Raw genomic sequence first — 56,321 nt, 5'->3', positions numbered from 1 at the left:
TCGATTTCGATGTCGGTCTGCGTAATCTCGACCTGGTGATGGGTGCCGAGCGTCGCGTCGTGTTCGACTTCATCAATGTTGTTCAGGGCGATGCCAAGCTCTCACAGGCTCTCATACGCGACAAGCGGTGTGAAACCCTCTCGATCCTCCCTGCCTCGCAGACCCGCGACAAGGATGCCCTGACCGCAGAAGGCGTTGCCCAGGTTATCGACGAACTGCGCGAAAAATTTGACTGGATCATCTGTGACAGTCCAGCAGGCATCGAACGCGGCGCGCAGATGGCCATGTATCATGCCGATGTTGCTGTGGTCGTCACAAATCCTGAAGTCAGCTCGGTGCGCGACAGCGACCGCATTATCGGCATGCTCGACAGCACTACCGCCAGGGCCAAAGACGGCGAGAAGGTAGAGAAGCATCTTCTCATGACCCGCTATGACCCCTCGCGCGCAGCCAAGGGCGAAATGCTCAACACCGAGGACGTACTGGAAATTCTCTCCATCCCGTTGCTTGGTATTATTCCTGAAAGTGAAGAAGTGCTCCGCGCCTCGAATGTGGGTGCACCCGTCACGCTTTCGAACCCCGAATCAGCCCCGGCCCGCGCCTATTTCGATGCCGCGCGCCGCTTGCAGGGTGAAAAGCTCGAAATCCAGATCCCGATCGAGCGCAAGGGGTTGCTCGACTGGCTGTTCAAGAAGAGGGTCGCATGAGCCTGTTCGGTCTTTTCAGCAAGCGCAACACCAGTAGTGTTGCACGCGATCGTCTGCAAATCCTGCTGGCTCATGAGCGGTCAGGAAATGGCAACTCCGAGCTGATCAGCCAGTTACATCGCGAGATCCTTGAAGTGATCAAGCGCCATGTGACGGTCGATCAGGACAAGGTTCAGGTCAAGCTCGATGGCGGCCTTGATGGCTGTTCTGTTCTCGAAATCGATATCGAGATGCCGCAGATGGACAAGGATACACGGCGCTCGGCCTGATTTTTCGGGTAAGCGCCAAAACGGGAGACAAGGTTTGAGCGGTTTTTTCGGTTCGATGATCAATTCTGCCCTCGGGTCCATGGGCGACAAGCTCAAGGAAAAGCTCGGCGGCAGCATTGGTGAGTATCTCACCAGCGAACAGGGCCTGCAGATGCTCCTCGATCAGGCCCGCAAGGCTGGCCTGGAAGACAAGGTGCGCTCCTGGATCGGCTCGGGCGAAAATCTGCCGATCTCCGCAGACGAACTGCGCGCCCTTCTGACGGATGAGCAGGTTCAGATGCTGGTCTCGAAAACGGGCCTGCCCGCAGGCGCCCTGCTTCCGGCTCTGGCTCAGTTCCTGCCCGGCGTGGTTGATCACCACACCAGCGAACAGAGCGAGGCGCCGTCAGTTTCCTGATAGCGCCGACAGACTTCTACGAAGGGCCGGATCGTGATGCGATCCGGCCCTTTCTCGTTTCAAGGCTCTTTTCCGACTAACGGTCAGCCTTGCGGGCTCTTTTGCTGGCAAATGGCTGATCATTCTTGCTGCCCCCGGGCACTTAGGGTCTGTTTCCCGAAAACAGCTCTCCGGTTCACGCTCGTCGTCATGAACCCAAGAGAGGCAAGACTGATCCTACCTGTATTCGCGGGAGCGTTTTCGCCCGATCCTCAATCGCGACAGAGGACGCAGTTGCACGTTTACCAGGGATGACCAGAGATATCGGAATCGCGTCAGAGCCGAGGCGGTGGCAAGCATCATCATCACGTCCAGATAGGTGCTGACCTCAAATGTCGTGAGCCAGATGACGGTGTCTGGCAGGATGCTGGCCGCAACGCGTATCCCATCGCCCTGTCCGTACCACACAAGCGCCGCACAAAGACCAGTGACAGCAATCGCAACAAGCATGCGCAGACGGTTGATCCGGTTGAGCGCCGCAGCCGGCATGACGACCATCAGACGGTGCAGAAAACGCCCTGTCGGCGTTTCGCCTGATACGGCCATCAAGGCCCAGACTGTCAGAAGTACCGCCACAGCCGTCATTGCCTGTCCTACGTCCTACCCTCTTCTTCCTTACACTCTTCGTCTGCGTCTCTTCTCAACTTTCATGCATCCGGTATGCGCAATGTGACGCGTCTCACCCGGCGAGGCAAAAGGCCTCGCTCCTGCTGTCTATTGCCGGGGCGCCTCGGGTGCTGCGTTGAGCGGCGTGAGCGGTTCGACAGGAAAGCGTATCAGCAGATAAGGCGGCCGACGGCGGTTCTGGCCCTCATTGAATGAAGGCAGACGGTTCCACTGACCGAGGGTGCAATAGATCCAGTCCTTCGTGGCGCAGATACCGTCGGGCGAAAGAATGCGTGGATCCCTTACCGCTATCACAAGGGCCCCATCTGGGTCCCGGCGAAGGATGCAGTCATGCTCGTAATTGGTCGTATAGAGACGATCGTGCTGGTCGAAGCAGAGCCCGTCTGCTGTACCTTTTTCACCCTCATCTCGCACCAGCGCCCCGAGGGCCTGATCATCAAGCGCCTTGTCTGCCAGCGCTCTGGTCGGCAGGCTGTAAAGACGGCGACTGGTGAGCGGCGAATAATAGAGCCGCGATTCATCACCGGGCAGGGCGATGCCGTCTGCCCCACCTGAAACCATCTGCGGATGATGCGGAATATAGCGCCTGGGCTCTCCCTCGACGATCGCCATGAAACCCTCCACCGCCTGAGTGGAAGGATGATGCGCCAGCACCCGTCGCGCCTCACCAGTGGCAATATCGGCCACCACAAGCGCAGGCTCCGTACCAAAAGATGAATCCGTCACGAATACCGTCCCCCTTTCCCCTACGGACAAGGCCACGCGCAGGTCATTCATATGGCTGTCGGGACGCATCGCAGGAGCCTTGAGCACGATGCGATGCACGATCTTGTCTGTGGCCGGATCGATGCAGATGATCTTCGCCGCCCCTTCGGGGATATCGTGCTTGGCCAGCTTGCCGTCATCGATGAGCCAGAGCCGGTTCTGACTATCGAGCGCAAGCCCATGCACTGACATCAACCTGTCAGCCGGAGCACGATTTGAGGGGAGGCTTACCTCTGCGGAAGGATAGGGAATGATCTTGCCGTTTTTCACCTCTCCCAGCGTCGCGCCGGGATGGTTGTCGGCGTGGCGTGGAAAGCTGACAAAAAGGCGTCCGTCAGGCAGCACCGCCACACCCGATGGCCCAGGCCCTGTAAATTCGGCCACAATATCGAAGACGCCTGACGAATTGGTGCCGTCATCGGCATTGCCACTGGCCTCCGCCTGCCCTGTCATTCCGAGGAGGGGCGCGCAGGAGGCGGCAGAAAGAAAGGACCGGCGTTTCATGGCATGGCACCTTGGCAGAAGCGTGGACGGGTCAGGACTGAACGCCCCATCGTCACGCAGCTCCCCGATTAAAACGCTTTTCACAACGCGAAACCTGTCGCCAATTTGTCACGCTCTGACACAATATATGTAGGAGAAGCACTCAAGTATTGTTATGTTATATCATACATTTTAGGAACGAGATCGATCTGTTTCGCTTCCAGCCCGTGGATTGTCATGATGTCTCCCCGATCCCTGTGGTCGTCCAGCCTGCTCCTCTCCTGCTCGGTTCTGGCAATCACCCTGCCCGCCCATGCCCAGACGAACGACACGACCACCACGCCTGCATCAACCCCGCTGCCTAAAACGACGCAGGCAAAAAAGGCTTCGGTCTCGCGGTCACAGAGCACGACCGGACAAGACGCAGTGCGATCTCCCGATGAGGCATCGCGCACTTCTTTCGATGGCGACAAGACGGCTTCGGTTGAGGCCACTCACGAGGAGCACATCATCGTTAATGCGCGCCTCGACGAGATCCGTTCAGCCCTGCAATCCTCGACGGGGGCAACGACCTATCGCTTCACCCGTCGTGATATCGAAACCAATCCTGGTGGCGACAACACCCCTCTGAATACGCTCCTGCTGCAGGCCCCCGGGGTCGCGCAGGACAGTTTCGGCCAGATCCATGTCCGTGGCGATCATAACGAGGTGCAGTTCCGTCTCGATGGCGTGCAATTACCCGAAGGATTGAGCGTTTTCGGTCAGGCCCTCATGACGCGCTTTGCGCATTCTGCCTCGCTCACCACCGGAGCGCTGCCCAGCGAATACGGATTTCTGCAGGCTGGCGTGATCGATATCACCACCAAAAATGGCAGTGCCGATCCGGGTGGGGATGCCTCGATCTATGGCGGCGCACGCGACTATTTCTTCCCGTCGCTGCAATATGGTGGCCATGCAGGAAAGTGGGATTTCTTCGCCACGGGCGATTTCGTGCATAATCGCATAGGTGTCGAAAACCCGACCCCAAGTTTCAATGCCATCCACGATCTGAGCAACCAGTATCACGCACTCGGCCACCTTCGGTACACCGCTGATGAAAACACCCGTATCAGCCTGACAGGCGGCGTTTCGAACGCGCAATATCAGCTACCCAATAATCCCGGGCAGCAGCGTCAGTTCGCCAATCCCAGCTTTCTGGACTCCGCCCTGTCGCAACAGGTCTATGGCAGCGTTGATAGCGCCAGCTTGAACGAGCGCCAGAAGGAAATCACGGATTTCGGCATCCTGTCGCTGCAGAAGGACATGGGTAAAGTCAGCCTGCAAAGCTCGATCATCACCCGCTATTCCTCGCTCGGCTACTCGCCGGATCCGCTGGGCGATCTGGTCTATAACGGCATCAGCCAGCATGCCGCACGCTCGGTCTTCTCGACCGGCTCGCAAACCGATGTGACCTGGAAAGCAACGCCCAGACACACGGTACGCTTCGGCTACCAGGTCTATGTAGAGCGCAACAGCTCGAAGACAGATTCCATCGTCTATCAGCAGAACGGTGCCGAGGATGACGGCACGCCCATCTATGACGCAGCACAACCAACGTACATGATGGCAGTGGGCGCACTGGCTGGATGTATGGGCTCTACGCTCAGGATGAATGGCGTCCGGTACGCGACCTGACGATCAATTACGGTCTGCGCTTCGATGGTGTCGATGAATACACCCATGCCAAGCAGGTGAGTCCGCGCATCAACATCGTCTGGCGCGCCTGGCGCGGCGGCGTGCTTCATGCAGGCTATTCCCGCTATTTCACGCCCCCGCCTTTCGAGCTCGTGGCCAACACGTCGCTCAGCAAATATGTCGGCACGTCCAACGAGCCCCAGACTTTGCAGAACAACACGGTCAAGGCCGAGCGTGATCACTACTTCGATGCAGGCGTCACCCAGTCTATCATGCCGGGCTGGCACGCCTCATTCGACGCCTATGTGAAGCTCGCCAAGAACATGATCGATGAAGGCCAGTTTGGCGCACCGATCATTCTTTCTGCCTTCAACTACAGACGGGGACAGGTAAACGGCTACGAGCTCTCAACCAATTACGAGCATGGTCCGCTTTCACTGTACGGCAATGCTTCCTGGTCGCGTGCCATCGGCAAGGATATCACCACAGCCCAATGGACCATGGACCCGATGATCTGGCCTATATCCAGCATCGCTGGGTTCATCTTGATCATGATCAGCGCTGGACGGCCTCGGCAGGCGGCAGCTACTCATTTTTCTACCACACAGGCCATCCGACGCGGGTTTCCGCCTCCATGGTCTATGGCAGTGGTCTGCGCGCCGATGGCACCGTACCGAATGGTCGCTCCGTACCGATCTATGCGACCTTCAATCTCTCTCTCGTCCAGTCCTTCAGGGATCTTTTCCGTGTGCCTTTCCTCAAGCGTACCGAACTACGCCTCGATGTGCTTAACCTGTTTGACAAGACCTACCAGATCCGTGACGGCTCAGGGATTGGCGTAGGCGCCCCCCAATACGGGTTGCGTCGTACGATCCTGACAGGGATCTCTCAGCGCTTCTGACTGACAAAGGGGCCTCATGGCCCCTTTATCACCTGAGAGGGCCAATCCGAGCCGAGGCTATCATGGCCCAGATAGCCGGATTTCCGGCTTATGAGAGCGGGAAATGACAAGCCACGGAACGGCCTGGCGTATATTCTATCAGGACAGGTGGCTCCACGGCGCAGCGCGGCCGGGCCATGGGGCAACGAGGATGAAAGCGACATCCCCCAGGTAATGCGAGGGGCGTCGGGACATCCCCCTGCAGGGGTGCGGGTAGCGGTCTGCCGGGTTGGGGCACGGCATCGACAAGAGCGCGCGTATAGGATGAAGTGGTCGCTCCAGAAGAGTGAGGGTTTCTCCCTCTTCGACGATTGCCCCGAGATACATGACGGCCACACGATCCGAAACCTGCCTCACCACAGCAAGATCGTGCGAAATAAACAGACAAGCCAGATCCATATCAGACTGGAGATGGCGCAACAGATTGACGATCTGGGCCTGCACGGAAACATCAAGCGCGGAAACGGGTTCATCAGCCACAATAACCTGTGGTGAGAGCGCAATGGCGCGCGCAATATTAAGCCTTTGCCGCTGCCCCCCTGATAGCGCTCCTGGATAGCGATCAAGAAAACTGCCGGAAAGACCGACCCGCTCCAGCAGAGAGACGAGAGATTCCCTCGACCAGCCTCGCCTGTGAATCCTGAAAGGTTCGGCAAGCGTGCTTCCTATGGTCCAGCGTGGATTGAATGAAGAACCTGAGTCCTGGAATACCATCTGTATCCGGCTGCGCAGGGCACGCAATGCTCTGGCACTCAGCCTCGCCATATCCTGGCCATCAAACAGGATGCTTCCCGTGTCAGGACGATCGAACCCCATCATCAGACGCCCAAGCGTGGACTTTCCACATCCTGATTCACCAACCAGTGCCAGGGTCTCTCCATGTGCCACCGATACCGAAATTCCATCGACGGCACGGAGAGTCTTGCCGCCTCCCAGTCGATAGACTCTCGAAACATCATGCGCCTGAAGGATGTTACTCATGGATAGAGCACACAGGCGACTTCATGTGCGCCTCCTGTCTCGGCATAGGCTTCCCCTGTTCCCGCCAGTCGCATGTCAGGCCGCTTCTCGCAGCGTGTTTCGACATAGGGGCAACGCGGGGCAAATACACAACCCGCAGGGCGGTTTTCAGGGGATGGCGGTACACCGTCAATAACCGGAAGCTGCGAAGGACGTGGCCCGGAAAGCGGCGGTATGGCCCGTAACAGAGCCTGGGTATAAGGATGGCGCGGGGTTGACAACACCGACGACACCGGGCCCGTCTCGATCACGACACCCCCATAGAGCACGGCCACATCCGTACAGCTTTGAGCCACCACACCCATATCGTGAGTGATGAGCATCACACTGGCTTCTCTCTCCCCGATTTCGCGCAGCAAGGTCAGAATCTGGGCCTGTACAGTCACATCGAGTGCCGTTGTCGGTTCATCGGCAATCAACAGATCAGGTTCGCAGGACAGTGCCATGGCAATCATGGCGCGCTGGCGCAATCCGCCCGATAATTCATGAGGAAAACGCAAGGCTGTCTGCGCAGGTGACGGTACGCCCATACGACCCAGCAATGCCACCATGCGCGTGTGAGCCTCCTTTCTGGAAAGAGGCAGGTGCAGCCTGATCTGCTCTGTAATCTGCGCCCCAATGCGTCGCACTGGCAGAAAAGCGGACATGGGGTCCTGAAAAATCATGCAGCCCGCCTGCCACGAAAACGCCGCCAGTCACGCGCGCGGAAAGCTGCAAGATCCTGACCGTCAAAACTCAGGTAACCGCTCAGCTGTCCGGCAGGCTGCAGGCCGAGAACACTGAGACCTGTCAGGGTTTTCCCCGATCCTGACTCCCCGACCACTCCCAGTATCATTCCGCGCCTGAGTGAGAGCGTGACCCCATCGAGCAACAGACCAGCCACAGGGTGACGCAGACGAAGGTTGCACAAAGTCAGAAGCGGCTCACCCACCATGCGATCCTCCTCCGATACGGGGATCGAGCAGACGATAGAGTCCATCCATCAGGCATTCGCGATAACGACGAAAAACGCCGCGTAAAGTACCGTCGCCATGATCAGCGGCAGATCGAGAGTACTTAGCCCTTGATAGGTAAGATGACCGACACCGGGCAAGGCAAAGACCACTTCTGTCAGCAAGGCGCCGCCACCAAGCAATTGCGCAAAATCAAGCCCGAACAGGGAGAGCGCACTCAGGCTGGAAAGACGCAAGGCATGGCAGAACCACAATCGCCAGGGTCCAACGCCTTTGGCACGCGCCGTGCGCAGGGAATCCTCCTGCATGGCGGTCAGGAGATCCGTACGCAGAACACGGCTGTAGAGACCGATAAAAGCAATGGAGAGTGTGAGGCTGGGCAGTATCAGTGCCCTCGCCCATCCGAACGGATTCTCCATAAAGGTACATAACCCAGAGGAGGTACCCAGCTGAACAGCCAGGTCTCATGGAACCGGCTCTGACTTGCCAGATTGACCATCTCCCCGAGCCAGAAAACCGGAATCGACAGCCCGACCAGACAGAAAGAGGAGAGCAGGCGATCGATCCACCCGCCCTGGAAAGCGGCGCTTATCAGGCCAATAACAAGCGCTCCCATAATCCAGAACAGGGCCGCCCAGAGAACAAGAGAGAGTGTGACCGGTGCTGCAGAGAAAACCTCGGACACCACATTCTGACCATGATTGACATAGGATGTCAGGTTTCTGGAGATGAACAGATGATCCATCATCGTCAGATAACGCATCGGCAAAGACCGATCGAAGCCATAGGCATGGCGCACACGCTCGATGACCTCAGGACTGGCGCCACGCCCGGCAATACGCGCTGAAGGATCTGAACCGGGCATCGCAAAAAAGACGGCGAAGACCAGCACCGAGATACCGAACAGCACCAGGATCATCTGCAAACGGGAGAAGACGCTTTTCATCGCCGGCCTCTTGCGCGGAGCTCCGCCTGGGCAACATCCCCCAGCGCGTTCAGGGAGAGCACGGTCAGGATAATCGCCACCCCCGGCGCAATAGCCACGACAGGACGACTATAGATCAGGCCTTCACCGTCATGGATCAGGCTTCCCCAGGAAGCTGCAGGAGCCTGAACACCGAGGCTGAGAAAGGACAATGCCGATTCCGCCAGCAGACATAACGCCATGATAAGGGGAGAAAGGACCAGCACCGTCTCGGCCAGAACAGGAAGGATCTCACGTAACACAATGCGCAGGGAAGAGGCACCGAGCCCGCGGGCTGCCAGTACGAAGCCGGCATTCGACAGGCTTTTTGTACGCGCCCTGATAGGCCTGGCCGCATAAGGCACGTAGATGAGTGCAATAATACCTATGGGCAACAGAAGACTATCGGGCTGCAGATGAAACGGCCCGAAAGACAGATCATGTCCTATGGTCACGACACTCAGACTAATCGCGAAGAGATAGACTGGCACTGCCCAGAGAATATCGAGCAGTCGGGAAAGGATAATATCCACCCAACCACCGCAATAACCAGCCAGAAGCCCACATAGTGTCGCCATAACAAGGCAGAGACATGCCGCTGAAAAAGCGATCAGGAGCGAGGCGCGCGCACCGTACAGCATACGCGCTGCAACATCGCGCCCCTGTGAATCAGCACCAAGCGCATAAGGCCCCCAACGCCAAGAGGGGCCAACAGGAGAAAGGCCCAGATGCAGAGGATTGTCATTGGGCTGCATGATATCGACACGTACTCCGTCACGCAGCACCGTACCCGCCAGAGAGGATTCCATAGGGTCCACTCCTACGGTCCGGGCATATAACGGCGCCAGCACGGCACCAGCGGCCAGGATCGCCAACATGAAAAGTGCGGCCGCTGCCATCTTGCGACGCCGGAAAAAACCGATCGCAGCCAGGATTACCATGCCGTGCGTCGCGCGCCGTCGCAGCGCGAACGTTCGAGGTAACGAAACCGTGGAAACAAGCAGATGCGATTGATCGGATGACCTCCCCGGTCAGGCTGATACAGTTTCAGCCGTGGCAGAACCGTGCGGTAATTTCAACGCTGGAATGATCGGGGCCCGAGAGAAAGCTGGGCGATGAGACGACGTGACAAGGCAAGATCCGGACAGCCCGTCTGCTTGCAGGCCAGCTCGAAACCCTGCACCGACTCACATGCCCCTTTCAGGCCAGCTTTGTCCCAACGTTCGAGCGCCTTTGTGAAACTGTCCATCTTCTTGAAAAAGACGGGGGGCTTGAGCTGCCTGATCGCCTCCTGGCGTGATTTTCCTTCATCCATCCAGTCAAGCACGCGTTGCAGACGTGTCATCAGCGACAGACAGGCGCGCGCCAGCGCAATGGGCGAGAGGCCGTCGGCAAGCGCTCTCTCAAGAGCAATATCAGCCATGGCTCGGTCACCTGCCATGGCAGCCGTGGTCGCATCGTCAAGCGTTGCATTGGCAGAATCACCTATGCAGTCCTGAACATCGTCGAGAGAAAGTTTACCCCCCTTACCTGCATAGAGAATGAGTTTCTCCACCTCGCTGCGTACAGCCGCACGATCTGCCCCGAGAACTGAAGAAAGCCAGAACAGGGCATCACGATCGACAGCGACAGAAGCATCCCGGAACAACTCGGTCAGGGAAGCAATGAGTGTGCGTCCCTCTTCAGGATAACAGCCAATAGAAGCGATCTTCGGGTGAGAATCGAGGGTACTGCGCAGTTTGGCGCGAGACGCGAGACCCGGCGCTTCAATCACCAGCAAGGTATCGCTCTCAATAGCAAGCGCCGCCATTATACGTGGCAGCAATGAATCCTGCCCGTCACGCACCCAGACAACACGGCGCCCGCCAACAAGAGACAGTGCGCCCATTTCCTCTTCCACCCGGCCATGCTGCTCCTGATCGAGAAGAGCGATACGGAACGGGTCATCAAGTGAATCGGCCACCTGACGTACACAGTACGAGGCGCGCTCGCGGACAAGCCCCAGATCGTCGCCGTAAAGCAGAACCCCGCGCCACTTGCCAATTTCAGCAAGCGTACGCGCAGTTGAACGGGCATCGATCTTCATACGCGATCAGTCGCCGTTCTGGCTGTTCAGATCCGTACGACCCGTCGCTGCTGCCGGGAAGCCATCAGGCCCAGCCTTCTCATAGGGCTGGCCATCCCTTGTCGGCATGGCGTTAGGATCGAAATACGACGGAACATCGCGTGCGTTATCATGAGAAGGTTTGATCTGCGACTTGAACCATGTGGCAATCTGCTGGCGGATCGATCCTGCAAGGGTTTCTGCCAGCCGGGCGCGAACCGTCTCGTCATTCAGCGTCTGTGCGAGATATTGCTCAAAGGTTGCGTTGAAACCGTCAAGCGAGGAGACATCGCCTTCAGCCAGGAATTTCGGCGAGGCTTCAACCGTCCACAAGCGCCAATGGGCCGAGCCGATTTCGCGGAAACGCCCGGCTGTATTGTCACTGTGAATATCGATTACCGAGGCATTCACATTGAAACTGACATTGAGTGTATAGCCGTCAGGCGCCTTGGTACTGCCGCCGCCAAGCTGCTCCTGGAGCGCGAGACGAAGCTCCTGCCCCTGTCGGTCAGGAATATTGGCCACATAAATACGCTGCAATTCATGGGCAACACGCGTTCCACCTGCCCCATTGCTTCCATAAAGCGGCTGAAATCCACAGCCGCTCAGGGCCAGAGAGGCAAGCAGAACAAAACGACGCATGAAATCAGCCTGCCACCACGAAATTGACGATACGATTAGGCACATGGATACGCTTGACGATCCGTTTGCCTTCGAGCATCCGCGCCACATTGGGTTCGGCCTCGGCGAGAGGCAGGACCATATCAGAGGGCGCATCCGGCGGCACCTGAATTGTGCCACGCAGCTTGCCCATGATCTGCACACCCAGCGTGACGCTGTCGAGCGCCAGAAATTCTTCGAGCGCAACCGGCCAGGCGCGTTCGACTACCATGGCGCTGCCTGGTTCGAGCAGAGCCACCATCTCCTCAGCCAGATGGGGCATCATCGGTGCGATCAGAAGAGCAAGCGCCAGCGCAGCTTCACGACGGGCAGCACCAATACCGTCCTCATCCGTCTTTTCAGCCTCGGCAAGAGCCGCACTCAGTTCATGCAGACGCGCCACCGCCACGTTGGGTGTGAACCCTTCCAACGCTTCGGTCACGGCCCTGATGGTGCGGTGTGTTGCCTGACGGAGGCTGCGCCCCCCCTCGACAAAAGCGGCATCATGCGGCACCTGGTTCGCGATGGCCTGAACCAGACGATAGAGACGCTGGCCAAAACGCGCCGAAGCCGCAACACCGGACTCGGTCCACTCCATATCGCGCTCGGGCGGGCTGTCTGACAGCACAAACCAACGTGCCGTATCAGCCCCGAAACGCTCGATGATCGCGACAGGCGATACCGTATTGCGCTTGGATTTGGACATCTTTTCCAGACGACCAAGCTGCACGGGACCACCATTGTCACGACGCACATAGCCATCACCTGACCGAACGACATCTTCCGGCGCCAGCCAGCCATTTTCATCGCGGTAGCTCTCATGGGTGATCATGCCCTGAGTGAACAACCCGCCGAATGGCTCGTCGAGATCAAGATGACCCGTCTCATGCATGGCCCGCGTGAAGAAACGGGCATAGAGCAGATGCAGGATCGCATGTTCGATACCGCCGATATACTGATCGACCGGCAGCCAGGAATTGGCTGCGATCGGGTCTGTCGGCGTCGTGGCATGGGGCGCCGTGAAACGGGCAAAATACCAGGAACTGTCGACGAAAGTATCGAAGGTATCGGTCTCACGGCGAGCTGCAGCCCCGCATTGAGGGCAAGCAACATGTTTCCAGCTCGGATGATGATCGAGCGGGTTGCCAGGACGGTCGAACGTCACATCATCCGGCAGCTTGACCGGCAACTGATCGTCAGGCACCGGCACTGCACCGCAGGACTCACAATGCACAACCGGATCGGGCAGCCCCAGTAACGCTGACGCGAAATACCCCAGTCGCGCAAACGCCAGTTCACGACTGAACGACCGATGCCCATAGCCTCCAGACGCTCGATCGCCTTGCGCTTGCCTTCAGCGGTATCCAGCCCGTCAAGGAAGCCCGAATTGATCAGCGTGCCTTCACCCGTGATGGCTGTTTTACCAACAGTAAAGCCGCTCTCTTCCTGACCGGGCGGCAGAATAACGGGGCGCACGGGCAGATCGTATTTGCGTGCAAAATCAAGATCACGCTGGTCACCACAGGGGCAACCGAACACAGCACCCGTGCCGTATTCCATCAGGACGAAATTGGCGATCCATACAGGTACCGTCTCGTCAGGCGCAAACGGGTTACTGACGCGCAGCCCTGTGTCGAAACCGCGCTTCTCGGCGGCCTCGATCGCCTCTTCCGATGTGCCCAAGCGCTGGCATTCTTCGATAAAGGCACGAGCGGAATCATTGCCCTGCGCTATTTTTGTGGCGAGAGGGTGATCCGCCGCAATAGCGACAAAACTCATTCCGAACAGGGTATCGGGACGGGTGGTAAAGACCTCGACCGAATCCTGATCGACATCGAAACCTTTCGGCGGCGCATGAAGCGCAAAGCGCACGCGAGCGCCTTCCGAGCGACCAATCCAGCGTTCCTGCATGACGCGCACACGGGCAGGCCAGCGGTCGAGCTTCTCCAGCCCTTCAAGCAAAGGGGCGGCAAAATCGGTAATCTTGAGGAACCACTGCGACAGGCGCTTCTTCTCGATCAGCGCGCCAGAGCGCCAGCCGCGTCCATCAACTACCTGCTCGTTGGCCAAGACGGTATTGTCCACAGGGTCCCAGTTGACTGCCGATTCACGGCGTTCAACCAGGCCCTTGCGCCACATATCGAGAAAAAGCTTCTGCTGATGCCCATAATATTCCGGCAGGCAGGTCGCAATTTCACGATCCCAGTCGAGCGAGAAACCCAGTCGCTGCAGGGTGCCGCGCATGGCGGCGATGTTATCAAGCGTCCACTGGCCGGGATGCACACCACGTTCGCGCGCCGCGTTCTCTGCGGGGAGACCGAATGCATCCCAGCCCATGGGATGCATGACCGAAAATCCCCGCGCACGTTTGTAGCGCGCAACCACATCACCCAGCGCGTAATTGCGCACATGGCCCATATGGAGCTGACCCGACGGATAGGGAAACATCTCCAGCACGTAATATTTCGGCTTGTCAGCAGCCGGATGATCGTCTGCCGCAAAAGCACGGGCGTTGTCCCATCTGGCTTGCCATTTGGGCTCGGCCTTGTCGAAATCGTAACCGAGAGTCTCTTGTTCCGTCATGATCTTCTATCGTTTGTTCCGGTCGCACTCACTTCAGAAAGCCGGGATCAGTCCCGGTTGCCATTATCGGCACGAAGCTGGCGGGCACGGGCGAGAATACGCGTGGTAATATCCGAAGTCGTGTTCGGCGCTACTGGAGTATCAACCCATTCAGAGCCCTGCTTCTCCTGACGGAATACCGAAACGCGTAGCGCGTCAGAGCGCAGGCGGCGGTCAAGAATATAGGTCGCAATCTTGAAACGTTCATTCGTGCTGGCTGGCGGCTGATACCAGTCGGTCAGGATAACGCCACCATTTGCATCGGCAGAGGAGAACGGCATGAAGGACAGGGTGTCGATCGCCCCACGCCACAGATAGGCATTCACACCGCCCTTCAGCTCATCATCACCACCGGTTGCACCACGGTCAACACCCAGAAGGTGGTTGCGTGGCTGGGTCAGACTATCCGGGTCACGCCCGCCACCACAGGCGCTCAGTGCCATCAAGGCGCAAAGCGGCAGAACGGGCAAAAACCGCTCCAGAGAGAAGGGCGCCCTGGTGGACGCATTGAGAGGGGCAATCGGCTGCAAACGAGGAGTCATGATGTCCCTATTAGACTGGCACTGGCCGCGTGTCGAAATCCCCGATCGCGTTATCCGCGTCCGGCTCTGAAATCAATTCATATCGCGCCCGCCCGGCTACGCCAAGCGGGACAACGGGTTTATCCTTTGGGGATGCTGACCCGTACGAGCATCTCGCGCAGCCAGGCCTGCATGGAAGCAGGCAGATAGGCATGACGCGAGAGAACGCCTTCTATGGTCACGTCCGGCACCAGACGCAGCAAATGGCGTTTAACACGTTCGGTTTCCTCGCTCATCCCCTGGGCAGCCAGAGCCACAAGATAATAGAGCACACCTGCTGCGCTACGCGGATAAAGACTGACAAAGGCAGCACCGGCCTGACGCGCCTCTTCAGCATTGCCAGCTACTTCCAGCACAAAAATACTGAAAGGCTCGGATAATATGGCAAGAGGCTGGGCCGCGCGTAATGCGCGGAACTGCTGGATTTCCTCCAAAGCCACCGCCTTGTTATCCGAAAGCAGAGCCTGGACAGCCTTCAGCGCATGTATGGAAGGCGAGATTGCAATGGCAGGAAATACTCCCCCTGCTCCGGTATATTCAGCCGTGAGTGCTTTGGCCTCATCAAGCTGTCCCGGGGTAAACGTACGCGTAAGCATGGATAGCCAGACACCAAGCGGGTTCGCTCTGAGCTGAATAGCCACATAGCCCGCTGCAGTAGCAATCTCTTCCATCTCTTCCAGCGCCGAGCCGGACCAGTTCTCCTGATAGAGAAAGAATTTGATCAATGAACGAACATAAAGAACGAACACTGATTCCTGATCAGCCTGATAAGCCCGCTCAACCAGTTCGGCCATTTCGGCAGAAAGCGTAATATCACAGCGCAGAAACAGGGTAAGTGCCCTGATCGCCATCTGGAACGCCGAAAGCTCGGCAATTGGTCGCGACATCATACGCTGCCCCTCCGAAAGGAACAGCGACCATTGCAGCGACTTCATGACATAGAAAAGCAGGGCGCGCTGGGCCCGCGTGTCCTTGGGCAATTCGAAACGATCCGCCCAGACCACGCTTCCTTCCTGACGCAAACTCAGCAATCTGATGATTACATAACCTTCGGAAGCTTCATCATGTGCACAGTTTGAACGCACAAGGCCGGAAATTACATAATCCGTACCTGGATTATGTGTGTTGCCCAGAAGAGGCCCCGTATCGGACTGTGTTGTTTCCGGAAAAGGCACGACTGTGAACGTCTGCAATCCAACCAGCTTGACTTCCAGACGCTCTGTCAGCTCGGCAGCAAGTGCCTCGGCATGTTCCCCGCCAGTCGCTTTGAGCGGGGCGACAGAAATCGACCCCAATGTGCGTAATGGAGACCCGGCTGCCAGAAGAGACCCTTCTCCCCCCACCGAGACAAACAGACCGGTATTATCGACATGAGGATCCGCATGACCAAGTGCCGGATCCAGCTCCACAGGGTAGCCCTGATGCGATTTGTTGTAGGAATCAAATGCAATTCGTTCCTGCAGTCCACGAACCAGACCCATCGTAGCCGGCCCTGGCACGGTGCCAAGCTGGTCCTGAAACAGCTGGACGACCTGGTCTCCAAGAGCCGCAGCCTGCGCATACTCGCCCTTGGTAATCCATGCCTGAATGCGTGCACGCCAGGCTGCCTCATTCAGACCATCGCGTGAAAGCAGATGATCCGCTGTCTCAAGAATGGCATCAGGATCGACCTGGGTACGCAGAGCGCTTTCAAAAAGCTGATAGATATGACGGTTGAGTCGGGCCCTCTGGCCTTCAATCCATTCATTGAAGGCAGGATCAATCCCGTTGAGTTCGCCAAGAAGGACCTCCCCAGGTGGAGGCAATTCGCGCAGGATCGATTTTCCGCCATTGAGAATGCGCTCGACATCAACGGAGGTCAGGGCTGGCTTGAGTGCAAGCGTATGCCTCTGCACATCAATGACATCGACACCAAGCGGACTCAAGGCATCCAGCAGGCGGTGAATCTCCTGGCGCAGCGACGCGCGCGCCAAGTCATCGGGGCGACGACTCCAGAGCAGCTCAGCCAGATGTGACCGTGCAACAGGTTTACGATCCGACAGTGCAAGTATGGCCAGCAAGCCTTTCGTCTTCCCGCCAACAGGAAGCACGCTTTCACCAGTAAGTGTAGTCGCTTCCATACGACCTATAAGCCGCAGACGCAGTAGGGTAGAGTCGGTTTTTGCAACACCACGAAGGGCCAGGTCGAACATTACTTCACGCTTTCTCTCATCGGAGCCTTATATCACAATTTTTAGCCCGGTTTTTTTACGAAACGTTTTCCTCCCTTCACTATTCCGCGCAGCAGATAAAGAAGGTGGCGATGCCGAGACGGTGCTTGCTAACAAAAGCTCCTGAGGGGAAACAACGCAGTAAAACTCTCTTTCATGAAACTATGAGCGTTTTTTTAATGCTTCATTCTCACTGATGCAGAATCCCACTACAAAAAAGAATATTAGATTGACTTGTTATTATTGCAACCAACCTTTCGGAACAGAAAAATTTGAAACCATACATCTTGCTTGTCGATCCTCACTCTCCTAGACTGGCGAGGATGGTCCGCGTAGCTCAGCAGGATAGAGCACAGGATTCCTAAAATTGGGCGCCATGACCGGAAACATTATGGTGGATCTGCTCAAATTCGGGGAACGCTCTGGCTCACGCCGTGCCAATCCCGAGCCAAGCACCCCTCTGAAAAGAAGGGTGAAGGTGTAGAGACTGTACGGGCAGCACCTGTCATCTGACTTGTCAGATTATGGTGAAGAGACAGTCCAGACCACGAACGACACACCGGGCCAGAGGTCCGTTGCGTCGGCGGCGAAAGTCGAAGTGGGATGAATCCTGGGGCCGTGGGTTCGAATCCCGCCGCGGACACCATCATCCATTACAAAAGGCGTACGCTCTCTGGGCACGTTCACGCCCCATCGATGCCCTTCCCCGCCTGTCAGAAAGTCACAGTTCTGATATCAGGTACGAACAGGGCCTGTAATAAAAACGCGACAAGAACAATGGCAATCAAAACGCCAAAAAGACGCCCGAACAACCGAAATGACGCCACAATCAGCACCAGCAGCAGTAATGCCAGAAGCGCTCCCTGGATCTGCTGGGGAATACCGAGTGCCACAAGCGCTTTTCTGGCGCTTGCTTCAATCAGGGCGATTACTGAAATGATCAGTGTAAACAACCCAAGTATAAGGCCCATAACGACCGAGATTGCATTCTGGACCACGATTTGCTCCTCCGTCGCGGCATGGGCAGCGTTATTCACATATGGCTGAGTTCGTCAAAGGTCACAACGCGCCATTTTACAAGATCGCGCCAAAATTACGTCTCAGTATGTGACAGTTCCGACCCGTTCCGGCTCCGTCATTTGATATTGGAGGCAATAATAGCCTAGAGCTTCCTGCAACAGGGCATCCTCTACCGGCTGACAGGAAACAGCCGCAGGGAAACAGACCGAACGCCGAACTGCTCGACGATGAGGCGGCAAGAACTCACAACCTGCCCTCTCAGCAGAAAGGAAGAACCAACATCATGAAGCGCATGAGCATGACCACGATCATTGTCATCGCAATGCTGCTCGGCATTGGTGCGGGTGCGACAGCCCATGCGTTGATCCACGATACGGTGCAGCAGCAGCATGTCGCCCATTATCTATCAATCGGCTCCACTGTTTTTCTGCGCCTCATCAAGATGATCATCGCTCCTCTTGTCTTCTCAACGCTGGTCGTAGGTATAGGCCATATGTCTGATGCGGCCTCGGTGGGGCGTGTCGGTGCAAAGGCCATGATCTGGTTTGTCGTGGCCTCCCTGTTTTCGCTGTCACTCGGCCTGGTGCTCGTCAATCTTTTTGGCCCGGGTATCGGCATGCACCGATTCCAAGGGACACAAATCGCGCCAAGTGCGCCTTCCGGCATGTCTCTTGACGGCTTCATCGATCATATTGTGCCGGATTCCGTCTTCCGCGCCATGACCAACAACGAAATCCTCCAGATCGTCGTGTTTTCGGTATTTTTCGGTATTGCCTGCGCGTCCATGCCTGAGAAAGCACGTGTGATCATGGAATGGACCGAAAGCCTTTCACGAATCATCCTGAAAGTTACGGGCTATGTCATGCTGCTGGCACCGGTCGCTGTGTTCTGTGCCATGTCTGCGACCATTACAACCAATGGGCTGAGAGTGCTTGTCAATTACGGCAAGTTCATGGGCGAGTTCTATATCGCTCTGTTCCTGCTCTGGTGCGCTCTGATCGGTGCGGCATATCTTATCCTCGGGCGCCCTGCCAGAAGGCTGATTTCCCTGATGCGGGAGCCGTTCCTGCTGGCGTTTTCGACAGCAAGCTCGGAAGCCGCCTATCCCCTGATGCTCGATCAGCTCTCGCGTTTTCCCATCTCGCGCCGGATTTCATCCTTCGTTCTGCCCCTAGGCTATTCATTCAATCTTGATGGCACGATGATGTATTGCACTTTTGCAAGTATTTTCATCGCTCAGGCCTATGACATTACCCTGTCCTGGAGCACACAGATCGTCATGCTGTTGACGCTTATGCTGACGAGCAAGGGCGTGGCAGGCATTCCACGTGCCTCACTTGTGGTCATCACGGCAACACTTAGCCAGTTCAAACTGCCGGAAGAAGGTGTGCTTCTCATTCTCGGCGTTGATACGTTTCTGGATATGGGGCGGTCTGCAACGAATGTTGTCGGCAATTCCCTGGCAACTGCCGTTGTCGCCAAATGGGAAGGTCAGCTGCCTGAACAGCCTGCCCAGCCCGCAACGGACTGAGCAGGGTTCCTGTAATGCTGCCAGACGGCGGCTTCAGGCCTTGCGACGACTGAGGACAATCAAACCCCAACCCAGAGCCAGAATCAGCCCGATGAAGGGGATAGCGATGACCGTATAGGTCCCTTCAGGATAATCGAGCGCCATCATCACGACGACGAAACCAAGAAACCCGAGCGTAAGCCAGGAAGTAAAAGGCGCTCCCGGCATCCGGAAACCCGCACTCTCTATCACACCACTGTCAACCAGCTTACGCATGCGTATCTGGCAGACCAGAATGAAGCTCCATGTACTGATAATGCCGAGCGCAGCCACATTGAGCACAATCTCGAAGACACGTGCCGGAATGAGATAATTCAGCCCTACACCGACAAGATATACGCCAACCGTGGTCAGGATACCGACATAAGGCACTGACTGACGGTTCATCTTGGCCAACGCACGTGGTGCCGATCCTCCAAGCGCCAGCGCGCGCAGGACGCGACCGGTTGAGTAGAGACCGGAATTGAGGCTCGACAACGCCGCCGTCAATACGACTATGTTCATGACCGTATCGATGTGCGGCACTCCGAACGCTTCGAAGAAGGTCACGAACGGGCTGATACCCTTGTGATAGGCTGACCAGGGCAGAAGGCAGACAAGCAAGATCACCGAACCAACATAAAACAGGCCGATACGCCAGATCACACTATTGATGGCCCGAGGAATGATGGCGCGCGGATTGGCGCATTCGCCTGCTGCCGTTCCAACAAGCTCAATCGCTGAATAGGCAAAGACCACCCCCTGCATCAGGAACAGAGCCGGCATAAGACCATGCGGGAAAATACCACCATTCTCGGAAATCAGGTGAAATCCTGGTACGGCACCGCCAACCGGGACCTTCAGCCCCAGCACCACACAACCAAAAACAAGAAAAAGTGCGAGAGCAATGACCTTGATGAGTGAAAACCAGAATTCGAGCTCACCAAAATAGCGCACACCAATCATGTTCATGGTGCCGACAATACCAAGGGCTACAAGGGCAAATACCCATTGCGGCACGTGATCGAACGTCCCCCAGAAATGCATATAGAGCGCTACCGCCGTGATATCGACGATGCCGGTCATGGCCCAGTTCAGAAAAGAGAGCCAGCCAGCCGCGTAGGCCGCCTTTTCCCCCAGAAACTCACGGGCATAGGACACAAAGCTGCCCGCACTCGGGCGATACATCACAAGCTCGCCAAGAGCACGCAGGATAAGAAAGCAGAAAAGGCCGCATACCAGATAATCGATTGCGAGAGACGGCCCCGCCTGTTGCAGTCTCGAACCTGCGCCCAGAAAGAGGCCGGTACCGATAGCACCGCCAATGGCAATCATCTGGATCTGACGCCTGCCCAGATCCTTGTGATAGCCTTCATCCTGTTGTGGCAGCGGGTGATGTTGTGACTTGGATGGAATGTCCAAAACCTTGTAATCCTGACCCAGTTGACAAAATTTCTTGTATAATCGTAACGAAATCTGCAGCCGCTGCCAATCATTTCCACGAATGATCGGACTTGGGCGTGACGGCCAAACCGCAGTTATTCGGCTTTTCCTGTCAAGCTGGCTATCACGCTCTGAACCGCTTTGTGATCGCGAGCATGGAGCATACGGGCAACAAACGTATCGTCACATCAATGTGTTTTTCTTCACATCGATATGTCATATTCCTGAACAGCTTCCCCTCCTAGTCTTGGACCGACGAGCAGTATGATGCTGGCGCCACAAACTTGGGAACGGACATAGGGATCCAGATGAAGCGGTTTTTCAACAAGCGCGAGACCATCGTGGCAGAAGGTCTGCAGGGATTGCTGCGTTCCTCATTCGGGATGAATCTCTGCCGTCTTGAAGGTGTGGAGGATATCCACGTCATTCTGCGAAAAGACTGGGACAAACAGCATGTTGCCGTGCTTTCCGGCGGTGGCTCCGGTCATGAACCGGCTCATGCAGGCTTCGTGGGCAAAGGCATGCTGACCGGGGCTATCTGTGGCCAGCTTTTTGCCTCACCCGGAGTTGACGCGATTCTTGCAGCCATCCGGGCGGTGACAGGCAAGGCCGGATGTCTCCTTATCGTGAAGAACTATACCGGTGACCGTCTGAATTTCGGCATTGCTGCAGAACAGGCCAAGGCGCTGGGTCTGAATGTGGAAGTCGTGATTGTTGGCGATGACATTGCCCTTGGTCGCACCGACAAGGCACGTGGCATTGCTGGCACGGTTTTGGTGCACAAGATTGCAGGCGCTGCTGCCGAGGCCGGAAAATCGCTTGGCGAAGTGGCCACTCTTGCCCGACAGGTTGCAGGCTCACTGAGCTCGATCGGCCTAGCGCTGAGCGATTGCAATGTCTTCACTCCAGGTCAGAAGCCCCGACTCAGCGATGATGAAGCGGAGCTTGGACTGGGCATTCATGCGAAGCGGGGTCGAACGCGTTCCAATGGCAGGTCTTGATACGCTTGTGGCACGTACAGCCGAAAAACTGGAAGCCGCCCTGCCACATGAGGGGGATCTGATTATCCTGCTCAACCTGCTCGGCAGCGTTCCACCCATCGAAGCGTTCGCACTGCTCGATGGTTTTTCACGTACCAAACTGGCCTCACGCACAAAATGGATCATCGGTCCGGCACCGCTGATGACCGCGCTTGACATGAACGGGTTCTCGCTTACGGCAATGCCTGCAGATCCTGCCTTTCTTGAAGCGCTTTCCATCGATGTCGGGCCGAAATCATGGCCCGGGATAGCCCCTTACAATTCCATAGCGACAGTGCCCTGCCCCACCCTGCCAGAAACTTTTGTGGATGCCCCGTCAGACGATGCCATTCTGCGCAGACTGATCGAAACAGGCGCCCGGGCTCTGCTGGACAGCGAAGCCCATCTGAACACACTTGATGCCACCTGCGGTGATGGTGACGCAGGCTCTACCTTTGCAGAATCAGCCGCCAGATTCTCAAGGCAGTCGATTCCCTGCCCCTGGCTTCACCACGAAAGCTGTTGGCAACAATAGGCCGCTTGCTGGCACGCCACAGCGGAGGATCAAGCGGTGTATTGCTCTCGATTCTGACAACCACAGCAGGACAGGAGGAAGACTGGCGCGTTGGTCTTCAAAAGGGTGCTGCACGTATGCAGGCATATGGCGGTGCAAAACCAGGCGATCGAACCATGCTCGATGCCTTGCTCCCTGCCATTGAGGCTCTCGAAGCCGGCCGCTCTGTAAAAGATGCTGCCGTAGCCGCTCGCAAAGGTGCCGATGCCACGCGCGGCATGAAAGCGCGTGCCGGACGTGCGGCCTACATCCCGTCAGAACAACTTGCCGATATCCCCGACCCCGGAGCCGAGGCCATAGCCGTGTTGTTTGAAAGTCTGGCAAGGAGCTTCTGAAAGACTGACAGGTCTCTCCCGTTCATACCAAATGAGCGTGGTGAGACCTGACCAGAGACAATCATCTGTCCTGTCTTGTGAACGCTCTAGAATATTGCCCGCAATATCCCTGCGCTCGCTATGCCGATGATCACGGTAGGGAGTAACGAGAAACGCATAGCAGCCAGAATAGTCAGTGCCATCGCCAGAAGATCAGCGGGATGACCGGAGACGAAATGCGGCGCAATCACCGAGATAAGCACGCAGCCTGGCGCTGCATCCAGCACCTCACGCATACGAGGTGACAACTCACGATTACCAAGCACCATATAACCCGTCGCACGGGTAAGGAAAGTGGCGCAGGCCATCGATATGATCGCCAGAAGCGTCATCGGATGAACGGTCATGCCCGTGCCCAGACCCATGCAGACACGATACCTGAGAGCGCTCCGGCAGGAACGTACCATGCACCTGGTATGAGGAGATATGTCAGCCCTGCCACAACCAGACTGACCAACCAGGGACGCGACCTGCGAAAACCCGCCCACATGCCACGCAAAAGAACGAGGAACACTGCCGGAAAGGCCATGTCGAAGCCATAACGCGTCACATCGCCAAGTATCGGACCCAGGGCTGCACCCAGCCCGGTGAAAATTACCCAGGTCAGATAGAGTCCGGCCGATACGCCTGCATAGTAACCCAGACTCAATGCCGGCTCGATGCCGACAGTCTTGCGTTTCTTTGCGTCAGCCAGTGCCAGAGCCCATGTCTCGTCACACATGAAGGCAAGCATCACAAGCGCCCGATGCCTCGAAAAGCGCCGCAAATACGGCGCCAGAGCGGCTCCCATAAGTACGTGACGACTATTGACCAGCAGTGTGACACCAACCAGCAGAAGCAGATGGGGAGGCGATGTCCAGAGCCCGATCGCGGCAAATTCAGATCCACCGGCAAAATTGAGACCCGTCAGGAGCGGAACCTCGGCCAGCGTGAACCCTTTGGCGCTCGCCTGCGCTCCCAGCACAAGCGCAAACGGCACAAAACCGATCATTATAGGCACGGCATTGCGTAGCCCTCGAAGCGCATCAGAACTCCGACCGACGGTCGGAATAGCATTGTCAGGCGATTTGTGTATCATTGCTGGATAATCAGATTACATTTTTAATTGAACGAAAGTTCAATATAATGAACAAGGCACTGTTCATCAAGCAGAACGACCGGATAATATACTGAACGGAATGACCTGTGACTGAAGGCGTGATTACCGGCCCCGTTGCAGCTTTTGCGCTGGCATTGCGTCGCGAAAGACTGCGCGTGGGTCTTAGCGTAACCGAGTTGGCCAAACGCGCTGGCCTTGCAAAATCGACACTTTCGCAGCTTGAGAATGGCATCGGCAATCCCAGTCTCGAAACGATCTGGTCGTTGGCTGCGACACTCGGGGTCCCGTTCAGCCGCCTTGTTGAAGACGAGCGTCCTCGTATTCAGGTAATCAGGGCCGGGTGTGGAACACCCCGGATTTCAGAGCACAGCAATTACACCACAACCTTGCTGGCGGCCTGCCTGCCCGGCGCAAGGCGGGATATCTATCGGATAACACTGCAACCGGGTGAGCCCTATCAGGCAAGGGCGCACGCAGCAGGAACCGTAGAGCATGTCGTTCTCGCTGCGGGCAAAGCCCTTTTCGGTCCTGCAGGCAAGGAGATAGAGTTGTGCCCTGGTGATTACATTGCCTATCCTGCGGATGTCCCCCATCAATATCACGCGCTGGAACCGGACACCTCAGCTGTGCTGATTATCGAAAATACGTGAATTGGATGGCCGTTATCCGGCATGTCGCCAATGAGAGAAACGGCCTCGACAGCAGGGCAGTCATCAGGAATCGAGGGTGAAACTGGCCAGATTCGCACATCCCAGAGCAATTTCCTGCCAGGCGGTCTCGAAATCAATATCCTTTCCATAGAACGGATCGGAAATTTCCTCACCCCGCCGTTCAGGAACGTAATCGAGCAAGAGGCGGATACGCTCCCGGTCAGCTTCGGGGGCCAGACGGCGCAAGGCACGCAAATGACCTGAATCAAGCGCTATGATATGATCAAAACGCGCGAAATCCTCTTCACAGACCTGTCTGGCGACATAGGATTCGATATCGAGTCCATGACGTTTTGCGACGCGACGCGCCCGGATATCCGGCATCTCTCCTACATGCCAGACTCCTGTCGCTGCGGAATCGATATCCAGAGTCAGTCCGCGCTTTGCGGCCTCGGCACGCATGGCTGCTTCCGCAAGAGGAGAACGGCAGATATTGCCTGTGCAGACAAAGAGAAAAGAAGGCAGAGGCATAGGAATATTCCCGCGCAATCACGATTTTGAGCCCCTGTCCGGAGTTGCAGATTGGACATCTGAAGGCCGTTTCAGAATAGACAGCTCAGCGCAGTTGAAAATGCCATGCCTTATCAAGACTTTGCTATCACGCCGCACGGGAACTTTTACGAATGCGGACGCTCAGCGCGGCCATTCCTTCAGGATATCTTTGCGCACCGAAGCCGGAAGAGTAATATAATCCAGCTTTCTGGCCACATCTTCTCCATCGGTCAGACCGATCTCGAAAAATCGCCTCACTTCGGGACGGGCGGCTTTTGGCACAATCGCATAGGTCGCACTCATGATTGGCCATGCATTCCTGCCTGATGCATCAAGCAGATCGACGACATGATTATCCGCATGCGCCCAGTCTGCCTCAGACGCGGCAGCCGCAAAATTCGCCGGTACTGCTTCGACATAGGCGCCATCATGAGTTTTCAGTTGAGCCATAGGAATATGATTGTGACTGGCATAGGCATATTCCACATAGCCGATACCGCCGACTGTTTCACGTACGCTGGCAGCAACTCCGTCATTGCCACGCGCACCGGCACCTTCGGTCCAGGCAACAGAAGTCCCTGCCCCCACCCTTGTCCGCCATTCCGCAGAGACATGAGAAAGATAGGAGGTAAACACGAAGCTTGTCCCTGAAGCATCCGCCCGATGGATTGGTGCCACATCAATATCAGGCAGGCTCACGCCGGGATTCTGCGCCTGAATACGCTGATCATTCCATTCACTGATACGACCATCATAGATTGCCGCCAGGGTAGGGCCATCGAGACGCAGTGCACCGGCAGGCATATCAGGCAGATTGACAATAACCACAATCGCCCCGAGTGTCGTTGGAAACTGATAGAGCTGATGATCAGACAGGAGCGTCTTGGCGGCAGGCTTGTCGGATGCCCCGAAATCAACCGTGCCTGCAACAACCTGATTCAGTCCGGCTCCGGATCCGACACTCTGGTAATTGACGCTTATATTTCCCTTTTCCTGCGCGAGGACACCCCAGCTCTCATAAAGTGGCGCGGCAAAACTCGACCCGGCGCCCGTTACACTTTGGGCCTCCGCCATACAGGGGGAAAGCAACGCCGCGAGAGAGAACAAAAAGGAAAAGCGTGAAAACGAATTCATGTCGCCAATCAGTTTTTCTGTAACAACCACAGGCCTCTTCAGGATAACCTGATCAGGAAGCCCCTGCTTCTCCTCTAGCACAGCATGGCACAAGGATCGAAACCTCACATGCAACCCGGTTTTTCCCATTCCTGGCCCGCTTCACAACGCAGCGAGCGCGCAAGACGCTGGGCCTGGATCGTGCACATCCTTTTCGTCGCTACGTTTTTTTTCGGCATCACGAGCTTTCCGGGAGTAATCGTGGCCTATCTCAAACGCGGCGACGCCCAGAGTACAATCTATGAGAGCCATTTCACCTATGCCATCCGCACATTCTGGCTCGGGATCTGCGGCGCAGTCATTGCTGGCGTACTCTGCCTTGTCGGTGTCGGTTATCTGCTTTTTGCCCTGCTGTTCGTCTGGTGGCTGGTCCGCGTCATCCGGCCCATTATTGCCCTCACCGATGAGGTACCAATGAGCAACCCACGCGGCTGGTTCTGATAGCGCAGTCCAGGGCGTCTTATCCTGCCCTGGGCAACCAGATACGACAGGTCATCCCCTTGCCCGGTGCGCTTTCAATCCGAAGGCGCCCACCATGCGATCAACGATATGTTTTACAATCGCCAGCCCCAGACCCGTGCCGCTTTGCGAGGCGGTCACCCGTCCTTCGACACGATAGAAACGCTCTGTCAGACGAGGCACATGCTGCGTCTCCACACCGCGGCCATTATCGGCAACCGTAATCTCGACGCCCTTGCCATTATCCGCAGTGATCCCGACCCTTATCTCGATCTTCGGACCTGCATATTTGAGCGCATTTTCGACCAGATTGAGCAATACCTGCACAATCTGGTCTTCATCGGCCGGAAAGAACAGATCCTCATCCGTGGGCATGATGATCAGACGGGCTTCAGATGACCGTATGAGAATCTGACTGTCTTCAAGCACGCGATCCATGATGTCCTGGGCTGCCACCATCTCGCTGGGACGCATATGCTCAAGACGCTGGACCCGGGAGAGATAAAGCAGACGCTCGATCAACCGCTCCATCCGGGCCGCCTGAGCAGCCATGATAGCCAGAAACTGCTGTTGTGCGGCCGGATCGTCAGAGGCTGGCCCCTGAAGGGTTTCGATAAAGCCGATCAGGGAAGCTAAAGGCGTACGTAATTCATGGCTTGCATAGGCCACGAAATCAGCACGCATCCGATCTACCACCTCGACTTCGGAGCAATCATCGAGCACGGCAAGAACGCCCTCCGTCCACCCGATATCACTGGCAAACCGTTCAGACCATTTACGGAAAGTGACCTGCACAATGCGCCGCACCGGGACATCAAGCTCAACCCGGGTTACAACCCCGGTTTCCGGCGTCAATGTTGTCAGAACCGATTGCACAGCAGGATGACGGATCACCGCACCCAGAGCGTCACCGAAAGTCGAATGCGCAACACGATTGGCGTGATAGATACGCCCCCCACGATCAAGAAGGACCGCAGGAATGGGCAGGAGGTCGCAGAATGCCGAGGCTTTCGGCCCTTCTCCTGACAGTGGCTGGGATGTCAGGGAAGAAGCAGACTGCGCCTGGCCTGAACGCCTATGCCAGGCGCGCCAGGAGAAGCCCCAACCCAGCAAAGCAAGCGCCAGCAGCGCAAAGAGAGCGAAGGTCAGAGCTGCGCTTCCTCAGGCCTGATCATCAAGCGCATAACCGGCCGAACGCACAGTACGCACATAATCCATCTCTTCGTCCAGATTGAGCGCACGACGCAAGCGACGGATATGGACGTCGATGGTTCTGAGCTCGACATGGACATTCGAGCCCCAGACCTTCTGAAGCAGATCCTCACGCGAAAAGACACGTCTGGGGTGGCGCATCAGAAATTCCAGCAAACGAAACTCAGTCGGACCCAGAGTAAGGGAACGACCGTTTCGTTCGGCGCGGTGAGTTGTCAGATCGAGCTGCAAATCAGCGAAATTCAGCACGTTCTGCTTGACCGGCTGGGTGCGCCTCAACAAGGCACGCAGACGCGCATCAAGAGCCTCTATGCTGCACGGCTTGGCAATATAATCATCCGCTCCGCTATCAAGGCCACGGATACTGTCCTGCTCGTCAGCCCGCGCCGTCAGCATCAGAACGGGCAGATCATGCAGACTGGCTGTCCCTCTGATGCGTCTGCACAGATCAAGTCCTGACATGCCGGGCAACATCCAGTCGAGCACCACAGCATCCGGTCGAGCGCGAGAGATATGCTCCCATGCCAGTTCGGCCTCGGGAAATGCCGAGACATCATAGCCCAGCTTGTCGAGATTATAGCGGATCATCAACTGAAGAGAGGGATCATCCTCAACGACAACGATCTTCACAAGCAAACCACTCATCGTGAAACCAGATCATCCCCGGCTGTAAGACCGCCACGAGGGCGCACGGCTGGCAGATTTTCACCTGTCACAGCATAATAGACGCGCTCGGCAATGTTGGTTGTATGATCACCGATACGTTCGAAATTCTTGGCAATAAAAAGCAGGTGGGTGCAGGGGCTGATATTACGCGGGTCTTCCATCATATAGGTAACCAACTCGCGGAACATGGCCGTGTAGTACTCATCCACCTCACGGTCAGCCTGCCAGACTTCGGTTGCGCGGTCAGCATCCTGCTGGGTAACGGCATCGATAACCCGACGCAAATTTTCCTGCACCAGCCGCCCCATGCTGCGCAGGCCGGAGAGAGAGATCTGACGATCAGCCAGATCGAAACGCTGGCTGCGACGGGCGATGGAGGCAGCATAATCGCCGATACGCTCAAGATCACCTGTGATCTTGAGCGCGGCCACGATCTCACGCAAATCGCCTGCCATCGGGCTGCGCAAGGCAAGAAGCCGAATAGCCAGCGCTTCGACATCACGCTCAAGCATATCGACTTGCGGATCCTGCGCAGGCGCTGCCTGGGCAGCATCTTCATCATGCTCGGTCACGGCGGCGACAGCCTGTGCGACCTGACTTTCGACAATACCGCCCATACGCGCCATCATGGCGCGCATCCGGTCCAGTTCCTGTTCGTAGCTCTTGACGGTGTGAAGGCTGTCCGTTGGCATGATATCTTGTTCCTACCCGCTTGGGGAAAACTTAACCGAAGCGCCCGGTAATATAATCCTGCGTCTGTTTCTGGCGCGGGTTGGTGAACATCCTGTCGGCACTGTCCATCTCGATCAGGGAACCAAGATAGAAAAACGCAACCTGATCCGCACAGCGCGCAGCCTGCTGCATGTTATGCGTCACGATGGCAATCGTGAAATCCTGCTTGAGCTCGTCAAGAAGCTCCTCGATACGCGCCGTCGAGATCGGATCGAGTGCCGAAGTCGGCTCATCCAGAAGCAGGACCTCCGGCTTGGTCGCAATACTCCGCGCAATGCACAGACGCTGCTGCTGGCCACCGGACATACCTGCCGCAGGCTCCTTGAGGCGATCGCGAACTTCTTTCCAGAGGGCTACGCGGGTCAGAACATCCTCTACACGCGCGTCCATTGCCGAACGGGACAGCTTTTCATGCAAGCGCACACCAAAGGCGATATTGTCATAAATCGACATGGGAAATGGTGTTGGCTTCTGGAAGACCATGCCGATACGTGAGCGCAACATATTGAGGTCAAGCGCGGGGTCAAGAATATTGGCGCCATCAAACAACACCGATCCTGTGGCCTTCTGGCCAGGATAGAGATCATACATGCGGTTGAAGATACGCAGCAAGGTCGACTTGCCACAGCCAGAGGGGCCAATCATAGCCGTTACACTTTGCTTGCGGAAATCCATGGTGATGGATTTGAGCGCCTGTTTCTCGCCATAGTAGAAGTCGAGGTCGCGTACAGCGAGGGCCGCCTCGGGCAAGGCCGTACTCTGTGACATCAAAGAAGGATCATGCAGGGCTTCGCTCATGAGCGTAACGTCCTCTTGCTTATGACTGTTTGCTGCGGAAGCCGAACCGCACAATGATATTGATACTCAGCACACCCAAAGTAACCAGCAGCGCCCCTGTCCAGGCAAGGCGCACCCAGTCGTCATAGGACGCACCGGCATATTGGTAGATGGCAATCGGTAGACTCGCCATGGGCTTGTCGAGACTGAAAGACCAGTTCTGATTGCCCAGCGATGTAAAGAGCAGAGGCGCCGTCTCGCCGCTGACGCGTGCAAGTGCGAGCAGGATACCTGTCAGCACGCCAGGCAATGCCGAGCGCAGGCAGAGAAACAGCACGACACGCCAGTGTGCGGCGCCAAGTGCCGATCCAGCCTCACGCATCGCAACAGGAACAAGACGCAGCATGTCCTCTGTCGTGCGCACGATGATGGGCACGGCGAGAATGGCGAGGGCGACAGAGCCTGCAAGACCGGAGAAATGCCCGAACGGTGCCACAAGAACGAGATACACGAACAGGCCAATCAGGATGGAAGGTGCCGAAAGCAGCACATCGGATACGAAACGCACCGATGTCGCAAACTTCGAGCCATTTCCGAATTCAGACAGGTAGATACCGCAACCAAGCCCGACAGGTGTCGCCAGAATAAGAGCAACTCCGGTCTGGATCACACTGCCCAGAATGGCATTGGCCAGACCACCGTTACTGCCGGGCGGCCCCATGGGATGCAGAAGGGCAGCGATGGAAAGACCTGCAAAGCCGTTCCACAGCAACGTCCATAATATGGAGGCCAGAGCCAGAACCAGCACAGCCGTTGCCACAAAACTCATGACTGTTGCCAGACGATCCATCACGAGACGTTGTGTGGCACGAGGATCCTTGCGCCACCCCTCTCCCATCGTCTTGCTCATGCTTTTTTCTCCCGCAGCAGCCAACGCGCAATGGCAAGCGTCGTGAAGGAAAGAAGCATCAGAATGAAACCCAGAGCGAGAAGGGAGGAAAGCTTGAGGCTGCCTGCAGCACTCTCGGGAAATTCAAGGGCAACCAGCGACGCCACCGTGTTGCGGGGGGCGAAAAGTGACCAGCCAATCGTATTGGCGTTACCGATTACAAAGGTCACGGCCATGGTCTCACCAAGCGCGCGTCCCATACCGAGTACCACACCTCCGATCATGCCGGCCCGAGACCAGGGAACGATCACACGTCGCATGACCTCCCAGCGCGTGGCGCCCAGCCCATAGGCACTCTCCTTGAGCATGGGAGGCATTACGGCAAAGACATCACGCATGACCGCTGTCACGAAAGGCGTGATCATGACTGCCAGAACAATCCCTCCCGTCAGAAGGCCGTATCCGAACGGTGCCCCGTGAACCAGCCAGCGGATGCCAGGCACGTGACCAAAATGATGACGGAAAAAAGGCTGCACATGCTGCGCCATAAAGGGCACAACGATGAAAAAGCCCCACATGCCGAAAATGATCGACGGTACGGCTGCCAGCAACTGCACTGCTGTGCCAACAATCCCGGCCACCATGGGAGGCGCAATATTGGTCAGCCAGAACGCTGCACCGAAGGCCAGCGGCACACCGATCAGAACGGCAATCAGGGTCGAGCCGATCGTACCGAAAACCGGAGCAAGCGCCCCGTACTGATTGGTGACAGGATTCCAGATATTGCGAAAGACGAAAGAAGGACCGAAAGTGCTGAAGGCCTTGCTGCCACCGAATGCCATGGTGAGAACAAGACCACCGAGCGACACCAGCACCAGTAATGCACACGCACTGACAAGGAACCGAAAGAGACGGTCACCCTTCCAGAACGGCAATTTCCGGGCTTCCTGTATTGGTGCAGGCTGGGTCCGCGGAGCGGCAGCGCTAGTCATTCGGTCGGTACGTCCTGGCTCAGACAAGAAGTAAACAGGTCACATGACACCACGTGTCAATCTGTCGTGTAGCTTCCTCGCCACGATGAGACAACAAGCCTGTCGGATCAGACGCCATGAATATTTCATGACACTATCAAAACTGTCGCCCTTCTAACCATCCGTAAAGCAGGAAATGCATCAGTGGCCCCGGTGCCCAGCCCCTCACATCGTCATAACGGCTTTCATAGGCCAGACCTGACCAAGGCCGCGCCATCTGACCGTCACTCAGCAGGATCGGAGCATTTTCAAGATGAACAGGCAGGGATGAAGCCGCCCGTGCCCAAGGCAGAAAAAGATGAAGCATACCCTCATAGCGGGAGAGGTAATGGGCCTCGTCTTCAAGCAGGATATCAACGAGATGTCGCCCCGGGAGATTGGGCGTTATAGCGTATCGCTTCAGCGCCTCACGATCATCCGGGTCGATGAGGGAATTGGTCAGCTTCACTTTGGTGCGACGCTGCATTTCGGCGAAATCGTGATTATGCCAGTGCAGATAGGAAAAGCGGGTCAATGCGTATCCCGGCGCCAGGCACGAAGACGGGTTATGCTGACCGTTGTCGATCACATCGACACTTCCGGCGGGAAGAAATCCCTTGATGAATTCTGTATCAAGCGCAAACCATCCCGGTCTTTCCGGAATATTGAAGAGAGAACAGCCAATGCGAAAAGCACGCTTCTCTCCCGTGTGGTAAGCGAATTCTCTCATAATGCAAATTCGGTCAGTTGAAATGCCCTCATCGTCCAGAACAACAAGAAATTCATCGCAATCAACTGGCAAGGCAAAATCGTATGGCGCACCGTTATCCCATGCCCGAAACTGGGCGGCAAAGTGTAATCCCTTGCCATGAAAATCAGCTAAATCAGCCAGGTCACGCCGCACAGTCACGCCGCAACGCACAGCGTGAGCAAGCAGATGCAGGGTAAAAGGGTCTTTCGAACCGTTATCGAGAATTGTCAGGTTTTCAAAGCCAAAGAGCTGACCGTAATAGGACAGCCATGCCATGAGTTTTATACCCTCGTCGCGCTGCATCATCAGCACCCGTATCCTGGGCAATACTGTCATTGAAAATCCCTCCGGGGATAGAACTCTAGCATTTATCTAGCCACGGGAACGGAACTGCGGCATCTGTAGAAGTAACGACTTACAGACCGATTACTATGAAGGACAGATTATGCGTGCTACTCAGGCCAACAGCCCCTTCATCGGTTATTGCGACGGCCTCCAGAAAGAAACATTGACCGGATGGGCCGTCAACAGGCTTGCTTCCAACACGCCAGTGCGTCTGCATATTCTCGTTGACGGGCAGGAAATTGCCCAGATCCTGGCTGACCAGCCACGCAGCGACGTCCAGAATGCCCTGAAAACACCCCACGACCGACTGGGATTCTCGCTCTCCATTCCCGCGCAATTCATAGATGGAAAAGAACATGTTCTCTCGGTGCGGTTTCCCGATCGAACCGTCCTTATCAATGCGGATCAGAATGACGCACAGGGAAAGAAGGGAGACTACCCTTTTACCATAGAGCGTCGACCGGAATATACGAGCTGTGTCGACGGGATCAAACAGGGGTCGCTCAAGGGTTGGGTGCTGCAGAAAATGCCGGGCGAGGCAGAATGGCGAGGCGATTGTGTGGTATCGGTTCAGGCCAATGGCATTCTGATGGCCCAGGTCAGGGCCGATCGCTATCGTGGTGATGTCGCCGCCGCAGTGGGCTGCAATCCGAATTGCGGTTTCGATATCCCCATTCCGCAACGCTTTCGTGGCTCTTCACCACGCAGCTTTTCTGTCAGGGTTCTGCCTGAAGGTGAAGAGCTCATGGGAAGCCCTTTTACCAGTTCGATCGCCGATGATGCGCTTGAAACACGACTACTGGATATCGCAGAAACCATCGACAGGCTGCATCGGGAACTGACGAAGCTGCGTACCGAAATACGCAGCGCCATTCCGCAAGCCGGGTATAATCTGGGCAATTATGATCGCTGGGCTTCGCTCTATTACACGGCTTTGCGAGAGCGTACTGCCATGCTGCGCATCAAAAATCCGATCACCGAAGAGCCCCTTATCAGCATCCTCTGCCCGACCTACAAGCCCCTCAAGGCCGACTATGTGACAGCCATCAACTCGGTGCTCAACCAGAGCTGGCGCAACTGGGAACTCATCCTGATCGATGATGGCATGGTATGCCCGCAGACTACCGCGCTGATGCAGGATTATGCTGCAAAAGACAGCCGCATCCGCATTCTGCCTCTGGAAAAGAACCGGGGTATTTCCGGCGCGACCAATGAGGGCATGAAGGCCGCGAAAGGCCAGTACACGATCTTTTTCGATCACGATGACATGCTGGTCGACGTAGCCCTGGAAACCATGATGCGCAAGGTACAGGAAACCGGTGCCCAGCTGCTCTATTCGGACGAGGACAAGGTCGATCAGGCCAATAACTGGCAGTCCCCCAACTTCAAGCCGGACTTCAACTACCGATACCTGCTTGGCTGCAATTATATCTGTCATCTCACGATGATAGATACTGCTCTGATGCACGAGATCGGTTCTCTGCGTGCCGAATATGACGGAGCCCAGGATCATGATTTCATTCTGCGTGCCTGCGAAATCGTGCCACATGACAAGATCGCGCATGTCCCGGAGCTTCTCTATCACTGGCGCATGACCCCCAACTCAACGGCAGTGACCGTTGGCAACAAGAATTATGCCATTGCTGCCGGGGTAAAAGCCGTATCCGATCACCTCTCACGCCTTGGATACGAGGCTCATGTCTCATCCATAAACGGGTTGACGCTGTATCGCGTGGACTGGCGTCTGAGCGAAACGCCTTCTGTTTCCATCATCATTCCTTTCAAGGATCAGATCGATATCACCCGACGCTGTGTCGAAGCCCTCATAGAACATACGAATTATGCAAATTTCGAGATTGTCCTGATCGATAACTGGTCGGTCACACCTCAGGCTAAGGAATTCATTGAGAGCTTCAGCAAGCTGAAGAAGGTGCGATTTATTACCGTTGAAGAGCCGTTCAACTATTCCAGACTGAACAATATTGCCGCCCAGACCTGCAAGTCAGACTATCTGCTTTTTCTCAATAACGACGTCTTCGTCGAACAGAGAAACTGGCTCAGACTGATGATGAACGAGGCGCTGGCCAATAGTCGTGTGGCAGCGGTCGGGGCGCGGCTGCTTTACCCCAACCAGACCATTCAGCATGCAGGTGTCGTTGTAGGCCCTGCCGGCGTAGGCGCCCACGCGCATCGTGGCTGCGGTCCGGAAGATTATGGCTATATCGGACGTATTCTGCTCAGCCATGAAGTGACCGCCGTAACTGCTGCCTGCATGCTCGTCCGACGCGAGGTTTTCAACGAGGTCGGATGTTTTGACGAAGAGCATCTCAGGATCGCCTATAATGACGTCGATCTCTGCCTCAGGATCCGCTCCGCTGGCTACCGCATTATTTACTGCGCAGAAGCCGTAGCTGCGCATCATGAAAGCGTGTCTCGCGGTTCTGACGATGTTCCGGAACAAGAGGCCCGTTTTTTCGAGGAAGGACAGGTTATGCAGAAGCGCTGGTCCGGACATGCCCTTTATGAGCGTGACCCCGCCTATCCACGCTTCTTTACTGTCGATCTCCAGCCCTTCTTTGACCTCGTCGATCCACAACGCACATAAAAAAAGGGGGCGTCAGGCCCCCTCCCCTTACCCGCGTGGAGCATCGTTCCTTTTGTTTCGGAACTCATCGGCAATGCTGAGAATATAGATACCGAAGCCTCCGAGAGAAAGCGCAAGACCTACCCAGCCAACAGAGGTCCAGCCGAGCCCCGCCGAGATAGCCAGACCACCAAGCCAGGGCCCTACGGCATTCGCGATATTGAAGGCACTCTGATTAAGCGCTGCTGCAAGCCCTTCCGCCCCGACTGCAACCGTCAGCAGACGTGCCTGTACAACAGTCGCCAGCCCCCCGCTTGCGCCAATCATGAAAACATTGATGGCCAGCGGAATGAATTTATGGGCTGCCTCGGGGAAGCCCGCCATGCCGCTGCGCCCATCAGAAGCACACCGGCCAGGGTTGGCATCATTTTATGGTCAGCCAGCCAGGCACAAACCAGTGTACCAATTGTCATGCCGACACCAAAAACAGCCAGCATGATCGGCACATAGGATTCCGGTACCCGGGTGACATTGATCATGATCGAGGCAAGATAGGTATAGACACAGAATACGCTGCCAAAACCGACCGCACCAATGGCAAGTGTCAGCCAGACCTGCCTGATTTTCAGTGCCGTGAATTCATTGAGAATACTGGCATCCTTCCGGGGCGCATCCTTGGGGGCGAAGAGCACGATCAGCAGGGCCGTGCAAAGCGCAAGCGTTGCAATCAGACCAAATGCCCAACGCCAGCCGACAAGCTGACCAATACCATTGGCCAGAGGCACACCACCGATTGTTGCAATTGTCAGGCCAAGAATGACCCGCCCAACTGCCTGTGACCGTTTATTGGGTGGCACCAGTGACGAGGCCAGAATGCTGGCAATACCGAAATACGCGCCATGCGGGAGGCCGCTGACAAAACGGCAGACCAGAAACAGCAGGTAATTGGGGGCAATCGCGCTCAGCCCGTTACCGAGCGTATAAAGCAGCATCATGCTGATCAGCATGGTACGACGGCTTATCCCGGCACTGAACAGGGCAATGGTCGGCGCCCCGATGCACACCCCGGCCGCATACAGCACGATGGCATGACCTGCTTCAGGATCACTCACGCCAAAGGTATGGGCGATCATGGGTACGAGGCTCATGGCGGCAAATTCTGCCGTACCAATCGCAAAGGCACCCAGGCCCAGACTAAAAAATATGATGCGTATGTCACGCATCGACCGAGCCAGATCGCCAGATCTCAAGCCGCTCATGCCACCCTCAGCCATTCTCTCTAGATTGTATATCTGAATCAGGGCGCACCCATCGATCTCATCGCCATCCCCGAGACAATGTCAGCCCTTACCTCAGCTCAGCATCAATACGAAGAGGCACGGGCATAAAATAGTGGCGTGATATGTGGCGCCTTCTTTTGTCACAATTTCTGGTCTTGTCCGACCCGGCGCACCAGAAAGCTGTCCTGACAAGACAATTATCACCGGTTTTCATCATCAATGGCCTGAAATACAGCCTCAAGCTGGCCGCACGGAGGTCAGATCAGGACCCTGAACCCTGGGTCACACTGTATCACAAGCTATTCAAAAATCCGAGAAGCCAATCGAATGAAAATCGGGACAGGATGTGGACTTACCTGCAGAGCCTCCGACATGTGTCTGGTGTGTGGACCATATTTCTTTCCTTGTCCGGACGCGAAACCGATCCATATCTTTCACGTTCAGTCGTCATCGCTTTGTGCGAATGTCCGATAGTCAAATCGTAAGGGTGAAACCATGACAACGAAAAACGCGATGCACACTACGCAGAATGCTCTGAAATCAAATGCAAAAACCGTTTCGATCGAAACACTCAATGCGCGTCTTGCAGATCTGATTGATCTGGCATTGATCACCAAGCAGGCTCATTGGAATCTCAAGGGACCGCAGTTCATTGGTGTTCATGAAATGCTCGACGGCTTTCGCGGCAGCATAGACAATCTGGTCGACGAAGTTGCAGAACGCGCCGTGCAGCTTGGTGGCACGGCCTATGGCACGACCCAGGATGTGACGAAAAAATCGTCCTGCACACCTTATCCGACGAACATCTACAAGATTGCCGATCATATCTCGGCACTGATTGACCGGTACGCAACGGTTGCAAACAATGTCCGTGAGGCAATCGATATCACGGATGAAGCTGGTGACGCAGATACTGCCGACCTGTTTACCGAAGCCTCACGTGCTCTGGACAAGCATCTCTGGTTCCTTGAAGCCCATACCCAGGAACCGACAGGTCAGATGCGCGACGGCGACCATACCGGCTCACGCTGAGCGGTTCTCTCGCCAAGCCTGCTGGTCAGCCAGCAGGTGACGCCCCCGCCACTGCAAGGTGGCGGGTTTTTTTGTATCTTCCGGCATTTCTGGCACCAAGTTGACACCGGAAGCTGCCTCAATGGAGACACCGCCAAAAAGGAGGCGGGCAGTCTGGCAATCAGCAGAGAGAGTGTTTTCGCATTCTGCCTGCCTGACTTCACAAGCGACAGAGATCGTTTCGTGAGATCAGTCCGCCTTCTCTCCGCGAACAGGAAAACCCATACCCTGCAAATACAGGCAAGTCATGGGCTGTAACCATACGGCCAATCATGCAGCTATTCAGCGATTAACGAACGCCATGTTGCCTTCATTATACCGCAGACCAGAGATCTTTTCCGCAGACAAGGCATTATCGAGCTCGGTCAGATCCGTTTCGGTCAGTCCTACGTCAAGAGCACCAAGGTTCTCTTCGAGATAAAGACGACGCTTTGTACCAGGGATCGGCACGATATCCGGCCCCCTTGCAAGCAACCATGCGAGCGCAATCTGAGCGGATGTCGCGCCATGACGTTTGGCCACTCTTCCCACACAGGCAGCCGCCTGCATATTGGCTTTATAAGCAGCCCCCGTGAAGCGCGGGTCAGTATGGCGAAAATCCGTCTCTGGATAGGCTTCTGCGGGTTGTGCCGTGCCGGTCAGAAAACCGCGTCCCAATGGACTGAAAGGAACAAGCCCGATTTTCAGTTCTCTGAGAACGGGTAGAATATCGGCTTCTATATTCCGCTCCCACAGCGAATATTCGCTTTGCAACGCTGTTACCGGCTGCACAGCATGGGCTTCTCTTATAGCCGTGACGCCCGCCTCGGAAAGACCGAAATGCAGAACCTTTCCTTCCTCCACAAGGCGCGCAACCGTACCGGCAACCTCGGCCATCGGCACCGCAGGATCAACGCGATGCTGGTAGAGCAGATCAATCCGGTCAGTTTGCAGGCGTCTCAGTGAGGCTTCGACAACGTCGCGAATATGCGAGGGTCGACTATCCACCCCATTCGATTTGCCATTCTCTATTCTGAAGCCGAATTTCGTGGCGATCTGCACCTGATTGCGACGAGGAGCGAGCGCCTTTCCCAGCAGGATTTCATTTGTGAAGGGACCGTATACTTCTGCCGTATCAAACAGCGTTATCCCACGCTCAATGGCATAATCGAGCGTGGCAAGACTTTCCTGCTCGTCGGCGACGCCATAGGACTGGCTCATGCCCATGCAACCCAGACCCAATGCCGAAACCCTGAATCCGGCTGAGCCGAGAATCCGTTCATTCATACCACGTGCTCCTGTCCATCCCGTGCCGAAAGGTAAAAAGCAAGGTGGCGCTCCCGGTTGCTTTCGAGCGTCAGGGATCAGCCGGCTTTCTTCAGAAGCCGCGTGAGATAACCGACCATGATGGCTTCATCAGCGCTGAGTTGATGGGTATCCGATTCCTGCTCCAGCATGGTCTCGGCCTGCCGGGCAAAGGCCTCACGTAAACTACCGTCAAGATAGCCCGTCAGAATTTGCGGATGAATATAGCATTTGCGACAGACGGAGGGTGTATTGCCCAATCGTGCCGCTACCTGCTCGATCGTGCGCAGAACATTCTTCTTGGCGCGCGCCTTCGTATCCCCCTTTTCGAGACTTGAAAGCGTCAGCGCTGCGAGATGGGTCGCAGCCCATGTGCGGAAATCCTTTGCCGTGATGTCTTCACCCGTGATTGCCTGAAGATAGGCGTTGACGTCCTGAGAATGAATTTCGTGACGTTCCCCGCTTTCATCAACATACTGAAAGAGTTTCTGTCCCGGGAGGTCCTGCAATCGGGAAATCACCCTGACCAAACGGGGATCCCGTACCGTGAGATGGGCCTCAATGCCGTGCTTGCCCTTGAAATCCAGTGCAACCTGACTGCCTTTCACCCGCGCATGGCGATGGCGCAATGTCGTCAGACCAAAACTGCGATTTTCACGCGCATAGCTTTCATTCCCGATACGCGCCATTGTGCGTTCCATCATACGCACGACCGCCGCAATAACACGCTGCCGGTCAAGCTGCGGGTGACGCAGATCCTCATCGACGCGACGTCTGATTTCCGGCAGTTTTTCGCCAAAAATCAGCATACGTGCAAATTTGTCTTCATCACGCACAAGACGCCATTCGGGGTGATAGCGGTATTGCAGCCTGTCACGCCTGTCTTTGCCGACAGCCTGCAGGTGACCTCTTGGATTGGCACAAATCCAAACATCGCGATAAGCTGGAGGAATAGCGAGCGATTTCAGGCGCTTGAGAACAGGTTCGTCCGTGATCCGCTCGCCATGTGGATCGCGATAGAAAAAGCCGCGCCCGGCTTTGTGCCGCGTGATACCCGGCTTGGTGCGATCCACATAGATCAGACGCGCAGCCTTGGCATGATCACGCGCTTCCTGCTCTGCATTTGTGGTTGTACCCTCGGTCATCTCACGCTCTCCCTCTAGGGAGTGGGAGAGCGCAGCAGAGAAGCGAAGGTTGCAGCCGTTTCCCTTGGTGGCAATCAGGCGCCAGGCAAACGGATGAGATAGTCAAATGCCGAAAGCGCACTTCTGGCGCCCTCTCCAACAGCAATCACGATCTGCTTGTAGGGTGTCGTCGTGGCATCGCCTGCAGCGAACACACCCGGCACCGAAGTCGCGCCGTGATTATCCACCTCGATCTCACCAAAATCATTCAAAGCAAGCGTGCCACGCAACCACTCAGTATTGGGCAACAACCCGATCTGGACAAAGACACCTTCGAGCTCGATATGATGATCCTTGCCATCCCCCCCCCGATAGGTCAGTCTGTTCACTTTGGTGCCATCACCCTCGATCTGAGTCGTCAGCGCTTCTGTCAGAACGGTGACGTTGGGCAGGCTGAGCAGCTTGTCCTGCAGGACCTTGTCGGCCTTCAGTCTGGAACTGCGCTGAAGCAGGGTGACGTGGCCAACGATCCCTGCCAGATCAATTGCGGCCTCGACACCGCTATTACCGCCGCCCGCGACCGCCACGCGCTTGCCTTTGTAAAAAGGACCATCACAATGAGGACAGTAGGCTACACCCTTGGTACGATACTGCTCCTCGCCCGGCACGCCTAGCTGACGCCAATGAGCGCCTGTGGTGAGAATGACTGTGCGGCTATGCAGGATCGCACCGCTTTCGAGCGCCACACCATGCAGTCCACCTGGCTTGACGGTGGGAAACAGCTCTTTGGCACGTTGACCGGAGATAATTTCCACATCGTAGCTACGCACATGGGCTTCAAGCTGGGCAGACAGCTTTGGCCCTTCCGTCTCCTTGATCGAGATGAAATTCTCGATGCCTGCAGTATCCATGACCTGACCACCGAAACGATCAGCCACCAGCCCGGTACGCAACCCCTTGCGAGCAGCATAAATGGCCGCAGAGGCACCGGCCGGACCACTGCCAATAATCAGGACATCAAAAGCCGGCATGTCTTTCAGACGCTCTGCTGCGCGACGCGGCGCATCATCATCCAGCTTTGCAAGAATCTGCTCTACATCCATACGACCGGAGCCGAATACCATGCCATTCAGATAGATCTGAGGCACCGTCATGATATTCTTCGAGGCTACTTCTTCCTGGAAGAGGGCGCCATCTATGGTTGTCACGACAATCGCAGGGTTGAGAACGCTCATCGCGTTCAGTGCCTGCACAACATCAGGGCAGTTCTGACAGGAAAGAGAAACAAAAATCTCGAAACGGAAATCGCCTGTCAGCCTACTGATCTGTTCCGCGATTTCGGGCGCAATCTTTGGAGGATGCCCCCCAGCCTGCAGTAGGGCGAGTACGAAAGATGTAAACTCGTGCCCCATCGGAATGGCAGCAAAACTTACACCATGGCGCTGATCAGCACGACGGATCAGAAAAGAGGGACGGCGCTCACTGACACCATCCACCGTAAAAGACAGTTTTTCGGAAAGGGCAGCAACTTCTTCCAGGAGGTCACGCATTTCGCGCGCTTTCTCACTGCTGTCGAGAGAGGCTTCGAGCACCACCGGATGGGCCAGATTGGCCAGATAGGTGATCAGCTGTGACTTGATGGCGTCCTGCAACATCAGGTTATCCTGCTCTTTTCCGAAGAACTGCGTGAGTGGAAGGCTTTGGGCAATCAGACCGGAAGAATAATATCCGGGCATGACCCGACGCAAAGCGCCGGGTCATAACAACCTCAGATCTTGCCGATCAGATCAAGTGACGGTGAAAGTGTGGCTTCGCCTTCTTTCCACTTCGCCGGGCAGACTTCGCCGGGATGGGCTGCGACATACTGGGCTGCACGGATCTTCTCGATCAGCTCGGCTGCCGAGCGGCCCACGCCACCCGATGTGACTTCGATGTACTGGATCTTGCCTTCGGGATCGACCAGAAAGGTACCGCGATCAGCCATACCGGCTTCTTCGATCATGACATCGAAATTACGGCTGATCGTGCCCGTCGGATCTGCCAGCATGACATACTGGATCTTGCCAATAGCCGGCGAGGTGTCATGCCAGGCCTTGTGCGTAAAATGCTTGTCCGTGGAGACCGAATAGATTTCAACACCAAGCTTCTTAAAGGTCTCGTAGTTTTCAGCGAGATCTTCGAGTTCAGTGGGGCAAACGAAGGTGAAATCGGCCGGGTAGAAGAAGAAAACAGCCCATTTTCCCTTGATGTCAGCTTCTGTCACCTTGACGAACTTGCTCTGGTGATAAGCGTCGGTCTCGAAAGGCTTCACTGACGAATTGATGCGTGGCATGCCATATGCTCCTGAATTGCATATCTGTGTTTAGTAACAGGGACACCGTCCCACGAATACGAACGCCACGGAAATCGTTTCTGTCAATGGCAGTTATCGGTAAAACCTTTTTCCCCTCCTACAGGAATTGGTCTTATCTATGGGCATGACCTATATTCCTCTTTCAGGCCTATCCCTGCGTGATATCGAATATGTTGTAGCAGTCGATGATCTGCGCAATTTCTCCCGTGCTGCAGAACGATGCGGCGTCAGCCAGGCAGGCTTGTCGGAACAGGTACGCAAGCTTGAAATGCTGCTGGATGTAACGCTCTTCGAGCGCTCGCGTCGTCACGTTGCTCCTACCCCCGATGGCACTAGACTGATCGCCATGGGACGCGAGGTTCTGGCCTCGGCGCGTGCCATGATAGAAGCAGCGCGCGCGCAAACCGGGCCGCTTGAAGGATTGCTGCGCATCGGTGTTATTGCGACGCTGGGGCCTATTATGTGCCAAGCCTGCTACCCCTGTTGCGTCGGGCCTATCCTGAACTACGTCTGCAACTGACAGAAAGTCTGACCCAGTCCATGCTCTCCAAACTGCGTCAGAACGAGCTGGATCTCGTTTTTGCCGCCCTCCCCGTTACCGGCGAGAGTTTTGAGACCGCCCCCCTGTTCGAGGAACCCTTCATGGCGGTGTTCCCACGCAATCATCCCCTGACTCAGCGCAAGACACTGACGATGGAAGATCTTGCGAGCGATCACGATGAAAACGGCCTGCTTCTGCTCGAAGATGGCCATTGCCTGCGTGATCAGGCGCTCTCAGTCTGCGGTATGGTGCCGATGCGCGATCAGCAGAGACTCGCAACCAGTCTCGAAATGCTCTGGCACATGATCGGTGCGGGAGAAGGATATTCTCTCATTCCGCAGCTCGCCCTGAGAAACCGTGCCGAATGGGAAGAACTGGTCGTTGTGCGCCCCATGGCCCCGGCCAGTCGTCAGATTGGCCTAGTCTGGCGCAGCTCAGACCCGCGCGGGTCGGCTTTTCGTGATTTTGCCGCCTTTCTTGCCAGCAAACTTCCTGAATCCTGCCTGCCTGTAACGGTCGAAAATACCTGACTTCAACCGGAAAACCGATGCTGTGCGACAGGATAAGGACGGTTCATGGTCTTCAGCCGGAACCGACTGATCCTGTCAGAACAGCCAGCTCCAGAATCCCTTGTCTTTCAGGTCGTTTTCGCAGCTGGAAAACTGGGCAGCATAGACATTGGCACGAGCACCCACCTTGCGCGCGACTGTCGTCAGCCATCCCTTGCTTGCATAGGAGCGTTTGCGATACCCGCTCCATCCCTCGTGATAGGCAAGATATTGTCTCGTGCCATCCGTCACGGGAACATTGGCCTGCTTCTTGGTATTCGTCACATACCAGCTGATGAAATCAAGTGAATCGGCAAAATTCTCGCGACTTGCACTTGTATCGGTCGCCTTCTGGTAATCCTGCCAGATATCAGTCTTTGCCTGAGGATATCCGTACGCTGTCGTTACGTATCCCCAAGGAATGAACCACAGAATATAGGTTCGCTTGGTATGCAGGTTACTGTGAAAACCCGATTCTTGGTACATGATGGCCATTGGCACCGAAAACGGGACATTCCATTTTTTTTCTTTACGCAATGCCGCATGATACCAGCCACGTTTTTCGTGGAAAACCGAACAGATATCATCCGGATGAGAGGGCGGCGCAGGGGTACAGGCGCAGAGGGTCATCGCAATCAGCGTTGAAGAAACCGCAATTTTCCTGACTGACACCTGAGCCCTCACTCCCCGTCGCTCGAGCCGATCCGTTCGGCTCTGATACGGAATCAGGCGCGATGCGGTGAATCAGCCTTTAAGGCTGGCGTCTCTGTCCCATTGGTCACGTGACACAAGACTGAGATCAGCTGCACAAGTGCCGACCATATAGCGATCAGCATCCCAAGACCAGATTTCGGGCGCGTTTACCGGTTCCTCGCCGCCATAGGTAGGTAGCGAGAATGACAAGCCTACAGCGCCGATTTTGATACCTTCATAGAGGCTATCCAATGTCGGATACATCATGGCCGAAGCCTTTCTATTCTGATGAATCAGTTATTGATTTCCGTCCTGCAGTCAAAACCTGCCACGTTCTGACGAGTTTCCCAATAAGCTCGACAGAGCCATCTCACTTTTTCGACAATCCCGGCCAAGGATCCCGATCCATGATCCATATCCCCGAAACGCTGGATTCCGACGAACTGCAAAGACGCCGTCGTCTGGCCCTGCTTCTCGACCGATTGCCTCCGCGACTGAAGCGCACGACCGAATGGCTGCTGGCTCCGTCCCATGGCTGGATACGCATTCCAGCAGGCATTCTTTTCATAATCGGGGGATGTCTGGCATTTCTGCCAGTACTTGGCGTGTGGATGCTGCCGCTCGGCTTTTTTCTTCTGGCCGAAGACGTCCCGCTTCTGCGTCGGTGGAGCGGCCGCCTCCTGCTCTGGATCGAGCAGCGTCACCCTGGATGGATGGGACTGAAGAAGTAACCCCACCTCCGCAAGCGCCATACCTGTTTCAGGGCGCTGCAGGCTGCTGCACAGAGCGGATGCATGCCTCCTGCACGTGCTCGGTACATTGTGGCAGGGGTTTGGAGGCAGGGAGCGGCCAGAACAGTCGTATTCCGAGGGAAATCAGGACCAGAACAAGTGCAACGACCCCCCAGGGTAAAATGGAGGGCAGTTTTTTACGGGGCTCCGGATCCGGAACCCCTTCCCTCATGATCCGGTGGAGATCACTCACATGCTCATCCTTTTTTCAGAATAGCCTGCATTTCTTCCCATTCGCGCTTGGTAAGACCCGAATCAGACTGTGTCACCGTTTCTCCAGCAATCTGGCGACGGAGAACAGCCAGCATCCCGGCAGAAAAGGTGAAAGCACCCAGACGATATTCCTCAAACGCCGCAGCTGTGATCGGCACCCAGGCCCTGAGTACGTTGATCATTGCCTCAGCATAGACCCGGATCTCGTATTGCGCATGGCTATCGGCACGCAGCCTCAGAAAGCTGAGCAGGTTATGAAGATCGATCTTCCAGTACCATTGGGTATATGTGTTGAGCGTCAGGTTCATACGCGCAAGTTCACGCGCGAGGCCGTAGGCTTCCGGGTCGAGCAGGATCTCATAATTATCGTAGCAGCGCGCTGCATCCTGACGCAGCAGATCCAGCACTTCCGCCGCTTTCTCCGGAGCAAGGGCCTCTGCCCGCCCCTGGCGGTTTGAAACGCTCTGCGAGGAGACCTGCTCCGGCTCCGGGAGATAAAATTCCCGGTCCAGAATCGAGTAGCGTGCCGAATACTCATTCACACTCGCCATGCGGTGGCGAATCCATTGACGTGCCACAAAGACCGGCAGTTTCACATGGAACTTGATTTCGCACATCTCGAACGGAGTCGAATGGTGATGCCGCATGAGATAGCGGATCAGCCCGGTATCCTCCGAGACTTTCTTTGTACCACGGCCATAGGAAACACGGGCGGCCTGAACTACGGCACCGTCATCGCCCATATAATCAACAACACGGACAAATCCGTGGTCGAGCAGTTCGATAGGGGTGAAAAGAAGCGCCTCAAGCGCCGGCACGGTAGGCCGGCTCGTCTGGGAGGGCGCAAGGCGGGAGGCGTCGATCTCGGCGCGTTGTTCTGATGTTAGCGGCATGAACAGAGCTTATCACAGACGCCGCTTTTGCGCACCGGATTTCCCCCTCATCATCGCACACAGACCCTCTTGTGAAGTGCCGGCCAAGAGCCTATATGCGTCAGTGCCGGAGGGCTTGCCCTTGGCTATGGCGATAAACGGTAAGTGGAATAATCGTTACGGACCGGGGGCAGTGCCCGGCGTCTCCACCATCCTTTCCTTCTGGAAAGTCAGGGGACGAAACAGGCTCGACGTGCGTGGTAAAGACTTATCTTTTGCTCGGTATTGTACCACCGTTATCGGGCTAAATCACAAGTGCCAATGATAACACAAAGGTGCTCGCTGTCGCTGCATAAGCGATAAGCGCGGTTCGGGAGGGCACCGGGCAACAGAAGCCCTCCCACTTAATATACCTCCGATCTCTCGCCACCCTTGCCATCAGCCATGAAACGTCGCATCCCTGCGTGATCGTTTTTCGGAAATGGATGGGTTGGAATGAGCGACGATCAGGCGACGGCATGGATCACGAACTGCCAGAAAGCCTGCTGCCCTACGATGAGTGGGTTGAAGATGCCTATCGTGAGGTCATGCTGAGAGCGCTGGATTATGCCAGTACGGAAGGTCTGCCAGGCGAGCATCATTTCTATCTTACCTTCCTGACCGATTATCCCGGCGTCATCATTCCCGATCGCCTGCGGGCACAATACCCGCATGAAATGACTATCGTGCTCCAGCATCAGTTCTGGGATCTGAAGGTTGATCGTGATGCCCTGACCGTCTCTGTCGGGCTCTCATTCGGGGGAATCGGCAGTGTCCTGGTGATCCCGTTTGCCGCAATCACCGCTTTCGCCGATCCGCATATCCGTATGGCACTACGCTTCACAGTCGATCCGGGCGAGATGGCAACTGAAGCAGAAGAAACAGATTCCGGATCGCAGGAAGAGACCAGCCCCCAGATCTCGGGCGAAGATGCCCAGGTTGTCAGCCTCGACGCTTTCCGCAAGCGTCCCCACTGACACCCACACCTGCAAAGGATTGGCGTTACGCACCAATCCTTTCAGCAAATCCAGTAAGTCAGCCTACGCTTACGAGCGACAGAACAAGTTTGTAGAGAATCTCTTCAATCATCTCCTGTTCCTCGTTCCTTACCAGCTCCGGTGCAAGCTTGAGCAAATGGAGCAGAACCTTGCCTCGCGCCGGCGCCGTCATCTGCGCCTCAGGTCCGGATTTCTCAAGTATCGCAACCACTCTCGCCAGAAACTGCTCACGCCAGGCCCGTGCCGATTCTTCTCCATCAGGTCGGGCGGCAAGGAGCAGCGTCGTATAGTCACGCTCGTTTCGCTTATCGAGCCAGACACGCAACAATCCCTTTGCGATTTTCTCGAAATCCCCTGGCTGAGCCCCGGCTGCCAGCTCGTCGAGTCTCTCCAGACGATCATGAATAAAACGTTCGAGCAGCAGGTGCGACAGACTCTCTTTCGTAGGAAAAAATCGATAGAGCGAGCCTATTGCCGTGCCGGAACGCGCCGCAATTTCGGTCATGGTCGCGCCATCAACCCCTTTCTGGACAAACAACTCCCCTGCTGCGTCCAGAATACGCGCTACGCGTTCACGCCCGCGCTGCCTTTTGGGCGCAATGGCATTTGACTTATGAGAGGGTTTCCTCGCATAACTGGGCGGTAACGTGTCCATGAACGGAAAGATCTCCCATGATTGCTCTTGATCCCAAAACAACGGCACTTGTTCTGATCGATCTTCAGAAAGGGATACTGAATATGCCCGTCGTGCCGCATTCCAGCAAAGACGTCCTGGACAGAGGCATGATGCTGGCCCGGCAGGCACGGGATGCAGGTATGCCGGTCGTGCTCGTTCATGTCGGCTTCGCGCCAGATTTTGCCGATGTCCCGCCTCAGAATGTCGATGCTCCGCTCTCTCATGCCTCCCCCTTGCCGGCAGACTGGAGCGATCTTGCCCCCGGACTGCGTCAGGAAGGTGATCTGGTCGTGCTGAAACACCAGTGGGGGGCTTTTACAGGAACCGATCTCGATCTTCAGCTGCGTCGCCGTGGGATAAGAACGGTTATCATGGCAGGCATTGCGACAAATTTTGGCGTAGAATCAACCCTGCGTCATGGATGGGAACTTGGTTATGACTTCGTGATACCCGAAGACGGTTGCACATCTCTCGACAAGGATCTGCATGACATGGCCTTTAGTCGCCTTTTCCCTCGCCTGTGTCGCGTGACGCAGACAGACCAGATCCGTTTCACCGCGTGATGACAATCAGATGATTGCCCAGACGCGGATCATCATCGGACTTGCAGGGCTCTCCGCCGTTTTCGCAACAGGATTGTCCCTTGCCGGTTTCCCGGCTGCTTTTCTGGTCGGACCAATGATCGCCGCGATCATAGTGGCTGCCTGCGGTATAACCATACCGCTTGACCGACGCCTGCCACCTTTGGCCCAGTCGGTCATTGGCCAGCTTATGGCCCATAGCCTCACTCTGAAGGTATTGCGTGAGATTGTTGATCAGTGGGCGATCTTTCTGGGTGGTGTCTTCTCGGTCATTTTTCTCAGTTTTACTCTTGGCTATATTCTCGCCCGCCTGCGGGTGATGCCGGGCAATGTGGCGCTTTGGGGCTCTTCTCCCGGTGCGGCCACTGCCATGACTCTTCTTTGTGAAAGCTACGGTGCCGATCAGCGGCTCGTCGCCTTCATGGTTTATCTCCGCGTACTTCTTGTTACGCTTGCAAGCTCGGTCGTCTCCCATCTTGCTGCTCCGGTCCATGGCCCACTTCATGCCAGCCAGGCTGCCCACGACCTGCCATGGTGGCCCTGTCTCGCAGTCATTACCGTAACCATGCTGCTGACCCCTCTGGTACGCTTCGGTGCAGCACCTCTGCTGTTGAGCCTTGCCGGAGGGCTTGTCTGCCAGACGATACTGGGGCTGCATTATACTCTGCCCGTCTGGCTGCTCGCCCCAAGCTACGTTGTTATTGGCTGGATGATCGGCCGCCGTTTTACCCGCAGCGTACTCAACCATGTCTGGCGCGCCCTGCCTGCCGTCACACTCTCGACAAGCATACTCATTCTGGGCTGTGCCCTGCTTTCATGGCCTCTGGCTCATATCGCCCATGTCGATTTGCTGAGTGCCTATCTGGCTACCAGTCCGGGTGGAGCCGACTCCATCGCAATTATTGCGGCCTCGACTCCGATCAATGTTCCGTTCGTGATGGCAATGCAGATCGCCCGGTTTCTTGTGCTGATCGCCGTCGCTCCTGCCATCGCGACCTTTCTGACCCGTTTCATTCCTGATCAGGCGAGGGCGGCAGCTAGTCAGGTAGGGCGCAACCCTGATAATGCTTGAAGCGCTTATGTTTGATGCGTCCCTGTCAGCGAAGGTTCGGCCCTCATGCGTTTTACCGTCGATCGCCTCGACCATATCGTTCTCACAGTCCGTGACCGCGCCGTTTCTGCCAACTGGTATCAGCGCGTTCTGGGCATGGAAATCGAGGAATATGGACGCAATAATCGCGTCTCACTGAGCTTCGGTGGGCAGAAAATCAATCTCCGCCCCATGGATTCCGAAGGCTGGACAACAGCACGGCGTGCTGCCCCCGGTGTCAGTGATCTGTGTTTTACCACAGCCATCGACTCAGAAAATATCCTGCGTCATCTCGATAAATGCGGCGTGGCCGTCATTGAGGGGCCGGTTATGCGTATCGGCGCGCTCGGGCCTATCACCTCGGTCTATATTCTCGATCCGGACGAGAACCTGATCGAGATCGCTTCTTACCAGGGATAAAGGACGAAAGCGGGGTGGTGCCGCTTTCGTCCAGTCAATCACCAGTTTTTGCTGATCAGCCAGAACTCTTCCGATGTCAGGGTCACCAGCCCGCCACCGGGCAGGGAAGTTTCAGCCGCGGCAGCCGCCAATGCTTCGATACGCTCAACCATTATCGTTTTACGGACATGGGTTTCGGACTGTTCCTTGACCTGCCCAAGAGCGGTCAGGCAGATTTGGCGGCCTTGGCGACGCGGGCAGCGTCAAGAGCGGCATAAGACATTAGGGAATCTCCTGTAGGGCTTGTTGTTTCTCTCTAGTCGATTCCGCCTGTCACATCACCCCCTGCGGAAAACCTCCTCACCCGGCCTCGTTTGCGACAAAATCGAACGTGACCGTCACTGGCAGAGCCACCCATTGCCCCGAAGCCCATGGCCCCTGACCCACACCAAATAACGCACGTGAAAATGCGGCATTCCCCTGTGCGTGGGCTTTTCTGCCATCAATATGCAGTGTGAAATCCAGTGTAACCGGATGACTGAGATTGCGCAGCGTCAACGTGCCGACGGCTTCGTAATGCTCCCCTGCGATCCGCCGAATCGCCGTCGACACAAAATGCGCTTTCGGAAAGTGGGCGATATCAAACCAGTACTGCCCCGGCAGGGCCGTATCTCGCTGACGATCTCCGGTCTGTGCGCTGGCAAGATCAATCGTGAGATCAATGTGCCCCTTCTCCGGCTGCGACGGATCGAAAACTATTGTCGGTTCATAACGGGTGAAGGCCCCTTTGAAGGAAGAGCCGGTCTGCATACCCGTGAAACCGAGTACGCTATGGTCTTTTTCCACCTGCCACTCCGCAGCCTGAACAGCGTGCGCCTGGCAGACAATTCCAGTGCCCAAAACGAGCGCAGGAGCGAGAGTTCGGATGATATGATTCATTTCAGATGTGTCCGGTCAGGAGTTCTTCGGGTTGCAGGCAACATCCTCAGCAGCACCCCGTCGCGCAGGAAAAAATGATGTCTCAACGCTGCCATCATATGCAGACCCACCACTGCAATGAGGGCATAAGCGCCATAGGCATGCAGCAGGGTAAAAGCATCTTCGACCGGCTGCCTGTTTGTGAGATGCTCAAAAAAGGCAGGTCTGGCCAGGGCACAATCCCGTACAGCACTGTCGGAATGGCAAAGACCGAACTCGATACCAGGGCCCAGCCACTCAGTGGCATAAAGAACAGCTCCATATAAAGCAGAGCATGGCCGAGCTTCGCCAATCGGATCTCGCCCAGCGACATACTTGCTGGAAATGCCGGTGGATGATGAAGAAAGCGCCAGACCACACGCAGCAAGGCCACAGCAAGAAGTGTGATGCCGATCGATTTATGAAGCTGGAAAAGCCTGTACATGATTCCCGGATCAAGAGAACCATGAACCATAACCAATCCCAGTCCGAGCATGAACAGAATGCCCAGTGCCATGATCCAGTGCAGGATCATGGCAACAGCGCCGTATCGCTCACTGCTTGTCGTCATCGGAAACGATACCTGCAAAGACCCGGGATCAGGACTGGCGTTCAAAGGCACCGGCAATATGCAAGGTGACGCTGTCAGCCACCAGCGGCACGTAACGGCTTACGCCAAAAGCAGAGCGCATGATCACGGCATCGCCTTCGAAGCCGACAGTCTCTTTCTTGTCGAGCGGGTTTACACCACTGCCAATCAGGCGGGCCTTGATCGTGACAGGATGCGTTACACCATGCAGGGTAAGATCACCGGTGATATTGGCAGTCTTTGCGCCCGTCTTGACCACACGGGTCGAGACAAAATGAGCTGTAGGAAACTTGTCCGCATCGAGCCAGTCGGCGCCCTTGAGCTCACTATCAAGCTTGGCAACCGTTGTCTGAACCGAGCTGATCGGCAAAGTCACCTCGAGCTTTGTTGCATCGATATGAGCCGGATCAAGTGTCAGCGTGCCTGAAGCCTGAGAGAAGAAACCAGAAAAACCGGTAAAGCCCATATGCAGCAGAGAAAAGCTGATCTGTGTATGATAGGGCTCGACTGCATAACTACCCGCCTGAACCGCTTTGGGGTCAGGCGTGCCGCCCTGTTGCGCCCGGGCTTGCGGCATGGACAAAGCACCCAATGCCGTCAGGAGGGCGGCACTGGCCAGAAAAGTTTTTTTCATAGAGGAAATTCCTGTTCTCAGACTGGTCTTACAGAGCAGCAATTGCAGCGCGCGCAGCACTCATTGCGCTTTCACGTGCATCACCACCACGGCTGAGCCCTTCAGCACGGATCCATGTCAGGTCCTTCAGCCCGACAAAACCAAGTGCCGCGGAGACATAAGGTTCCTGATGGTCCATTGAAGCTGCAGGATGACCCGCGCCATACTGACCACCACGCGTGGAGATGAGAATGATCTTCTTGCCCTCCGGCACCAGGCCAACCGGGCCGTTCTCGCCATAACGGAAGGTCCGGCCTGCTACCATGATGCGATCAAACCAGTTCTTGAGCTGGGCCGAGATCGTGAAATTGTACATGGGTACGCCGACAACCACGATATCGGCAGCGAACAACTCGTCGATGAAGGTATCACCGCGGGCGATATCAGCCTTCAACGTCTCGTCTGTCACCTCTGCACCAAAACGGGCCGCCACATGCGCCGGCCCGAGCTCGGGGATAGGATGGGCTGCAAGATCATGATAGGTAATCACTGCCTCGGGATGGGCAGTTTTCAGATGGGCAATGGTTTCTGCCGTAAGGGCACGGCTCGCCGAATTATCGCCCAGAATGCTCGAATCAAGATGAAGGATCTTCATGATTTCCTCGCCTTTTTCCTGTTGGATCCAGCAATGCAACATACCCGCAGAACGAGCGCTGAATGCTGTGTTCTGTTGACCGTCTCACATCAGGACCCATCTCGACAGTCAATATATTCCGATAGATAGTATCGCTTTGAACGATAGGTGACGGCTCGATGCTTGACAGGATCTCTCTCGACCAGCTCCGCGTTTTCATAGCGGCAGCCGATGAGGGCAGTTTCTCTGCTGCGGCCCGGCGCTTCCGGCGCTCGCAGCCTGCAATCAGTGAAATGATTGCGACCTTTGAAGCACAGATCGGCGTCCAGCTTTTCGAGCGTATTGGTCGCTATCCGCAATTGACCAAGGCGGGGGAAGCACTCCTTGCTGATGCTCGCGGCATTGTTCTGAATGTCGATCACATGAAGGCGCGGGCATATGGCATGTCATCGGGTGTCGAACCAGAACTGGCTGTCGTGGTCGATGTCTTCTTTCCCATGGACCGGATGACACGCGTGGCGCGCGGCTTTCGGGAAACTTTCCCCCATACGCCACTGCGTCTTTTTGTCGAGGCACTGGGCGGAGTATTCCAGCCCATTCTGGACTCACGTGCCCAGATCGCCATTGCCGGCCCCCTGCCGGATGTTCCACCCTCCTGCTCGACCGAGGCGCTTGGCGAAATACGTTTCATGATGGTTGCCTCTGCCGAACATCCTCTGGCGCGTCATGAAGGACCAATCCCTCGTGACGAACTCGCAAAGCATGTGCAACTTGTACTGACAGACCGCACGGATCTCTCTGCAGGACGTGAACGGGGCGTATTGTCTCCTTTCACCTGGCGTCTGGCTGATCTCTACGCAAAGCATCATTTTCTGCTTGGAGGGCTGGGCTGGGGAGCATGCCCGTTCACAGCATCGCCGCCGATCTGGCCGCTGGCAGACTTGTCGAACTCACGATCGAAGGGTTTTCCCCTCCCGGCGGGGCCAATATGCCGATGAGTGTTGTCTATTCCACCGCCGAACCGCCAGGCCCTGCCGGACGCTGGCTGATAGACCAGCTGAAACTCTGCCCGAAAAAACACAACGAAACAGAGAGCGCAGACCCCTGCGCCTAACAGAAAGCCGTGATCTAGATACACGCTCTTCTCTCTGCCCGGACTCGAACGACAGGGTCCGGACAAATGCCCCCTCCTCCGGGAGGCGCCTCTATGACCGTGTCCTTCGCCCGGGATTCAGGATTTGCGCTGGCCTTTTCCGTCCGATCTGGCCTAAACGAAGCCGCCCATGCAGATATCCGATTTCGACTTCGATCTTCCGCGCGACAACATCGCTCTGGAACCCGCCCGCCCGCGTGACAGCGCCCGTCTGTTGCGTGTTGCCGCCGGTCAGCCTCTGGCTGAACATCGCATCGCCGATCTGCCCTCGCTGCTCGAGCCGGGCGATCTCCTGATTGCCAATGACACGGCGGTTATTCGTGCCCAGCTGGCGGCACAGCGTGGCGAGGCAAAAATCGGTATCACGCTCGATCGCATTCTGAGTGATGGAAACTGGCATGCTCTCGCAAAAAATGCCCGCAAGCTGCGCCCCGGTGACACGCTGCGTTTCGGCACTGATCCGGTCACGGCAGAAGTGGTCGAAAATGAAGGCGATGGCGCCATTTCCATGCGGTTTTCGGCAGAAGGCACGGCGTTCGACGAATTTCTGAAGCGTGTCGGTGCGCTGGCCCTGCCGCCTTATATCGACCGTCCTTCTGGTCCTACGGCTCAGGATGACAGCGATTATGCAACCATTTTCGAGCGCTACAAGGGCGCGGTTGCAGCCCCGACCGCAGGGCTGCATTTCACCCCCGGGCTTCTGGCCGCGCTCGATGCGCGTGGCGTAACGCGCCATACGCTGACGCTGCATGTCGGCGCAGGGACGTTCCTGCCTGTACGAGACGATATCGCCAGTCACAAGATGCATGCGGAATGGGGGCGTATCGACGCCCATACGGCGCAGCTCATCAATGACACGCGGGCCAGCGGCAGGAAGATCGTCGCGGTTGGCACAACCAGCTTGCGCCTGCTGGAAAGTGCAGCAGATGAAAACGGTATCGTACATCCATGGGAAGGCGAGACAGCCATCTTCATCAAGCCCGGCTATCGTTTTCGCGCTGTTGACCGGTTGATGACCAATTTCCATCTGCCACGCTCGACGCTCTTCATGCTTGTCTGCGCGCTGGCGGGCACAGACACGATGCGTGCGGCCTATGCCCATGCCATCGCCGAGAAATTCCGCTTCTATTCCTACGGAGATGCCTGCTTGCTGGATCGCGCGCCATGACAGAAAACGCCACGAAAATGCAGTGGAAGGCGCAGGCCTGCTGCGGGCAGGCACGCGCAGGCCATTTGCATACCGCTCATGGCACGATCCCGACCCCTACCTTCATGCCGGTGGGCACGGTGGGCACGGTCAAGGCCATGACCATGGATGCCGTGCGCTCGACAGGCGCAGGCATCATTCTGGGCAATACCTATCATCTTATGCTGCGCCCGGGCGCCGAGCGCGTGCGCAAGATGGGCGGTCTGCATCGCATGATGGACTGGTCCGGCCCGATCCTGACCGATTCAGGCGGGTTTCAGGTCATGTCGCTCGGCGCGCTGCGCAAGCTCGACCAGGATGGCGTGACCTTCAACTCTCATATTGATGGATCCAAGCATCGCCTGACGCCTGAGAGCAGCACGGATATCCAGCACGCGCTCGATGCCACCATCACCATGTGCTTCGATGAATGCCCGGCTCTGCCCGCCACGCCCGAACGTCTGGAATCCTCCATGGAGCTTTCCATGCGCTGGGCTGCGCGCTCGCGTGAGGCCTTTGTGCAGCGTCCCGGCTATGGGCAGTTCGGTATTGTTCAGGGCGGAACGGAACGCGATCTGCGTACGCGCTCGGCCAGGGCCCTGACCGATATCAGCTTCGAGGGATACGCCATTGGCGGTCTGGCAGTGGGTGAAGGTCAGGAACTCATGTTCTCGACACTCGACTTCACCATTCCGCTCCTGCCGCACGACCATGCCCGTTATCTGATGGGTGTCGGCACGCCC

55 protein-coding genes, 1 other RNA gene and 7 pseudogenes (2 of these 63 cut by a window edge) are annotated in these 56,321 nt (G+C 56.2%); 22 read left to right on the top strand and 41 right to left on the bottom strand.

Features of this window, described 5'->3' with window-relative positions:
- The 3 genes in view from minD to JCM25354_RS06525 are tightly spaced (at most 34 nt apart) and all read left to right on the top strand, a layout consistent with a single transcriptional unit that may run on beyond the window.
- A protein-coding gene (gene minD / locus JCM25354_RS06535; protein WP_025885421.1) for a septum site-determining protein MinD crosses the window boundary here: on the top strand, positions 1-707 show its 3' portion. The gene continues 109 nt to the left of window position 1, outside the view; the window shows 707 of its 816 coding nt (coding positions 110-816); its start codon lies off the left edge, out of view; its stop codon occupies positions 705-707.
- Positions 704-976, top strand: a complete 273-nt coding sequence (minE, locus tag JCM25354_RS06530) for a cell division topological specificity factor MinE (protein ID WP_025885420.1) — start codon at positions 704-706, stop codon at positions 974-976. Before minD ends, minE begins: the two co-directional genes overlap by 4 nt.
- A gap of 34 nt (positions 977-1,010) precedes the next feature.
- Positions 1,011-1,373 (top strand): YidB family protein, encoded by a 363-nt coding sequence (locus JCM25354_RS06525; RefSeq protein ID WP_025885419.1) that lies wholly within the window; start codon positions 1,011-1,013, stop codon positions 1,371-1,373.
- A 216-nt stretch (positions 1,374-1,589) separates the two neighbouring features.
- Here JCM25354_RS06525 and JCM25354_RS06520 read toward each other — a convergent pair whose 3' ends face one another.
- Both JCM25354_RS06520 and JCM25354_RS06515 read right to left on the bottom strand, forming a co-directional pair.
- Positions 1,590-1,988, bottom strand: a complete 399-nt coding sequence (locus tag JCM25354_RS06520; RefSeq protein WP_159103461.1) for a hypothetical protein — start codon at positions 1,986-1,988, stop codon at positions 1,590-1,592.
- A gap of 138 nt (positions 1,989-2,126) precedes the next feature.
- Complete coding sequence (locus JCM25354_RS06515; RefSeq protein ID WP_025885417.1) at positions 2,127-3,308, bottom strand: SMP-30/gluconolactonase/LRE family protein; 1,182 nt, start codon at positions 3,306-3,308, stop codon at positions 2,127-2,129.
- Between the two features lie 216 nt (positions 3,309-3,524).
- Here JCM25354_RS06515 and JCM25354_RS17205 point away from each other — a divergent pair.
- A pseudogene (locus JCM25354_RS17205) lies at positions 3,525-5,862 on the top strand (TonB-dependent receptor).
- Positions 5,863-5,950: 88 nt separating this feature from the next.
- On the opposite strand, the pseudogene JCM25354_RS17200 reads toward JCM25354_RS17205, so the two are convergent.
- From JCM25354_RS17200 to JCM25354_RS17180, 10 genes and pseudogenes are all read right to left on the bottom strand, one after another.
- Positions 5,951-6,882, bottom strand: a pseudogene (locus JCM25354_RS17200) (ABC transporter ATP-binding protein).
- Positions 6,879-7,855 (bottom strand): annotated as a pseudogene (locus JCM25354_RS17195) (ABC transporter ATP-binding protein). The pseudogenes JCM25354_RS17200 and JCM25354_RS17195 overlap by 4 nt, the downstream one beginning before the upstream one ends.
- A pseudogene (locus JCM25354_RS17190) lies at positions 7,845-8,820 on the bottom strand (ABC transporter permease). Before JCM25354_RS17190 ends, JCM25354_RS17195 begins: the two co-directional pseudogenes overlap by 11 nt.
- Complete coding sequence (locus JCM25354_RS06490) at positions 8,817-9,779, bottom strand: ABC transporter permease (protein ID WP_025885416.1); 963 nt, start codon at positions 9,777-9,779, stop codon at positions 8,817-8,819. Before JCM25354_RS06490 ends, JCM25354_RS17190 begins: the two are co-directional and overlap by 4 nt.
- 134 nt (positions 9,780-9,913) lie before the next feature.
- The gene (holA, locus tag JCM25354_RS06485) at positions 9,914-10,924 is read right to left on the bottom strand and encodes a DNA polymerase III subunit delta (RefSeq protein WP_025885415.1); all 1,011 of its coding nucleotides are present in this window, start codon (positions 10,922-10,924) and stop codon (positions 9,914-9,916) included.
- Positions 10,925-10,930: 6 nt separating this feature from the next.
- A complete protein-coding gene (locus tag JCM25354_RS06480) occupies positions 10,931-11,584 on the bottom strand; it encodes an LPS assembly lipoprotein LptE (RefSeq protein WP_025885414.1) in 654 nt (217 codons plus the stop codon).
- A gap of 4 nt (positions 11,585-11,588) precedes the next feature.
- Positions 11,589-14,185: pseudogene (leuS, locus tag JCM25354_RS17185) on the bottom strand (leucine--tRNA ligase).
- A gap of 47 nt (positions 14,186-14,232) precedes the next feature.
- A complete protein-coding gene (locus JCM25354_RS06470) occupies positions 14,233-14,766 on the bottom strand; it encodes a DUF3576 domain-containing protein (protein ID WP_025885413.1) in 534 nt (177 codons plus the stop codon).
- 119 nt (positions 14,767-14,885) lie between these two features.
- Positions 14,886-16,997 carry an AfsR/SARP family transcriptional regulator gene (locus JCM25354_RS06465; RefSeq protein WP_025885412.1) on the bottom strand — a complete coding sequence of 704 codons (2,112 nt, stop codon included), beginning with the start codon at positions 16,995-16,997 and terminating at the stop codon, positions 14,886-14,888.
- Between the two features lie 731 nt (positions 16,998-17,728).
- Entirely contained in the window at positions 17,729-18,013 is a 285-nt protein-coding gene (locus JCM25354_RS17180; RefSeq protein WP_025885411.1) for a hypothetical protein, read from the bottom strand.
- Positions 18,014-18,318: 305 nt separating this feature from the next.
- On the opposite strand from JCM25354_RS17180, the gene JCM25354_RS06450 reads away from it, so the two are divergent.
- The gene (locus tag JCM25354_RS06450; RefSeq protein WP_025885410.1) at positions 18,319-19,566 is read left to right on the top strand and encodes a dicarboxylate/amino acid:cation symporter; all 1,248 of its coding nucleotides are present in this window, start codon (positions 18,319-18,321) and stop codon (positions 19,564-19,566) included.
- 33 nt (positions 19,567-19,599) lie between these two features.
- Here JCM25354_RS06450 and JCM25354_RS06445 read toward each other — a convergent pair whose 3' ends face one another.
- On the bottom strand, positions 19,600-21,006 hold the full coding sequence (locus JCM25354_RS06445) for an amino acid permease (protein ID WP_025885409.1): 1,407 nt from the start codon (positions 21,004-21,006) through the stop codon (positions 19,600-19,602).
- Positions 21,007-21,335: 329 nt separating this feature from the next.
- Here JCM25354_RS06445 and JCM25354_RS23370 point away from each other — a divergent pair, with 329 nt between their 5' ends.
- The 3 genes from JCM25354_RS23370 to JCM25354_RS23360 are packed head-to-tail and all read left to right on the top strand — an operon-like array spanning position 21,336 to position 22,955.
- Positions 21,336-22,028, top strand: coding sequence for a dihydroxyacetone kinase subunit DhaK (locus JCM25354_RS23370; RefSeq protein WP_369345739.1), 693 nt, complete (start codon positions 21,336-21,338; stop codon positions 22,026-22,028).
- Entirely contained in the window at positions 22,015-22,581 is a 567-nt protein-coding gene (locus JCM25354_RS23365; protein WP_369345738.1) for a dihydroxyacetone kinase family protein, read from the top strand. The genes JCM25354_RS23370 and JCM25354_RS23365 overlap by 14 nt, the downstream gene beginning before the upstream one ends.
- The gene (locus tag JCM25354_RS23360; RefSeq protein WP_369345737.1) at positions 22,569-22,955 is read left to right on the top strand and encodes a DAK2 domain-containing protein; all 387 of its coding nucleotides are present in this window, start codon (positions 22,569-22,571) and stop codon (positions 22,953-22,955) included. Before JCM25354_RS23365 ends, JCM25354_RS23360 begins: the two co-directional genes overlap by 13 nt.
- Before the next feature lie 86 nt (positions 22,956-23,041).
- Here the strand turns inward: JCM25354_RS23360 and JCM25354_RS06435 are convergent, their stop codons facing one another.
- Both JCM25354_RS06435 and JCM25354_RS06430 read right to left on the bottom strand, forming a co-directional pair.
- Entirely contained in the window at positions 23,042-23,359 is a 318-nt protein-coding gene (locus tag JCM25354_RS06435; RefSeq protein ID WP_199899920.1) for an AzlD family protein, read from the bottom strand.
- The gene (locus tag JCM25354_RS06430; protein WP_025885407.1) at positions 23,338-24,072 is read right to left on the bottom strand and encodes an AzlC family ABC transporter permease; all 735 of its coding nucleotides are present in this window, start codon (positions 24,070-24,072) and stop codon (positions 23,338-23,340) included. The genes JCM25354_RS06435 and JCM25354_RS06430 overlap by 22 nt, the downstream gene beginning before the upstream one ends.
- Before the next feature lie 107 nt (positions 24,073-24,179).
- Here JCM25354_RS06430 and JCM25354_RS06420 point away from each other — a divergent pair, with 107 nt between their 5' ends.
- On the top strand, positions 24,180-24,743 hold the full coding sequence (locus JCM25354_RS06420; protein ID WP_199899919.1) for a helix-turn-helix domain-containing protein: 564 nt from the start codon (positions 24,180-24,182) through the stop codon (positions 24,741-24,743).
- Positions 24,744-24,806: 63 nt separating this feature from the next.
- Here JCM25354_RS06420 and JCM25354_RS06415 read toward each other — a convergent pair whose 3' ends face one another.
- Both JCM25354_RS06415 and pstS read right to left on the bottom strand, forming a co-directional pair.
- Entirely contained in the window at positions 24,807-25,274 is a 468-nt protein-coding gene (locus JCM25354_RS06415; protein ID WP_035446906.1) for a low molecular weight protein-tyrosine-phosphatase, read from the bottom strand.
- A gap of 162 nt (positions 25,275-25,436) precedes the next feature.
- Positions 25,437-26,429 carry a phosphate ABC transporter substrate-binding protein PstS gene (gene pstS, locus JCM25354_RS06410; protein WP_025885404.1) on the bottom strand — a complete coding sequence of 331 codons (993 nt, stop codon included), beginning with the start codon at positions 26,427-26,429 and terminating at the stop codon, positions 25,437-25,439.
- A 108-nt stretch (positions 26,430-26,537) separates the two neighbouring features.
- On the opposite strand from pstS, the gene JCM25354_RS06405 reads away from it, so the two are divergent.
- Positions 26,538-26,909: a DUF4870 family protein gene (locus JCM25354_RS06405; RefSeq protein ID WP_025885403.1), complete on the top strand. Its 372-nt coding sequence runs from the start codon at positions 26,538-26,540 to the stop codon at positions 26,907-26,909.
- 51 nt (positions 26,910-26,960) lie between these two features.
- Here the strand turns inward: JCM25354_RS06405 and JCM25354_RS17170 are convergent, their stop codons facing one another.
- From JCM25354_RS17170 to JCM25354_RS06370, 7 genes are all read right to left on the bottom strand, one after another.
- On the bottom strand, positions 26,961-28,040 hold the full coding sequence (locus tag JCM25354_RS17170; RefSeq protein ID WP_051537262.1) for a sensor histidine kinase: 1,080 nt from the start codon (positions 28,038-28,040) through the stop codon (positions 26,961-26,963).
- 48 nt (positions 28,041-28,088) lie between these two features.
- The gene (gene phoB / locus JCM25354_RS17165; protein ID WP_035446905.1) at positions 28,089-28,784 is read right to left on the bottom strand and encodes a phosphate regulon transcriptional regulator PhoB; all 696 of its coding nucleotides are present in this window, start codon (positions 28,782-28,784) and stop codon (positions 28,089-28,091) included.
- Positions 28,781-29,497 carry a phosphate signaling complex protein PhoU gene (phoU, locus tag JCM25354_RS06390; protein ID WP_025885402.1) on the bottom strand — a complete coding sequence of 239 codons (717 nt, stop codon included), beginning with the start codon at positions 29,495-29,497 and terminating at the stop codon, positions 28,781-28,783. Before phoU ends, phoB begins: the two co-directional genes overlap by 4 nt.
- 31 nt (positions 29,498-29,528) lie before the next feature.
- Positions 29,529-30,335, bottom strand: a complete 807-nt coding sequence (pstB, locus tag JCM25354_RS06385) for a phosphate ABC transporter ATP-binding protein PstB (protein ID WP_408734978.1) — start codon at positions 30,333-30,335, stop codon at positions 29,529-29,531.
- 19 nt (positions 30,336-30,354) lie between these two features.
- Positions 30,355-31,224, bottom strand: coding sequence for a phosphate ABC transporter permease PstA (pstA, locus tag JCM25354_RS06380; RefSeq protein WP_025885400.1), 870 nt, complete (start codon positions 31,222-31,224; stop codon positions 30,355-30,357).
- A complete protein-coding gene (pstC, locus tag JCM25354_RS06375; RefSeq protein WP_025885399.1) occupies positions 31,221-32,195 on the bottom strand; it encodes a phosphate ABC transporter permease subunit PstC in 975 nt (324 codons plus the stop codon). Before pstC ends, pstA begins: the two co-directional genes overlap by 4 nt.
- Positions 32,196-32,331: 136 nt before the next feature.
- The gene (locus JCM25354_RS06370) at positions 32,332-33,300 is read right to left on the bottom strand and encodes a glycosyltransferase family 2 protein (RefSeq protein WP_084294653.1); all 969 of its coding nucleotides are present in this window, start codon (positions 33,298-33,300) and stop codon (positions 32,332-32,334) included.
- A 109-nt stretch (positions 33,301-33,409) separates the two neighbouring features.
- Between JCM25354_RS06370 and JCM25354_RS06365 the strand changes: the two genes are divergently transcribed.
- Positions 33,410-35,914, top strand: coding sequence for a glycosyltransferase family 2 protein (locus tag JCM25354_RS06365; protein ID WP_025885397.1), 2,505 nt, complete (start codon positions 33,410-33,412; stop codon positions 35,912-35,914).
- Between the two features lie 27 nt (positions 35,915-35,941).
- On the opposite strand, the gene JCM25354_RS22325 is transcribed toward JCM25354_RS06365, so the two are convergent.
- Together JCM25354_RS22325 and JCM25354_RS17160 are read right to left on the bottom strand one after the other, a co-directional pair.
- Entirely contained in the window at positions 35,942-36,277 is a 336-nt protein-coding gene (locus JCM25354_RS22325; RefSeq protein WP_243443941.1) for a hypothetical protein, read from the bottom strand.
- The gene (locus tag JCM25354_RS17160; protein ID WP_243443940.1) at positions 36,217-37,152 is read right to left on the bottom strand and encodes an MFS transporter; all 936 of its coding nucleotides are present in this window, start codon (positions 37,150-37,152) and stop codon (positions 36,217-36,219) included. The genes JCM25354_RS22325 and JCM25354_RS17160 overlap by 61 nt, the downstream gene beginning before the upstream one ends.
- Positions 37,153-37,668: 516 nt before the next feature.
- On the opposite strand from JCM25354_RS17160, the gene dps reads away from it, so the two are divergent.
- Positions 37,669-38,205: a DNA starvation/stationary phase protection protein Dps gene (dps, locus tag JCM25354_RS06350; RefSeq protein ID WP_025885395.1), complete on the top strand. Its 537-nt coding sequence runs from the start codon at positions 37,669-37,671 to the stop codon at positions 38,203-38,205.
- 321 nt (positions 38,206-38,526) lie between these two features.
- Here dps and JCM25354_RS06345 read toward each other — a convergent pair whose 3' ends face one another.
- The 4 genes from JCM25354_RS06345 to ahpC all read right to left on the bottom strand — a co-directional run bounded on the left by JCM25354_RS06345 (position 38,527) and on the right by ahpC (position 42,984).
- Positions 38,527-39,510 (bottom strand): aldo/keto reductase, encoded by a 984-nt coding sequence (locus tag JCM25354_RS06345; protein ID WP_025885394.1) that lies wholly within the window; start codon positions 39,508-39,510, stop codon positions 38,527-38,529.
- Positions 39,511-39,587: 77 nt separating this feature from the next.
- Positions 39,588-40,673, bottom strand: coding sequence for a DNA topoisomerase IB (locus JCM25354_RS06340; RefSeq protein ID WP_025885393.1), 1,086 nt, complete (start codon positions 40,671-40,673; stop codon positions 39,588-39,590).
- A gap of 74 nt (positions 40,674-40,747) precedes the next feature.
- The gene (ahpF, locus tag JCM25354_RS06335) at positions 40,748-42,307 is read right to left on the bottom strand and encodes an alkyl hydroperoxide reductase subunit F (RefSeq protein ID WP_025885392.1); all 1,560 of its coding nucleotides are present in this window, start codon (positions 42,305-42,307) and stop codon (positions 40,748-40,750) included.
- A 113-nt stretch (positions 42,308-42,420) separates the two neighbouring features.
- A complete protein-coding gene (gene ahpC, locus JCM25354_RS06330; RefSeq protein ID WP_025885391.1) occupies positions 42,421-42,984 on the bottom strand; it encodes an alkyl hydroperoxide reductase subunit C in 564 nt (187 codons plus the stop codon).
- 145 nt (positions 42,985-43,129) lie between these two features.
- Here ahpC and JCM25354_RS17155 point away from each other — a divergent pair.
- Positions 43,130-44,076 (top strand): annotated as a pseudogene (locus JCM25354_RS17155) (hydrogen peroxide-inducible genes activator).
- Between the two features lie 75 nt (positions 44,077-44,151).
- On the opposite strand, the gene JCM25354_RS06320 reads toward JCM25354_RS17155, so the two are convergent.
- Both JCM25354_RS06320 and JCM25354_RS06315 read right to left on the bottom strand, forming a co-directional pair.
- On the bottom strand, positions 44,152-44,766 hold the full coding sequence (locus JCM25354_RS06320) for a transglycosylase SLT domain-containing protein (protein ID WP_025885390.1): 615 nt from the start codon (positions 44,764-44,766) through the stop codon (positions 44,152-44,154).
- 72 nt (positions 44,767-44,838) lie between these two features.
- A complete protein-coding gene (locus tag JCM25354_RS06315; protein WP_025885389.1) occupies positions 44,839-45,054 on the bottom strand; it encodes a hypothetical protein in 216 nt (71 codons plus the stop codon).
- Between the two features lie 140 nt (positions 45,055-45,194).
- On the opposite strand from JCM25354_RS06315, the gene JCM25354_RS06310 reads away from it, so the two are divergent.
- Positions 45,195-45,518, top strand: coding sequence for a hypothetical protein (locus JCM25354_RS06310; RefSeq protein ID WP_025885388.1), 324 nt, complete (start codon positions 45,195-45,197; stop codon positions 45,516-45,518).
- A 28-nt stretch (positions 45,519-45,546) separates the two neighbouring features.
- Here JCM25354_RS06310 and JCM25354_RS21025 read toward each other — a convergent pair whose 3' ends face one another.
- Positions 45,547-45,771 (bottom strand): hypothetical protein, encoded by a 225-nt coding sequence (locus JCM25354_RS21025; RefSeq protein WP_148301419.1) that lies wholly within the window; start codon positions 45,769-45,771, stop codon positions 45,547-45,549.
- A 4-nt stretch (positions 45,772-45,775) separates the two neighbouring features.
- Positions 45,776-46,684 (bottom strand): FAD-dependent thymidylate synthase, encoded by a 909-nt coding sequence (gene thyX / locus JCM25354_RS06305; protein ID WP_025885387.1) that lies wholly within the window; start codon positions 46,682-46,684, stop codon positions 45,776-45,778.
- Between the two features lie 65 nt (positions 46,685-46,749).
- On the opposite strand from thyX, the gene ssrA reads away from it, so the two are divergent.
- Positions 46,750-47,068, top strand: a transfer-messenger RNA (tmRNA) gene (ssrA, locus tag JCM25354_RS20625).
- A gap of 113 nt (positions 47,069-47,181) precedes the next feature.
- Positions 47,182-47,679 carry an SspB family protein gene (locus JCM25354_RS06300; RefSeq protein ID WP_148301418.1) on the top strand — a complete coding sequence of 166 codons (498 nt, stop codon included), beginning with the start codon at positions 47,182-47,184 and terminating at the stop codon, positions 47,677-47,679.
- A 58-nt stretch (positions 47,680-47,737) separates the two neighbouring features.
- Here JCM25354_RS06300 and JCM25354_RS06295 read toward each other — a convergent pair whose 3' ends face one another.
- Positions 47,738-48,355, bottom strand: a complete 618-nt coding sequence (locus tag JCM25354_RS06295) for a TetR/AcrR family transcriptional regulator (protein ID WP_025885385.1) — start codon at positions 48,353-48,355, stop codon at positions 47,738-47,740.
- Positions 48,356-48,372: 17 nt separating this feature from the next.
- Here JCM25354_RS06295 and JCM25354_RS06290 point away from each other — a divergent pair, with 17 nt between their 5' ends.
- The 3 genes from JCM25354_RS06290 to JCM25354_RS06280 are packed head-to-tail and all read left to right on the top strand — an operon-like array spanning position 48,373 to position 50,467.
- The gene (locus JCM25354_RS06290; RefSeq protein WP_025885384.1) at positions 48,373-48,939 is read left to right on the top strand and encodes a hydrolase; all 567 of its coding nucleotides are present in this window, start codon (positions 48,373-48,375) and stop codon (positions 48,937-48,939) included.
- A 10-nt stretch (positions 48,940-48,949) separates the two neighbouring features.
- The gene (locus JCM25354_RS06285) at positions 48,950-50,029 is read left to right on the top strand and encodes an AbrB family transcriptional regulator (protein ID WP_025885383.1); all 1,080 of its coding nucleotides are present in this window, start codon (positions 48,950-48,952) and stop codon (positions 50,027-50,029) included.
- Positions 50,030-50,074: 45 nt separating this feature from the next.
- Positions 50,075-50,467 (top strand): VOC family protein, encoded by a 393-nt coding sequence (locus tag JCM25354_RS06280; protein ID WP_025885382.1) that lies wholly within the window; start codon positions 50,075-50,077, stop codon positions 50,465-50,467.
- A gap of 38 nt (positions 50,468-50,505) precedes the next feature.
- Here JCM25354_RS06280 and JCM25354_RS17150 read toward each other — a convergent pair.
- The 6 genes and pseudogenes from JCM25354_RS17150 to JCM25354_RS06255 form a co-directional block, all read right to left on the bottom strand.
- Positions 50,506-50,729 (bottom strand): annotated as a pseudogene (locus JCM25354_RS17150) (hypothetical protein).
- 77 nt (positions 50,730-50,806) lie between these two features.
- Positions 50,807-51,385 carry a YceI family protein gene (locus JCM25354_RS06270; protein ID WP_025885381.1) on the bottom strand — a complete coding sequence of 193 codons (579 nt, stop codon included), beginning with the start codon at positions 51,383-51,385 and terminating at the stop codon, positions 50,807-50,809.
- Positions 51,382-51,504, bottom strand: a complete 123-nt coding sequence (locus JCM25354_RS22975; protein WP_369345741.1) for a hypothetical protein — start codon at positions 51,502-51,504, stop codon at positions 51,382-51,384. Before JCM25354_RS22975 ends, JCM25354_RS06270 begins: the two co-directional genes overlap by 4 nt.
- A complete protein-coding gene (locus JCM25354_RS17145) occupies positions 51,480-51,974 on the bottom strand; it encodes a cytochrome b (protein ID WP_243443939.1) in 495 nt (164 codons plus the stop codon). The genes JCM25354_RS22975 and JCM25354_RS17145 overlap by 25 nt, the downstream gene beginning before the upstream one ends.
- Before the next feature lie 28 nt (positions 51,975-52,002).
- Entirely contained in the window at positions 52,003-52,626 is a 624-nt protein-coding gene (locus JCM25354_RS06260) for a YceI family protein (protein ID WP_025885380.1), read from the bottom strand.
- 28 nt (positions 52,627-52,654) lie between these two features.
- Positions 52,655-53,260 carry an FMN-dependent NADH-azoreductase gene (locus JCM25354_RS06255; RefSeq protein WP_025885379.1) on the bottom strand — a complete coding sequence of 202 codons (606 nt, stop codon included), beginning with the start codon at positions 53,258-53,260 and terminating at the stop codon, positions 52,655-52,657.
- A gap of 158 nt (positions 53,261-53,418) precedes the next feature.
- On the opposite strand from JCM25354_RS06255, the gene JCM25354_RS17140 reads away from it, so the two are divergent.
- The 3 genes from JCM25354_RS17140 to tgt all read left to right on the top strand — a co-directional run.
- Complete coding sequence (locus JCM25354_RS17140) at positions 53,419-54,237, top strand: LysR family transcriptional regulator (RefSeq protein ID WP_199899918.1); 819 nt, start codon at positions 53,419-53,421, stop codon at positions 54,235-54,237.
- A 285-nt stretch (positions 54,238-54,522) separates the two neighbouring features.
- Complete coding sequence (gene queA / locus JCM25354_RS06245) at positions 54,523-55,560, top strand: tRNA preQ1(34) S-adenosylmethionine ribosyltransferase-isomerase QueA (protein ID WP_025885378.1); 1,038 nt, start codon at positions 54,523-54,525, stop codon at positions 55,558-55,560.
- Positions 55,557-56,321, top strand: partial view of a tRNA guanosine(34) transglycosylase Tgt gene (gene tgt, locus JCM25354_RS06240; protein ID WP_025885377.1) — the 5' portion only. Its footprint extends 408 nt past the window's final position; only the first 765 of its 1,173 coding nucleotides appear in the window; the start codon lies at positions 55,557-55,559; the stop codon falls past the right edge of the window. The genes queA and tgt overlap by 4 nt, the downstream gene beginning before the upstream one ends.

Source organism: Asaia prunellae JCM 25354 (genome assembly GCF_000613885.1).
GTDB classification, from domain to species: Bacteria; Pseudomonadota; Alphaproteobacteria; order Acetobacterales; family Acetobacteraceae; genus Asaia; species Asaia prunellae.
This window is presented reverse-complemented; position numbering and strand designations above follow the sequence as displayed.

What these genes read in the sequence shown, in the direction of transcription:
- minE (WP_025885420.1), top strand. Translation starts at nt 704, where the DNA reads ATGAGCCTGTTCGGTCTTTTCAGCAAGCGCAACACCAGTAGTGTTGCA.
- JCM25354_RS06515 (WP_025885417.1), bottom strand. Translation starts at nt 3,308, where the DNA reads ATGAAACGCCGGTCCTTTCTTTCTGCCGCCTCCTGCGCGCCCCTCCTC.
- JCM25354_RS06490 (WP_025885416.1), bottom strand. Translation starts at nt 9,779, where the DNA reads ATGGTAATCCTGGCTGCGATCGGTTTTTTCCGGCGTCGCAAGATGGCA.
- holA (WP_025885415.1), bottom strand. Translation starts at nt 10,924, where the DNA reads ATGAAGATCGATGCCCGTTCAACTGCGCGTACGCTTGCTGAAATTGGC.
- JCM25354_RS06480 (WP_025885414.1), bottom strand. Translation starts at nt 11,584, where the DNA reads ATGCGTCGTTTTGTTCTGCTTGCCTCTCTGGCCCTGAGCGGCTGTGGA.
- JCM25354_RS06470 (WP_025885413.1), bottom strand. Translation starts at nt 14,766, where the DNA reads ATGACTCCTCGTTTGCAGCCGATTGCCCCTCTCAATGCGTCCACCAGG.
- JCM25354_RS06465 (WP_025885412.1), bottom strand. Translation starts at nt 16,997, where the DNA reads ATGTTCGACCTGGCCCTTCGTGGTGTTGCAAAAACCGACTCTACCCTA.
- JCM25354_RS06450 (WP_025885410.1), top strand. Translation starts at nt 18,319, where the DNA reads ATGAAGCGCATGAGCATGACCACGATCATTGTCATCGCAATGCTGCTC.
- JCM25354_RS23370 (WP_369345739.1), top strand. Translation starts at nt 21,336, where the DNA reads ATGAAGCGGTTTTTCAACAAGCGCGAGACCATCGTGGCAGAAGGTCTG.
- JCM25354_RS23365 (WP_369345738.1), top strand. Translation starts at nt 22,015, where the DNA reads ATGGCAGGTCTTGATACGCTTGTGGCACGTACAGCCGAAAAACTGGAA.
- JCM25354_RS06435 (WP_199899920.1), bottom strand. Translation starts at nt 23,359, where the DNA reads ATGGGTCTGGGCACGGGCATGACCGTTCATCCGATGACGCTTCTGGCG.
- JCM25354_RS06430 (WP_025885407.1), bottom strand. Translation starts at nt 24,072, where the DNA reads ATGATACACAAATCGCCTGACAATGCTATTCCGACCGTCGGTCGGAGT.
- JCM25354_RS06415 (WP_035446906.1), bottom strand. Translation starts at nt 25,274, where the DNA reads ATGCCTCTGCCTTCTTTTCTCTTTGTCTGCACAGGCAATATCTGCCGT.
- pstS (WP_025885404.1), bottom strand. Translation starts at nt 26,429, where the DNA reads ATGAATTCGTTTTCACGCTTTTCCTTTTTGTTCTCTCTCGCGGCGTTG.
- JCM25354_RS06405 (WP_025885403.1), top strand. Translation starts at nt 26,538, where the DNA reads ATGCAACCCGGTTTTTCCCATTCCTGGCCCGCTTCACAACGCAGCGAG.
- phoB (WP_035446905.1), bottom strand. Translation starts at nt 28,784, where the DNA reads ATGAGTGGTTTGCTTGTGAAGATCGTTGTCGTTGAGGATGATCCCTCT.
- phoU (WP_025885402.1), bottom strand. Translation starts at nt 29,497, where the DNA reads ATGCCAACGGACAGCCTTCACACCGTCAAGAGCTACGAACAGGAACTG.
- pstB (WP_408734978.1), bottom strand. Translation starts at nt 30,335, where the DNA reads ATGAGCGAAGCCCTGCATGATCCTTCTTTGATGTCACAGAGTACGGCC.
- pstA (WP_025885400.1), bottom strand. Translation starts at nt 31,224, where the DNA reads ATGAGCAAGACGATGGGAGAGGGGTGGCGCAAGGATCCTCGTGCCACA.
- pstC (WP_025885399.1), bottom strand. Translation starts at nt 32,195, where the DNA reads ATGACTAGCGCTGCCGCTCCGCGGACCCAGCCTGCACCAATACAGGAA.
- JCM25354_RS06370 (WP_084294653.1), bottom strand. Translation starts at nt 33,300, where the DNA reads ATGACAGTATTGCCCAGGATACGGGTGCTGATGATGCAGCGCGACGAG.
- JCM25354_RS06365 (WP_025885397.1), top strand. Translation starts at nt 33,410, where the DNA reads ATGCGTGCTACTCAGGCCAACAGCCCCTTCATCGGTTATTGCGACGGC.
- JCM25354_RS22325 (WP_243443941.1), bottom strand. Translation starts at nt 36,277, where the DNA reads ATGGCGGGCTTCCCCGAGGCAGCCCATAAATTCATTCCGCTGGCCATC.
- JCM25354_RS17160 (WP_243443940.1), bottom strand. Translation starts at nt 37,152, where the DNA reads ATGAGCGGCTTGAGATCTGGCGATCTGGCTCGGTCGATGCGTGACATA.
- dps (WP_025885395.1), top strand. Translation starts at nt 37,669, where the DNA reads ATGACAACGAAAAACGCGATGCACACTACGCAGAATGCTCTGAAATCA.
- JCM25354_RS06345 (WP_025885394.1), bottom strand. Translation starts at nt 39,510, where the DNA reads ATGAATGAACGGATTCTCGGCTCAGCCGGATTCAGGGTTTCGGCATTG.
- JCM25354_RS06340 (WP_025885393.1), bottom strand. Translation starts at nt 40,673, where the DNA reads ATGACCGAGGGTACAACCACAAATGCAGAGCAGGAAGCGCGTGATCAT.
- ahpF (WP_025885392.1), bottom strand. Translation starts at nt 42,307, where the DNA reads ATGTTGCAGGACGCCATCAAGTCACAGCTGATCACCTATCTGGCCAAT.
- ahpC (WP_025885391.1), bottom strand. Translation starts at nt 42,984, where the DNA reads ATGCCACGCATCAATTCGTCAGTGAAGCCTTTCGAGACCGACGCTTAT.
- JCM25354_RS06315 (WP_025885389.1), bottom strand. Translation starts at nt 45,054, where the DNA reads ATGATGTATCCGACATTGGATAGCCTCTATGAAGGTATCAAAATCGGC.
- JCM25354_RS06310 (WP_025885388.1), top strand. Translation starts at nt 45,195, where the DNA reads ATGATCCATATCCCCGAAACGCTGGATTCCGACGAACTGCAAAGACGC.
- thyX (WP_025885387.1), bottom strand. Translation starts at nt 46,684, where the DNA reads ATGCCGCTAACATCAGAACAACGCGCCGAGATCGACGCCTCCCGCCTT.
- JCM25354_RS06300 (WP_148301418.1), top strand. Translation starts at nt 47,182, where the DNA reads ATGGATCACGAACTGCCAGAAAGCCTGCTGCCCTACGATGAGTGGGTT.
- JCM25354_RS06295 (WP_025885385.1), bottom strand. Translation starts at nt 48,355, where the DNA reads ATGGACACGTTACCGCCCAGTTATGCGAGGAAACCCTCTCATAAGTCA.
- JCM25354_RS06290 (WP_025885384.1), top strand. Translation starts at nt 48,373, where the DNA reads ATGATTGCTCTTGATCCCAAAACAACGGCACTTGTTCTGATCGATCTT.
- JCM25354_RS06285 (WP_025885383.1), top strand. Translation starts at nt 48,950, where the DNA reads ATGATTGCCCAGACGCGGATCATCATCGGACTTGCAGGGCTCTCCGCC.
- JCM25354_RS06280 (WP_025885382.1), top strand. Translation starts at nt 50,075, where the DNA reads ATGCGTTTTACCGTCGATCGCCTCGACCATATCGTTCTCACAGTCCGT.
- JCM25354_RS06270 (WP_025885381.1), bottom strand. Translation starts at nt 51,385, where the DNA reads ATGAATCATATCATCCGAACTCTCGCTCCTGCGCTCGTTTTGGGCACT.
- JCM25354_RS17145 (WP_243443939.1), bottom strand. Translation starts at nt 51,974, where the DNA reads ATGACGACAAGCAGTGAGCGATACGGCGCTGTTGCCATGATCCTGCAC.
- JCM25354_RS06260 (WP_025885380.1), bottom strand. Translation starts at nt 52,626, where the DNA reads ATGAAAAAAACTTTTCTGGCCAGTGCCGCCCTCCTGACGGCATTGGGT.
- JCM25354_RS06255 (WP_025885379.1), bottom strand. Translation starts at nt 53,260, where the DNA reads ATGAAGATCCTTCATCTTGATTCGAGCATTCTGGGCGATAATTCGGCG.
- JCM25354_RS17140 (WP_199899918.1), top strand. Translation starts at nt 53,419, where the DNA reads ATGCTTGACAGGATCTCTCTCGACCAGCTCCGCGTTTTCATAGCGGCA.
- queA (WP_025885378.1), top strand. Translation starts at nt 54,523, where the DNA reads ATGCAGATATCCGATTTCGACTTCGATCTTCCGCGCGACAACATCGCT.